This window comes from Citricoccus parietis (genome assembly GCF_042433045.1).
Lineage (GTDB): Bacteria > Actinomycetota > Actinomycetes > Actinomycetales > Micrococcaceae > Citricoccus > Citricoccus parietis.
In genome coordinates this window covers 115,344-161,460 of sequence record NZ_JBHLWH010000019.1, presented here as the reverse complement: position 1 = coordinate 161,460, position 46,117 = coordinate 115,344, and the positions used below count along the sequence as shown (strand labels likewise).

Annotated in this window: 39 protein-coding genes (1 of these 39 running past the window's edge); 24 read left to right on the top strand and 15 right to left on the bottom strand. The window is 69.4% G+C overall.

The window, feature by feature from the left end:
* Positions 1–667: ABC transporter permease (locus ACFFIO_RS07065; protein ID WP_378040890.1), on the bottom strand; the 667-nt coding region annotated here is incomplete at its 3' end.
* Between the two features lie 218 nt (positions 668–885).
* Between ACFFIO_RS07065 and ACFFIO_RS07060 the strand changes: the two genes are divergently transcribed.
* From ACFFIO_RS07060 to ACFFIO_RS07045, 4 genes are all read left to right on the top strand, one after another.
* Positions 886–1,797, top strand: coding sequence for a LysR family transcriptional regulator (locus ACFFIO_RS07060; protein WP_378040889.1), 912 nt, complete (start codon positions 886–888; stop codon positions 1,795–1,797).
* Positions 1,798–1,865: 68 nt separating this feature from the next.
* Positions 1,866–2,960 (top strand): ABC transporter substrate-binding protein, encoded by a 1,095-nt coding sequence (locus ACFFIO_RS07055; protein WP_378040888.1) that lies wholly within the window; start codon positions 1,866–1,868, stop codon positions 2,958–2,960.
* A complete protein-coding gene (locus ACFFIO_RS07050) occupies positions 2,957–4,720 on the top strand; it encodes a thiamine pyrophosphate-binding protein (RefSeq protein WP_378040887.1) in 1,764 nt (587 codons plus the stop codon). The genes ACFFIO_RS07055 and ACFFIO_RS07050 overlap by 4 nt, the downstream gene beginning before the upstream one ends.
* A 37-nt stretch (positions 4,721–4,757) precedes the next feature.
* The gene (locus ACFFIO_RS07045) at positions 4,758–5,801 is read left to right on the top strand and encodes an ABC transporter substrate-binding protein (protein WP_378040885.1); all 1,044 of its coding nucleotides are present in this window, start codon (positions 4,758–4,760) and stop codon (positions 5,799–5,801) included.
* Positions 5,802–5,895: 94 nt separating this feature from the next.
* On the opposite strand, the gene ACFFIO_RS07040 is transcribed toward ACFFIO_RS07045, so the two are convergent.
* The 4 genes from ACFFIO_RS07040 to ACFFIO_RS07025 all read right to left on the bottom strand — a co-directional run bounded on the left by ACFFIO_RS07040 (position 5,896) and on the right by ACFFIO_RS07025 (position 11,126).
* Positions 5,896–7,560 (bottom strand): dihydrolipoamide acetyltransferase family protein, encoded by a 1,665-nt coding sequence (locus tag ACFFIO_RS07040; protein WP_378040884.1) that lies wholly within the window; start codon positions 7,558–7,560, stop codon positions 5,896–5,898.
* A 27-nt stretch (positions 7,561–7,587) separates the two neighbouring features.
* Positions 7,588–8,661, bottom strand: coding sequence for an alpha-ketoacid dehydrogenase subunit beta (locus tag ACFFIO_RS07035; protein WP_378040883.1), 1,074 nt, complete (start codon positions 8,659–8,661; stop codon positions 7,588–7,590).
* Positions 8,658–9,863: a thiamine pyrophosphate-dependent enzyme gene (locus ACFFIO_RS07030; RefSeq protein ID WP_378040882.1), complete on the bottom strand. Its 1,206-nt coding sequence runs from the start codon at positions 9,861–9,863 to the stop codon at positions 8,658–8,660. The genes ACFFIO_RS07035 and ACFFIO_RS07030 overlap by 4 nt, the downstream gene beginning before the upstream one ends.
* Before the next feature lie 153 nt (positions 9,864–10,016).
* Entirely contained in the window at positions 10,017–11,126 is a 1,110-nt protein-coding gene (locus tag ACFFIO_RS07025) for a histidinol-phosphate transaminase (protein ID WP_378040881.1), read from the bottom strand.
* 82 nt (positions 11,127–11,208) lie between these two features.
* Here ACFFIO_RS07025 and ACFFIO_RS07020 point away from each other — a divergent pair, with 82 nt between their 5' ends.
* Positions 11,209–11,628, top strand: coding sequence for a phage holin family protein (locus tag ACFFIO_RS07020; protein ID WP_378040880.1), 420 nt, complete (start codon positions 11,209–11,211; stop codon positions 11,626–11,628).
* A 39-nt stretch (positions 11,629–11,667) separates the two neighbouring features.
* Here ACFFIO_RS07020 and ACFFIO_RS07015 read toward each other — a convergent pair whose 3' ends face one another.
* Positions 11,668–13,308: a hypothetical protein gene (locus ACFFIO_RS07015; RefSeq protein WP_378040879.1), complete on the bottom strand. Its 1,641-nt coding sequence runs from the start codon at positions 13,306–13,308 to the stop codon at positions 11,668–11,670.
* 1 nt (position 13,309) lies between these two features.
* On the bottom strand, positions 13,310–13,771 hold the full coding sequence (locus tag ACFFIO_RS07010; protein WP_378040878.1) for a hypothetical protein: 462 nt from the start codon (positions 13,769–13,771) through the stop codon (positions 13,310–13,312).
* 240 nt (positions 13,772–14,011) lie between these two features.
* Between ACFFIO_RS07010 and ACFFIO_RS07005 the strand changes: the two genes are divergently transcribed.
* Entirely contained in the window at positions 14,012–14,626 is a 615-nt protein-coding gene (locus ACFFIO_RS07005) for a flavin reductase family protein (protein WP_378040877.1), read from the top strand.
* Positions 14,627–14,660: 34 nt separating this feature from the next.
* Here the strand turns inward: ACFFIO_RS07005 and ACFFIO_RS07000 are convergent, their stop codons facing one another.
* A complete protein-coding gene (locus ACFFIO_RS07000; RefSeq protein WP_378040876.1) occupies positions 14,661–15,530 on the bottom strand; it encodes an NAD(P)H-binding protein in 870 nt (289 codons plus the stop codon).
* A gap of 186 nt (positions 15,531–15,716) precedes the next feature.
* Here ACFFIO_RS07000 and ACFFIO_RS06995 point away from each other — a divergent pair, with 186 nt between their 5' ends.
* From ACFFIO_RS06995 to ACFFIO_RS06975, 5 genes are all read left to right on the top strand, one after another.
* Positions 15,717–16,652, top strand: a complete 936-nt coding sequence (locus ACFFIO_RS06995; RefSeq protein WP_378040875.1) for an AraC family transcriptional regulator — start codon at positions 15,717–15,719, stop codon at positions 16,650–16,652.
* Between the two features lie 23 nt (positions 16,653–16,675).
* Positions 16,676–18,196 carry a DUF1846 domain-containing protein gene (locus tag ACFFIO_RS06990; protein WP_378040874.1) on the top strand — a complete coding sequence of 507 codons (1,521 nt, stop codon included), beginning with the start codon at positions 16,676–16,678 and terminating at the stop codon, positions 18,194–18,196.
* 244 nt (positions 18,197–18,440) lie between these two features.
* Positions 18,441–19,904, top strand: coding sequence for an adenylosuccinate lyase (gene purB / locus ACFFIO_RS06985; protein WP_378040873.1), 1,464 nt, complete (start codon positions 18,441–18,443; stop codon positions 19,902–19,904).
* Positions 19,905–19,967: 63 nt separating this feature from the next.
* Positions 19,968–20,621: a trimeric intracellular cation channel family protein gene (locus ACFFIO_RS06980; protein WP_378040872.1), complete on the top strand. Its 654-nt coding sequence runs from the start codon at positions 19,968–19,970 to the stop codon at positions 20,619–20,621.
* A gap of 196 nt (positions 20,622–20,817) precedes the next feature.
* A complete protein-coding gene (locus ACFFIO_RS06975) occupies positions 20,818–21,690 on the top strand; it encodes a methylenetetrahydrofolate reductase (protein WP_378040871.1) in 873 nt (290 codons plus the stop codon).
* Between the two features lie 109 nt (positions 21,691–21,799).
* Here the strand turns inward: ACFFIO_RS06975 and ACFFIO_RS06970 are convergent, their stop codons facing one another.
* The gene (locus tag ACFFIO_RS06970; RefSeq protein WP_378040870.1) at positions 21,800–22,504 is read right to left on the bottom strand and encodes an SDR family NAD(P)-dependent oxidoreductase; all 705 of its coding nucleotides are present in this window, start codon (positions 22,502–22,504) and stop codon (positions 21,800–21,802) included.
* A gap of 106 nt (positions 22,505–22,610) precedes the next feature.
* Here ACFFIO_RS06970 and ACFFIO_RS06965 point away from each other — a divergent pair, with 106 nt between their 5' ends.
* From ACFFIO_RS06965 to ACFFIO_RS06955, 3 genes are all read left to right on the top strand, one after another.
* Positions 22,611–23,519 carry a LysR family transcriptional regulator gene (locus tag ACFFIO_RS06965; RefSeq protein WP_378040869.1) on the top strand — a complete coding sequence of 303 codons (909 nt, stop codon included), beginning with the start codon at positions 22,611–22,613 and terminating at the stop codon, positions 23,517–23,519.
* A 163-nt stretch (positions 23,520–23,682) separates the two neighbouring features.
* On the top strand, positions 23,683–25,050 hold the full coding sequence (locus tag ACFFIO_RS06960; protein ID WP_378040868.1) for an MFS transporter: 1,368 nt from the start codon (positions 23,683–23,685) through the stop codon (positions 25,048–25,050).
* A 42-nt stretch (positions 25,051–25,092) separates the two neighbouring features.
* Positions 25,093–25,656 (top strand): septum formation family protein, encoded by a 564-nt coding sequence (locus ACFFIO_RS06955; protein ID WP_378040867.1) that lies wholly within the window; start codon positions 25,093–25,095, stop codon positions 25,654–25,656.
* A gap of 98 nt (positions 25,657–25,754) precedes the next feature.
* On the opposite strand, the gene ACFFIO_RS06950 is transcribed toward ACFFIO_RS06955, so the two are convergent.
* Positions 25,755–26,408, bottom strand: a complete 654-nt coding sequence (locus tag ACFFIO_RS06950) for a hypothetical protein (protein ID WP_378040866.1) — start codon at positions 26,406–26,408, stop codon at positions 25,755–25,757.
* 138 nt (positions 26,409–26,546) lie between these two features.
* On the opposite strand from ACFFIO_RS06950, the gene ACFFIO_RS06945 reads away from it, so the two are divergent.
* Entirely contained in the window at positions 26,547–27,227 is a 681-nt protein-coding gene (locus ACFFIO_RS06945; protein ID WP_378040865.1) for a TetR/AcrR family transcriptional regulator, read from the top strand.
* 68 nt (positions 27,228–27,295) lie between these two features.
* Here ACFFIO_RS06945 and ligM read toward each other — a convergent pair whose 3' ends face one another.
* A complete protein-coding gene (gene ligM, locus ACFFIO_RS06940; protein WP_378040864.1) occupies positions 27,296–28,723 on the bottom strand; it encodes a vanillate/3-O-methylgallate O-demethylase in 1,428 nt (475 codons plus the stop codon).
* Positions 28,724–28,877: 154 nt separating this feature from the next.
* On the opposite strand from ligM, the gene ACFFIO_RS06935 reads away from it, so the two are divergent.
* Both ACFFIO_RS06935 and ACFFIO_RS06930 read left to right on the top strand, forming a co-directional pair.
* A complete protein-coding gene (locus ACFFIO_RS06935) occupies positions 28,878–29,360 on the top strand; it encodes an acyl-CoA thioesterase (protein WP_366218049.1) in 483 nt (160 codons plus the stop codon).
* A gap of 148 nt (positions 29,361–29,508) precedes the next feature.
* Positions 29,509–29,712, top strand: coding sequence for a hypothetical protein (locus tag ACFFIO_RS06930; protein WP_378040863.1), 204 nt, complete (start codon positions 29,509–29,511; stop codon positions 29,710–29,712).
* Positions 29,713–29,867: 155 nt separating this feature from the next.
* On the opposite strand, the gene ACFFIO_RS06925 is transcribed toward ACFFIO_RS06930, so the two are convergent.
* Positions 29,868–30,968, bottom strand: coding sequence for a YeiH family protein (locus tag ACFFIO_RS06925; RefSeq protein ID WP_378040862.1), 1,101 nt, complete (start codon positions 30,966–30,968; stop codon positions 29,868–29,870).
* A gap of 71 nt (positions 30,969–31,039) precedes the next feature.
* Between ACFFIO_RS06925 and ACFFIO_RS06920 the strand changes: the two genes are divergently transcribed.
* On the top strand, positions 31,040–32,038 hold the full coding sequence (locus ACFFIO_RS06920) for a LysR family transcriptional regulator (RefSeq protein WP_378040861.1): 999 nt from the start codon (positions 31,040–31,042) through the stop codon (positions 32,036–32,038).
* 203 nt (positions 32,039–32,241) lie between these two features.
* Positions 32,242–33,240 (top strand): MDR family oxidoreductase, encoded by a 999-nt coding sequence (locus ACFFIO_RS06915; protein WP_378040860.1) that lies wholly within the window; start codon positions 32,242–32,244, stop codon positions 33,238–33,240.
* Positions 33,241–33,364: 124 nt separating this feature from the next.
* Here ACFFIO_RS06915 and ACFFIO_RS06910 read toward each other — a convergent pair whose 3' ends face one another.
* Positions 33,365–33,619: a heme-binding protein gene (locus tag ACFFIO_RS06910; RefSeq protein WP_378040859.1), complete on the bottom strand. Its 255-nt coding sequence runs from the start codon at positions 33,617–33,619 to the stop codon at positions 33,365–33,367.
* Between the two features lie 235 nt (positions 33,620–33,854).
* On the opposite strand from ACFFIO_RS06910, the gene ACFFIO_RS06905 reads away from it, so the two are divergent.
* The 5 genes from ACFFIO_RS06905 (at position 33,855) to ACFFIO_RS06885 (ending at position 39,896) form a co-directional block, all read left to right on the top strand.
* Positions 33,855–34,757 (top strand): MetQ/NlpA family ABC transporter substrate-binding protein, encoded by a 903-nt coding sequence (locus ACFFIO_RS06905; RefSeq protein WP_378040858.1) that lies wholly within the window; start codon positions 33,855–33,857, stop codon positions 34,755–34,757.
* Between the two features lie 131 nt (positions 34,758–34,888).
* Entirely contained in the window at positions 34,889–35,920 is a 1,032-nt protein-coding gene (locus tag ACFFIO_RS06900; RefSeq protein WP_378040857.1) for a methionine ABC transporter ATP-binding protein, read from the top strand.
* A 5-nt stretch (positions 35,921–35,925) separates the two neighbouring features.
* The gene (locus ACFFIO_RS06895; protein ID WP_378040892.1) at positions 35,926–36,585 is read left to right on the top strand and encodes a methionine ABC transporter permease; all 660 of its coding nucleotides are present in this window, start codon (positions 35,926–35,928) and stop codon (positions 36,583–36,585) included.
* 147 nt (positions 36,586–36,732) lie between these two features.
* Positions 36,733–37,443, top strand: coding sequence for a TetR/AcrR family transcriptional regulator (locus ACFFIO_RS06890; RefSeq protein ID WP_378040856.1), 711 nt, complete (start codon positions 36,733–36,735; stop codon positions 37,441–37,443).
* A complete protein-coding gene (locus ACFFIO_RS06885; protein WP_378040855.1) occupies positions 37,443–39,896 on the top strand; it encodes a YhgE/Pip family protein in 2,454 nt (817 codons plus the stop codon). The genes ACFFIO_RS06890 and ACFFIO_RS06885 overlap by 1 nt, the downstream gene beginning before the upstream one ends.
* Here ACFFIO_RS06885 and ACFFIO_RS06880 read toward each other — a convergent pair.
* Both ACFFIO_RS06880 and ACFFIO_RS06875 read right to left on the bottom strand, forming a co-directional pair.
* Positions 39,884–40,342 carry a GNAT family N-acetyltransferase gene (locus tag ACFFIO_RS06880; protein ID WP_378040853.1) on the bottom strand — a complete coding sequence of 153 codons (459 nt, stop codon included), beginning with the start codon at positions 40,340–40,342 and terminating at the stop codon, positions 39,884–39,886. The two genes, ACFFIO_RS06885 and ACFFIO_RS06880, sit on opposite strands and share 13 nt — an antisense overlap.
* Before the next feature lie 176 nt (positions 40,343–40,518).
* Positions 40,519–46,117: the 3' portion of a DUF2341 domain-containing protein gene (locus tag ACFFIO_RS06875; RefSeq protein WP_378040852.1), read on the bottom strand. It continues 1,886 nt past the right edge of the window; the window shows 5,599 of its 7,485 coding nt (coding positions 1,887–7,485); its start codon lies beyond the right edge, outside the window; its stop codon occupies positions 40,519–40,521.

The window sequence follows — 46,117 nt, the reverse complement described above, 5'->3', positions numbered from 1 at the left end:
CGATCAGCAGCAGGGCCGACTCGATCTCCACGCCGAACAGCAGCACCGCCAGCGGGATCAACGCCACCGACGGCACGGGGCGCATGAACTCGATGGTCGAGTTCGTGAACCGGCGCAGGAACGTGGACGAGCCGATCAGAAAGCCCAGCACGGTCGCCGCGATGCACGCGATCAGCATGCCCAGCAGCCACTGCCACATCGTGTCCCCGACGGCCTGCCAGAACGCGGTCAGACCGACGTTGCGGAACAGGTCCGCGATGGCCTCCGAGGCCGGGGGCAGGAAGGTCGGGTTCACGATCCCGGTGCGCGGCAGCACCTCCCAGATCACCAAAAAGCCCAGCAGCCCCACCAGCCCCAGGGACCTGGTCCCCCAGTTCCGCCGCGGCTTGCGCGTGGCCCGGGACGGACCGGACGACGTCGGCCGTCCGGTCACCCCGGACTGCGCCACCGAGGTGCGCGGCGCGGCCGGATCCGGCCGCGTGGGGATGTCGAGGCCGGCCACGGTGGCCGCATCGGTGTGCCGCCGGATATCTCCGCGGCGGCGGTCGGAACCACTGGAGGACTCAAGACGGTGCAACCGCTCGACCTCCGATTCACGGTGGGTGTCTCCGGACCCGCCCGGGCCATGATGGCCCGGCGCGCCGGTGGACGGTGTTGGTTCAGTCATCGATCGAGGTGCTCCGCTCGCGACAGGGGGTGGTCGTTGGGGACGGCTATGCTGACATTTTCGTCAACAATATTGTGACCCGTCCCACAGGCTGTGACCAGACTAGACACGAGTGTGACTTAGTTCAACACTTCAACAATATTGACTTTCAAGTGAATTTCCGTCCGACAGAAAGAAGCTGGCACACCCGGCGGACTGCTGGCACCCAGGAGGTACGCATGCTCGATCTGAACCTCATCAGGGTCTTCGTCGCGGTCATGGAGGAGGGCACCCTGACGGCCGCCGCAGCGCGCCTGAACCTCACCCAGCCGTCTGTCACGCATTCCGTCAACCGCCTGCGCCGCGCCACGGGCGATGAGCTGTTCGCCCGCTCCGGCCGTGGGGTGGTGCCGACCCGGGCGGCCCGCCAGCTCTACGCGGAGGTGGCCACCATGCCCGCCGCGGCTGACGCCGCAGTGGCAAGCCTCGCGGATTTCGAACCCACTCACGCCGCCGCCACCTTCCGGATCGCCGTCACCGACCTCGGCCAGCTGGTCTTCCTGCCCCGCCTGGTCCCCGCCCTCGCCGCCACCGCACCCGGCTGCAGCCTGGACGTGGTCCAGCTGGACACCAGCACTGCCGCAGACCTGTTGGCGGCCGGGGACCTCGACCTGGCGATCGCCTCCGCCCGCCCCCGCGGGGAGGTTCACGCCCTGCCCCTGCGCCGCGACCGCTACGTCTGCATCGCCCGCCGCGGCCGCCTGGGGCCGGGCCGGCCGACGGCCGAGGACATCTCCCGCGCCGCCCGGGTGGTCATCCGCGGATCCACCGGCCACACGCTCATCGAGGACCGCATGCCGCCACCCGCTGGCGGGTCCGTGGCCGTCTCCAGTTTCTCCGCCATCCCGGCCCTGGTGGCCGGCACGGATCTGATCGCCTTCGTGCCGGAGATCCTCCTCGCGGAATGGTTCCACGCCTGGGACATCGAGCAATGGCCGCTGCCCTACGAGGACACCGACGTCACCGTGCACGCCTACGCGGCGCCCCGGCCTCCGACCTCGGCCACGGCCTGGTTCGTCCCCTGGGCCGTCGACCAGCTGCGGGACCTCGGCACCACGAGCGGAGCCGGACCCGAGGTCCAGAACCTATAGAAGCCGTCTATGCCTGACACGCAGAACGATCATTGGACCGCGTGTGATTTGCGTCATACGGTGCCTCTATGACCCCTCCAGCGCTGACACCGTCACAGACCCCGCCGCTCACCCGGCGCCCCAGTCGACCCCTCTCGCACCGCGGCCGCCTCCGGTCGCTCACGGCCGGCGTCGGGATCCTCACCCTCACCCTGGGGCTGGCCGCCTGCGGTTCCGGCTCCCCGTCCGGCGGGTCCGGCGGGGAGGAGGCGACGTCGGCCGGCACGGAGGCCGGCAGCGGCTCGGAGGACCTGACGCCCATCCGGGTCGGGGCCATCCCCATCGGTGACGTCGCCCCGATCCATGTGGGCGTGAAGGAGGGCTTCTTCGAAGAGGAGGGCCTGGACGTCGAGGTGGTGAACACCTCCGGTGGTGCCATCGCCGTGCCCGGTGTGGTGGCCGGTGACTATGACTTCGCCTTCGGCAACACCGTCTCCCTCATGGTGGCCCGGGATCAGGGTCTGCCACTGCAGTACGTCGCCAACGGCACCACCACCACGGGCGAGGAGGGCAAGGACTTCGCGGCCGTCATCGCACCGGAGGACTCCGAGCTGGAGACGACTGCAGACCTGCAGGGCCAGACCGCCTCCTCGAACAACCTGATGAACATCGGCGACACCTCCATCCGCCTCGCCGTGGACAACGCGGGCGGTGATGGCGCGGATATGGACTTCATCGAGCTGGCCTTCGGCGATGCCGCGGCCGCCGTGCAGAACGGCCAGGTGGAGGCGGCCCTCGTCCTGGAGCCCTACCTGACCCAGTCCCTCGACGCCGGCCTGAAGGCGGTGTCCTGGCCCTACGCCGAGGCCCATCCGGACCTGGACATCGGTGGCTACTTCACCACGGAGGAGGTCATCGAGCAGCGGCCGGAGGACGTCGAGGCGTTCACCCGCGCCATGCGCAAGTCCATGGAGTACAGCCAGGAGAACCCGGACGTGGTCCGCGAGGTGATCGGCGAGTACACCGAGACGGACCCGGAGATCCTCGAGCGCATCACCCTGCCGCGTTTCAAGGCCGACTTCTCCCGCGAGGCCATGACCGCCCTGGGCGAGGCCGCCGTGAAGTACGGCGTCATCGATGAGGCTCCGGACCTGGACGCCCTGCTGCCGGAAGGAACCGAATGAGCACCACGGTGCTGCAGCCCGAGACCGCCGCGAAAGGACCCCAGACAGCCATGAAGGTCAGTGAGGCCGTCGGCCGCGTCATCGCCCGCATGGGCGCCGCCCACGTCTTCGGCGTGGTCGGATCCGGCAACTTCCGGGCCACCAACGCGCTCCTCGCCCCCAGCGAGCAGTGTCCGGACGGCGTGCCGTTCACGGCGGCGCGCCATGAGATGGGCGCCGCCTGCATGGCCGACGCCTACTCCCGCTCCACCGGCCGGCTCTCCGTGGTCACCGTCCACCAGGGCTGCGGACTGTCCAACGCCCTCACCGGCATCGGTGAGGCCGCCAAGTCCCGCACCCCCGTGCTCGTGATCTCCGGGGACACCCCGGGTGGTCAGTACGGTTCGAACTTCTACATCGACCAGGACAAGGTGGTCGAGGGCATGGGCGCGGTGGCCGAGCGGCTGCACTCCCCCGCCTCGGCCGTGGCGGACACCATCCGTGCCGTGACCCGGGCCGTCAACGACCGGCGCACCGTGGTGCTGTCCATGCCCCTGGACGTCCAGGAGGGCATCATCCCTGAGGGCCAGCGAGCCCGGGTGGAATCGGTGACCCCGCCCGTACCGCCCACGCGGGCCGGTGCCTCGCCGGAGGCGGTCGAGCGGATCGCCGAGCTGCTGGCCGGCGCCGAGCGCCCGGTGATCGTGGGCGGACGGGGTGCCGCGGCCGGCGTCGGACCCATCCGGGACCTGGCCGAGCGTGCCGGTGCGCTGCTGACCACCTCGGCGGTGGGGCGCGGGCTGTTCCACGAGGATCCGTGGCACCTGGACGTGATGGGCGGCTTCTCCACGGACGGGGCCGCCGAGCTGGTGCGCCAGGCCGACGTGATGCTGGTGTTCGGCGCGGCCCTGAACCGGTGGACCACCCGGGACGGCACCCACCTGCGTGGCAAGACCGTCATCCAGGTGGATGACACCCCGGCCGCGTTCGGCCTCCACTACCCGGTGGACCTGGAGGTGTTGGGCGACGCCGGCCTCACCGCCTCCGCTGCCGCCGTCGCCCTGGGTGAACGGCTGGCTTCCACCGGTGGCGCGCAGACGGGCTACCGGACCGAGGAGACCCGCACCCGGGTCGAGTCCTCGTTGAATTGGCGAGACCAGCCCTTCGAGGACGTCTCCGAGCCCTTGGTCGCGGGTGAGCCGGACAGCGGGCGGATCGATCCGCGCCTGCTGACCAACCGGCTGGATGAGATGGTCCCGATGGAACGCGTGGTGGTCCCGGACGGCGGCAACTTCAACGCCTATCCGGCCATGCACTTCCGGGTGCCGGACAACACGGGGTACTGCGTGCCCCTGGCCTTCCAGTCGATCGGCCTGGCCCTGTCCAGCGCCATGGGATCCCAGCTGGCCTCCCCGGACCGGATCGCCATTGCCGGGGTGGGTGACGGTGGGCTGCTGATGTCCCTCGTGGAGCTGGAGACCGCCGTGCGGCTGAAGATGCCGCTGATGGTGGTGGTCTACAACGACGCCGCCTACGGGGCCGAGGTGCACCACTTCGTCCATGAGACCGACCGCCTGGACACGGTGCAGTTCCCTCCGACCGACATCGCGGCCATCGCCGCCGGCTTCGGCTGCGCTTCGGTGACCGTGCGGCAGGAATCCGACCTGGGTGTCGTGCAGAAGTGGCTCGACGGGCCGCGGGACCGGCCGATCCTCATCGACGCGAAGATCGCCGACTTCCCCTCCTGGGTGCTGGCGCACAGCTTCGCGGCCGGCGAGTAGAGAATCCCGAGGAACGAGGAACGAGAAACGAGAACCCATGAGTACCCGAATTCCCCCGTCCTCCCTCCTGACTCGCCGTCGGCTCCTGGCCGTGGGCACCGCCGCCGTCGTGGTCGGCACTGCCGCCGCGTGCGGGCAGGGTGATCCCTCCGGCGGCGGTGACACCGGTGGGGACGCCGAATCAGCCGGCGGGTCGGCCGGCGGTTCTGGAGACCTGCGCGCGGTGACGGTCGGGGCGATCCCGATCGTCGACGTCGCGCCCCTGCACCTGGCGAAGGAGCAGGGCTTCTTCGAGGAAGCCGGCCTGGACGTCACGATCGAGTCGACCTCTGGTGGCGCCATCTCCTTCCCGGGGGTCTCCTCGGGTCAGTTCGACTTCGCCTTCGGCAACGTGGTGTCCATGATGGTGGCCCGTTCGCAGGGCATCGGCTTGAAGTTCTTCTGCTCCGGCAGCACCACCACGGGCGAACCCGGTGAGGACAACGTGGCACTCATCGCGGCCCCGGACTCCGGATTCGAGAGCATCCGCGATCTGGCGGGCAAGACGCTGTCCTCGAACCAGTTGGCGAACATCGGGGACACGGCGTGCCGCCAGGTGATGGACAAGGCCGGCGGAGACGGCGGGTCCCTGGAGTTCATGGAGATGGCCTTCCCGGACGTCCAGGCGGCATTGGAGAACGGGCAGCTCGACGCCGGAGTCGTGGTGGAACCCTTTGTCACCCCGGCCCTGGAAGCCGGCATGGTGGCCGTCTCCTGGCCGTATGCGGAGGCCAACCCCGAGCTCGACACCGGAGGGTACTTCGCCAGCGAGGACACCCTGGAGAACGATCCGGACCTGGTGCGGTCCTTCCGGGAGGCCCTGGTCCGCGGCTTGGAGTACGCCCAGCAGAACCCGGACGAGGTCCGCCGGATCACCGGCACCTACACCCAGACCCCACCGGAGGTGCTGGAGAAGATGAAACTGCCCCGGTTCCGGCCCGAGTTCAACCTGAAGGCCCAGGAGGAGCTGGCCGAGACCGCCCGCACCTACGGGACGGTCACCGGGGAGCTGTCCGTGCCGGACATGTTCGCCGAACTCTGAGGCACGCCCTGCCTCCCGCTTTCAGTCGAGTTGGGGTGGGTATCGGGCTTAAACACCCACCCAAACTCGACTGAAAGTGCTGGTGGTCCGGGGGCTACTCCAGCAGGAGGGCCGGCTCCTCCATGATGGCGGCGACGTCCGCCATGAAGCGGGCCGAGAGGTCCCCGTCCACCACCCGGTGGTCGAAGGAACCACCCAGGGTGGTGATCCACCGCGGGATGACCTCTCCGGAGACCACCCAGGGCTTCTGCCGAACGGTCCCGAAGGCCACAATGGCCACCTCGCCGCGGTTGATGATCGGCGTGCCCGTGTCGATGCCCAAGGCGCCGATGTTCGTGATCGAGATCGTCCCGTCCGCCATCTCCGCCGGCTGCGTCTTGCCGTCCCGGGCCCGCCTGGCCAGGGTCCCGAGGGCCTCGGCCAGTTCGCGGAGGGACAGCTCGTTGGCGTTCTTGACGTTCGGCACCAGCAACCCGCGCGGGGTCGCGGCGGCGATGCCGAGGTTCATGTAGTGCTTGACGAGGATCTCCTCGTCCGTCCAGGAGGCATTGACGTGCGGGTTGCGCGCCGCGGCCCAGATCACGGCCTTCGCGAGGATCAGCAGCGGGGTGACCTTGACGCCCTCGAACTCACGGGAGGCCTTGAGGCGCTTGACGAACTCCATGGTCCGCGAGGCGTCCACGTCCACGAAGATCGAGACGTGCGGGGCGTCCCGGTAGGACTCGGAGACGGCCGCGGCCGTCGCCTTGCGCACGCCCTTGACCCGGATCCGCTCGGTGCGCCGCGCGTTGTCACCGGTGTCCGGCATCCAGAACGAGCCGGAGGTGTCGATGTTCGTCTCCCGCTCGGCAAGGTAGTCCTCCACGTCCGTCCGCGTGACCTCGCCGAACTGTCCCGTGGCCCGCACCTTGGTCAGGTCCACGCCCAGTTCCTTCGCGATGCGCCGCACCGGCGGCTTGGCCAGCACGCGCTCGAACAGTCCTGCCACGTCCGTCTGGCGTTCGCGTCCGGCTGCCACCAGGTTCCCGACGGCGGCCGGCAGCTTCAGCCCGCGCGTCGCCGGGGTGCTCGGGACTTCTGGGGGTACCGGAGCTGCCGGAGTTGAGCGCTGGGCGTCGGCCTCCTCACTGGCCACTGGAGGCGCTGCAGGCACGGCTGGATTCGCTGGGATGGTCGGGGCGGTGAGTCCTGTTGCGTCTCGGACGGGCTCCTCGCGCAGCCTCGGGCTCCAGGACGGCGCCACCGCGGCCTGGCCGGACGGCTTCCGCGGGCGGCGCGTGGCCGCATCCGCCTTCGGCCCGGAGCCGGTCAGCGCGGCACCGGCTCCGCCGGCCGTATCACCCGCGGCAGCAGCACCGCGAGCGGACGGCCCGGCGGGATCGCCACCGTCGGTCGGTACGGGGGCCTCTTCGCCGACGCCGTCCTCGGCAGTGTCACCGGATGCTGCTCCTGCTTCGGCCGGCATCGTGTACCCGGTCTCCGCGACCGCGGGGGCCGAGCCCTCCGGAGAACCGTCCGGGGAGGCCGCCGTGGTGATGCCGATGATCGGGGTGCCGACCTCGATGGTCTCGCCGGCCGGGGCCATGAGCTCGGCGACGGTGCCGGCGTAGGGACTGGGCAGCTCGACCAGGGACTTGGCGGTCTCGATCTCGCAGAGGACGTCATTGACGGCGACGGTGTCTCCCACGGCCACGCGCCATTCCGTGATCTCGGCTTCGGTCAGGCCTTCGCCGACGTCCGGCAGGGTGAAGATCTCCATGGGTGCCTCCCGGCAATCAGTAGGCGTTCAGTACGCGAAGGTGCGGTCGACGGCGTCGAGGATGCGGTCCAGGTCCGGCAGGTACTGCTCCTCCACCCGGGACGGCGGGTAGGGCAGGTGGAAACCGCCGACGCGAATGATCGGGGCCTCGAGGTGCAGGAAGGACCGCTCGGTCAGGCGGGCGGCGATCTCCCCGCCGAGTCCACCGAAGGTGGGCGCCTCGTGGGCGATCACCATGCGGCCCGTCTTCTCGAGGGAGGCCTGCAGGGTGTCGAAGTCGATCGGGGACAGCGAGCGGAGGTCCACGACCTCGATCGAGCGCCCGTCCTCGGCGGCGGCGTTCGCGGCGGCCAGTGCCACCGGGACCAGGGGTCCATAGGCGGCGATCGTCGCATCGGTGCCGGTGCGGACCACCTGGGCCTGGAAGGCACCGAGCCCACCGTGGCCGTCCGCTGCCAGATCCACCTGGCCCTTGAGCCAGTAGCGGCGCTTGGGCTCGAAGATGATGACGGGGTCCTGCGACTGGATACCCTGGCGCGTCATCCAGTAGGCATCCTGCGCGTTGGACGGGGTGATGATCCGCAGGCCGGGGGTGTGGGCGAACAGCGCCTCGGGCGATTCCGAGTGGTGCTCGATCGAGCCGATGCCGCCGCCGTAGGGGATGCGGATGGTCACCGGCACGGTGGCGGTGCCGCGGGTGCGGGCACGTAGTTTGGCCAGCTGGGTGGTGATCTGGTTGAAGCCCGGGAACACGAAGCCGTCGAACTGGATCTCGGTGACGGGCCGGTAGCCGCGCAGGGCCAGGCCGATGGACGTGCCGATGATGCCGGATTCGGCCAGCGGTGAATCGACCACCCGGTCCGCACCGTAGGTGGCCTTCAGCCCCTCGGTCACGCGGTAGACGCCGCCCAGGGAGCCGATGTCCTCGCCCATGAGCAGGGTCTTCGGGTCGGCGGCGAGTTCATCCGCCAGGGCCCGGTTGATGGCCTTGGCGATGGTCAGGGTCTCGACGGCTGCCGCACCGCCGGCAGGCTGGCCGGGCCGTTCGGCTGACGGCGCTGCGGGCCGTCCGCCCGGCAGGGTGGTGCTCTCCGCGCTCATGCCCGACTTCCTTCATCTGCCGCATCTGGTGCGTCTATTGCATCTGCTGCATCCGCGAAGCCGGCCTGCCACTCACGGTGCCAGGCCTTCTCCTCGGCCACGAGGGGATGCGGTTCCGCATACACCGTGTCGAACACGGCGTCCAGCGGCGCGATGGCGTCCCCGGTCATGGCCAGGACGGCCTCGCGGCTCTGGGCGGCCAGCCGCTCCCCCTCGGCGGCCACGTCGGCGAAGAACCCGTCCGGGTCGGTGCCCGCCGCGCCGGTGGCGCGCAGGTACTTCTCCAGGCGGGCCATCGGGTCGACGCCGGCCCAGGCCGCCTCCTCCTCCCGCGTCCGGTACTTCGTGGGGTCATCGGCGGTGGTGTGCGCTCCGACCCGGAAGGTGTGGGCCTCCACCAGGACGGGACCGGCTCCGGTGCGGGCCTGTTCCGCGGCCCACGCGGTCACGGCATACATGGCCAACGGGTCGTTGCCGTCCACGGTGACGCCCTCGAAGCCGTAGCCCGCGGCGCGCTGGGCGAGCGGGACGCGGGTCTGGGTGGAGGCGGGCACCGAGATGGCCCACTGGTTGTTCTGGCAGAAGAACACCACGGGCAGGTTGAAGCTGGCGGCGAAGACCATGGACTCGTGGACGTCGCCCTCGGAGGAGGCCCCGTCCCCGAAGCACGCCAGCGCGATCTGGCCCTCGCGCTGCAGGCGGTCGGCGTCCCAGCCGGCCTGGTCCCGCTGGATGCCCCACGCGTAGCCGGTGGCGTGCAGGGTCTGGGCGGCGAGCACGAGTGTGTAGGGCTGGAGGCGGTGGTCCTCGGCGGTCCAGCCGGCATGCGCGGCCCCGCGGAACAGCTCGAACAGTTGGCCCGGGGTGACGCCGCGGCCCAGGGCGAAGAGGTGCTCGCGGTAGGTCGGGAAGATCCAGTCGGAATCGTGCAGCGCGGTCAGGGCGCCGGCCTGGGCACCCTCCTGGCCGATGGCGGGGACCCACAGGGAGAGTTGGCCCTGCCGCTGGAGGGAGGTGCCCTCGGAGTCCACCCGGCGCTCGGTGGCCATGAGCCGGTACATCCGCTGCAGGGCCGACTCGTCGAGGCCGGCGAGGTAGGGCGTGAACCTGGGGTCCTGGTGCAGGGTGCCGTCGGCGTCCAGCAGGCGGACGGCACCGTCAGGCAACTCGGTCGCCGTGGTCGGCGGCTGCGGTTCGTTCACGTGGAACTCCTTCTCCCCCGGCACGTCCGGCGCCGGTCCGGGGTCAAGCCTAGTCGCGCCGGGCCCTACTCGCGCGTTGAACGACGCCGGGCCAGCACCTTCCGCTTGCTCCGCGGCTCCCGCGGCACGCACCCCGAGGGTGGGGCTGGGAGGCTAGCCGGCCGGCGTCGGACCTTCGGGGAAGTCCGCGCAGAGCTGGAGGAAGCGCGTGTTGGCCTCCTCCTCGCCGATGGTGACCCGGACACCCTCGGTGCCGAAGCCGCGCACGGCCAGCGCCTGACGGCCGGCCGCCTCGAGGAACTCGGGCGTGCGGTCACCCAGGGGCAGCCAGACGAGGTTGCCCTGGGAGTCGGGGACGTCCCAGCCGAGCTCGGCCAGGCCGGTCAGCACGCGCTCACGCTCCGAGACGACCTTCGCCACGCGCTCGTCGACCTCCTCGATGTGGTCGAGGGAGGCGATGGCGGCCTGCTCGGCCACCGAGGACACGGCGAAGGGTGTGGCCAGCACACGCAGGTACTGGGTGACGTGCGGGTGGGAGACGGAGTACCCGACCCGCAGGTTCGCCAGCCCGTGGGCCTTGGAGAAGGTCCGCAGCACCGCCACGTTCGGGTGCCGGCGGTAGACCTCCAGGGCGTCGACGGCGTCCGGCTGGGTGATGAACTCGGTATAGGCCTCGTCGAGGACCACCAACACGTCCTGCGGGACCTTCGCCAGGAACGCCTCGACCTCGGCACCGGTGAGCGCGGGTCCCGTGGGGTTGTTCGGGGTGCAGACGATGATGACGCGGGTGCGCTCGGTGATGGCCGCGGCCATGGCGTCCAGGTCGTGGCGGAAATCGGCGGTCAGCGGGACCTGGATGTCCCTGGCCCCGGCCGACCGCACGACGATCGGGTAGGCCTCGAAGGAACGCCACGCGTAGATGATCTCGTCCTGGGTGCCGTCCGGGTGGGTGCCGGCATAGGTGGTGATGATCTGCGTCAGCGCGCCGAGGGAGCCGGCCCCGGTGACGATGTCCTGCGGGGAGATCTGGAGGTGCTCCCCCAGGCGCTCGCGCAGGGCGGTGGACAGCGGGTCCGGGTAGCGGCAGATGTCCGTGAACCGTTCCATGACCGCACGGACGGCGGGCACCGGGCCGTACGGGTTCTCGTTGGAGGACAGCTTGTAGGGCGTGAGCCCCTCCACCGGGGCAGCGGCCTTGCCCGCCGCATAGGCCGGGAGCTGGCTGAGGACCGGGCGCGGGCGGATGGGCTGCGGTTCGTTCATGGCTCACCAGCCTAGTCCCGGGCCGAGTATGACGGCCGTGTCCACGGGCCGTGTCCACAGGCGGGCGTGGGACGATGGCCCCATGGTGAAGTTCCTGCTCCGCGTCATCGTCAACGGCCTGGCCCTCTGGGTGGCCACCCTGATCCTGCCCGGCATGGAGGTCATCCCCTCCGACACCGTCGGCGACACGGGCGACACCACCCTGAACACGGTGATCGCCTACCTCGTCATCGGGCTGGTGTTCGGTGCCGTGAACGCGGTGGTCAAGCCGATCATCTCCCTGCTCGCCCTCCCGCTGACCTGCCTGACGCTGGGCCTGTTCACAGTGATCATCAACGCCGGCATGCTCATGCTGACGGTGTGGCTGACCTCCTACCTGCCGATGCAGGTCACGGTGGACGCCTTCTGGTGGACGGCGGTCTTCGCGGCCATCATCGTCTCGGTGGTCTCCATGATCGCCAACGGGGTCTTCGGGCTCAACCGCACCTCCTCGCGGGACTGACATGAGGCGCGCGGGGCCGGTGCCCGGCCGCCCCAGCGTTCACGGGAGGATGAGCTGAAGAGGCGCCGGGGGCAGCGACCTCCGGCCCGGCCGGTTCGAGCCCCCGTCACCGCCTGAACCGGACACGGAGGAACTACTCGCCCCTGCACCCAACGGACTGCGGGGGTTGCCGGGGCGGATCCGCTCCAGCTGCACGCTCCGCGTCACCCCGCCGCCTGCCGTCAGTGCGGCGATGTGCTCGAGTGCCGGTGCCTGCCGCGCCACGTCCGGGTTTCGGTCCAGCAAGGCCGCGTGGAATGCGTAGTTCTCGAAGGCATGGCCGGACATCAGGTCCTTCCCCTCGGGATACAGGGACTCGTCGTAGCCGCTCACGGTGATGGTGGCGCGGTTCGCGGCCTGCGGATTGGCCCGTCCGTCCGCGGCCGCGGGAAGATCCCGGTCATGCTCCAGGTGTGCCGCCTCCACGCTGTCCGGGACGCTGATCTCGCCGGTCGGTGAGCCAATCGTGAACAGGCCCTGCACGTCATAGTTCCCGGCGATCCGGGCGTCCGAGGCGATCCGGGCGGCATGGAGGCCGCCCTGGCTGTATCCGGTCAACACGAGCGCATCGTCCTCTCCCGCCCCCGCTGCCCGGAGGGCCTCGTCCACGGCGGCGGAGACGTGCTGGGAGTCCAGGGCCAACGCCTCGGCGTTCCCGCCCATGTCCCACGGATTGGTGGACCAGGCGTTCGCGTCGTGGAAGTCCCCGGTCTGGGTTCCCGGGAGCGAGACGAGCCATACCGTCTCGGGGGCGCCCGGGCCCTCCGGGGTGAACTTCGTGATCTGGATGGATCCAGGGGCGGCCTGGCGGGCCAGATTCAGATGGGACATCACGTTGGAGATGCTCCCTTCGCCCTCCGGCGTCCAGGTCTCCTCCCACTGCTCGGCCGGTGGCAGCTTGTCCTTGACGCGCACCGGCCCGATCTGCACCAGACCGGTGGCCTTTCCCAGCGCCGTGGCCAGGGGGTACAGCTGTTCTGCCCCGGACAGTGCGCCTGTGGCTCCCTCATCCCGGGCCGCATGACCGGCGACATCCGAGGCCACCCGGAATCCCACACCGAACCCCAGGGACAGGGTTCCGAGCAGTCCCGCGATGACCTCGGGAGCCGCCTGAATGGCCAGTTCCGTGATCGGCTGCGGGATCGGCTGGTTGGAGAGGGCCAGCACCGCCGCGGAGACGAAGGCGGCACCGCCGGCCAGCTCGACGACGGCGCGCTGGGCGGCGGCCTCCGCATTCCGATAGGCCTCGGCCGAGGACCGCACACCGAGGTACAGCACATCGGCCTCGGCACTGATGGACAGCAACCCGGCAGACAGTGTTGCTGTGCGTGCCGCCAGCACCCGACCCGTTCCGGTCTGGGCCGCCGCCAAGGCCAGGAGAGACCCCGTCCCCGCGGCCCGTACCGACAGGGCCGCCGCCTCGTCCGTGGCAGCGGCCAACAGGAAACTGCCCCGTTCCAGGTCGTCCAGGTTGGCGTGGATGCTGGTCGGCCCACCGCGGATGGAGAACGATGCCAGCGCCTCGCCACGTCCGTCCTCCGTCCGGCCCGGAAAGCCGTCCAGCAGTCCGGGGCGACCGACGCCCGCGGGCACGATTGCGGTCAGGGAGCCGGGCGCAGCCGCGGCCACCGGTCCGGCCACCTCAGCACATCCCCAGGGTCGCGGCGCTGCCCACCGTGGCCTTGACGGCGTTGATGCTCGACCGCAACTGGCCGATCCTCACGTGCAGCTCGTCGATCGCAACGCGGGCCAGCCCCGCGGATTCCTCCGCCAGCTCGGCCAGGTCCGCCGCCCGTCCGCGCAGACGGTCGCTCCGGTCCAGGAACGCCGTCCCGGCCGGCGAGCGCCAGTCCAGGGCCGAGAGGCTGTGGACCGACTCGGCCACCCCGCGGGTGCCCGTCCCGACCAGCCGCAACTCCTCGACCACCTGGTACAGCTGGGCCACCGCCGCCTCCAGGAGACGGAGCTGCTGCTCGTCACCGAAGAGGAGGTCCAGGGCCGTCCCGACCGCCGGACACAACACGTCCGGATCGATGACCGGAAGTGGCAGGGTCCCTCCCACCAGCCCATGGACCACCGGCGTTCCACCGTGGGGTTCTGTCATGCCCGTCCTTCCGCCCTGCACTGCCCCGGTTTCTGCCGGTCACAGCCCCTTCTCTCCTGCTGCCCTCGACGCTAGGCAGTCCCGTCGGGCTCCACGTGGTTGTCAGGGGCTAGTGGGGATAAGCCCAGAGCAATCAGTCCGCTGTGGAGGACCCCATCGCGGCGCCGGACACGACCGCGGGAGGTGCCCGGCCGTCGTCGGACACGGCATCCATCCCGCCGCTCCTGCCAGACTGTCCCCATGAGCACCCAGCGCACCGAGTTCGATCCGGCACACCTCGGCAACCGAGAGACGGCCCTGCTGGTGAAGTCGATCCTCATCCCGCGGCCCATCGCCTGGGTGGGAACGGTGGACGTGCACGGAACCGCGAACCTGGCCCCGCACTCCTTCTTCACGATGGTCTCCGAGGAGCCGCCGATCGTGATGTTCTCCTCGACCTCACGCAAGGACACGCTCACCAACGTCGAGGCCACCGGCGAGTTCACGGTCTCGCTCGTCTCCCGGCCACAGTTCGAGGCGGCCAACCAGACCTCGGCGCCCTACGCCGCTGAGGTGAGCGAGTTCCAGGCCGCGGGCATCGAGGCCGAGCCCTCGACCGCCGTCGTGCCGCCCCGGGTGGCCGGTTCGCCCGCCGTGATGGAATGCGTGCTGGAGAGCATCCTGCCGGTCGGCGGGAACTTCATGGTGCTCGGGCGGGTGGTGCACGTGGCGGTGGACACGGACACGCTCGCCACGGATGCCCGCGGCCGCACCCTGCCTCTCGCCCAGAAACTGGACCCGTTGACCCGCCTGGGCCGGAACGAATGGGGCACCCTGGGCGAGGTGCTGGCCATCGACCGACCCACGGCGGGTTAACGGCGGGCTGACAACGGCTGGTCGTCAGCGCGGATCAGGCGTTCACGCCCGCCAGCATGCCCTGGAGGGTGGCCGCCAGGTCGGTGGAGACCTGGACGCTGCGGTCGCCCCGGGGCCCGAGCCGGCCCTCCTCGTCCGCCTGGTACAGCTCGGACAGGCTCGCGGCGATGTTCGGGGCGAACCCGGCATCCTGCAGCGCGCCGGCCCAGCCCGGCTCCGGGATGGTCACGACCTGCAGATCGTGGCCCAGGGCGCGGCCCAGGGCCACGGCCACCTCGCGCTCGGTGTAGGACGGTCCCACGATGTCCACGACCTCGCTGCCGCGGGGACCGGCCAGCAGCTCCTGGACGGCCACGACGGCGATGTCCCGCGTGGCGTTCATGGGCAGCGGGGCGTCGGCGGTGGAGGAGAACACGGGGTAGACGCCCTCGTGGCGGGCGGGTTCGAGGACGTCCCCGACCTTCTCCTGGAAGTGGCCGGGACGCAGCGCGGTGAGGGTGGTGCCGGTCTGGCCCAGCGCCTGCTCCATACGGTGCAGGCCGACGATCGGCCCGGTGCCCTCGGGCAGGTCGGCCCCGCCGGAGGAGAGCATGACGGTGTGGGCCACGCCGGAGGCCTGGACGGCGGCCGCCACGGAGGCGACGACCTCCTGCTCGTAGGCCGGCAGGTCGTCCGTGGCCAGATCGAACGGCATCATGGCGAAGAAGGCGGTGGCGTCCTCCAGCGCCGCCGCCAGGCCGTCGCTGTCACGCAGATCAACGACGGCGGCCTGGGCGCCTCGGTCCTGCCAATCCTGTGCCGCGGTGACCCGGCGGACAATCACGCGAACGGGGTGGCCGGCTTCGAGCAGTCCTGCGGCGACGGCCGATCCGACGCGTCCGGTGGCTCCTGAGATGACGAACATGGTTTCTCCTGCGGGGTGATCATGGTGTGGCAATCGGCCCGGGGTGGGCGATGCTTCCCAGTCCATCCGGTGCCGACGACATCCGACATGGCGCGGGCAGTCACCTTCATGTCCTGGCGGATCAGATCCGACGGCAGACGGTTCCGAGCGGGCCCTGACCGGGGCGCACGTTCCTACACTGGAGGCGTGGACCTCCTGTCAGATTTCCTGGCCCAGCCCCGAGCGCGCGATGCGTTTCTGTTGCGCGTGGTCAAGGGCCGGCCCTGGAAGCTCAGCGTGGAGGACGAGGCCCCCCTGTCCATCGTCCCGGCACTGAAGGGCGGGGCCTGGATCTCTACGGCAGACGGCCGCCCCACCCGGATCGAGGCCGGTGACGTCCTGGTGGTCCGCTCCCCGACCTCCTACGTGCTCAGCTCCGAGCCGGGACTGGCCCGCGGCGCCACCATCGGCAGTGGGCAGGTCTGTTCCGGACCGGACGGACGGGACCTCTCCGCCGAGCTGAGCGCCGGGGTACGCACCTGGGGCAACGACCCACACGGTCAGGACGAGATGTTGGTCGGCAGCTACCGCAGCGGCTCCGAGCTCGGCCGGCTCATGATCCAGTCCCTGCCCCCGTGGTTCCTGGTCCACCGCCCGGCCCCGGACCTGGTGCGCCTGCTGACCGAGGAGGCCTCCCGCGAGCACCTGGGCCAGAACAGCGTGCTGGACCGGCTGCTGGACGTGCTGCTGGTCTCCACCCTGCGCGCCTGGCTGGACGCGGACGACCAGAAGCGTGCCAGCCTCCTCTCGGCCCACCGGGATGACGTGGTTCGGACGGCCACCGAGGCGATCCAGTCCCGACCTGCAGATGAGTGGAACGTGGAATCGCTCTCGGCCGTGGCCGGCGTGTCCCGTGCCTCCCTGACGAGGCGCTTCAAGGCCGTTCTGGGCGTCTCCCCGATGACCTACCTGACCCAGTGGCGGCTGGCCACGGGGGCGGACCTGCTGGACCGCAGCGATGCGACCCTGGCCTCGGTGGCCCGCCAGGTGGGGTATTCGAGCCCCTTCAGCTTCTCCGCCGCCTTCAAGAAGCACTACGGCCTCAGCCCCCGCGATTTCCGGGAACGCCAGCCCGCCGGGTGACGCTCCGGTGCTAGCGTGACCGAGTGACCGACTCGTATTCCCCCTCCTCTCCGACCCGCCCCGTGGGCTTCGACCGGGACCGCTATCTGGACCTCCAGTCCCGCCACATCGAGGAGCGGCGCCAGTCGATCGGCGGCAAGCTGTACCTGGAGATGGGCGGAAAGCTCTTCGACGACCACCACGCTTCCCGCGTCATGCCGGGCTTCACACCGGACAACAAGATCGCCATGCTGGAGCGGATCAAGGACGAGCTCGAGATCCTCGTCTGCCTCAACGCCAAGGACCTGGAACGCCAGAAGGTCCGGGCCGACCTGGGGATCCCGTACGAGGAGGATGTCCTCCGGCTGATCGATGTGTTCCGCGAACGCGGCTTCCTGGTGCAGCACGTGGTGCTGACCCAGTTGGAGGACTCGAATCAGGTGGCGCAGGCCTTCAGCGAGCGCCTCGAGCGGCTGGGGCTGACGGTCGCCCGGCATCGCGTGATCCCGGGCTACCCGCAGGACACCAGGCGGATCGTCTCCGAGGAGGGATTCGGGCTGAACGACTACTCCGAGACCACCCGGGACGTCGTGGTGGTCACCGCCCCCGGGCCGGGATCCGGCAAACTCGCCACGTGCCTCTCGCAGGTGTATCACGATCACACCCGGGGCATCGCCTCCGGCTATGCCAAGTTCGAGACGTTCCCCATCTGGAACCTGCCCCTGGACCACCCGGTGAACCTCGCCTACGAGGCCGCCACCGCGGACCTGGATGACATCAACCTGATCGATCCATTCCACCTGTCCGCCTATGGCGAGCAGGTCACCAGCTACAACCGGGACGTGGAGGTCTTCCCGCTGCTGAAGGCCCTGCTGGAGAAGCTGACCGGCTCCTCCCCGTACGCCTCCCCCACGGACATGGGCGTGAACCTGGCCGGCAGCTGCATCGTGGACGATGAGGTGTGCCGCGAAGCCTCCCGCCAGGAGATCGTGCGCCGCTACTACAAGGCCCTCGTGGACGAACGCAGCAATGACCGCGAGGCGGACATCTCCGAGCGCGTGGCCATGGTGATGTCCCGGGCCGGCTGCGGCACCGAGGACCGTGCCGTCGTCGCCCCCGCCCTGGCAATCGAGGAGGCCACCGACGCTCCCGGCTCCGCCATCGAACTGGCCGACGGGACCATCGTGACCGGCAAGACCTCCGGCCTGCTGGGCTGTTCGGCCGCCATGCTGCTGAACGCGCTGAAGCATCTCGCCGGGATCGAGGACAGCGTCCACCTGCTCTCCCCGGCCGCGATCGAGCCGATCCAGACCCTCAAGACCGAGCACCTGGGCTCCCGCAACCCGCGACTGCACACGGACGAGGTGCTGATCGCCCTCTCCGTCTCCGCCGCCTCGGATCCGAACGCGCGGGCCGCGCTGGCACAGCTGCGGAACCTGACCGGTTGCGACGTCCACACCACCACCATCCTCGGCACCGTGGACGAGGACATCTTCCGCAACCTCGGCATGCTGGTCACCTCGGAGCCCCGGTTCCAGCGCAAGGCGCTGTACCGCAAGAGGTAGCCCCGGAGCAGGCCCGACGCCGGCCCCGCTCCCCGGGGTGCCCCGGTCCCGCTTCACACGGTGCCCGACGCCGGCCCACCGCCCGGTGACGCATGCTCTCCGACCTCTGATGCGGATAGAACCCGCATCAATTGCCGGATTCCACCCCGGTGCAGTCGGCCGGCACCGGTACGGAATCCCGCACCTGATGTCTCCTCCGTGCACAGAACCCGGCGTACATGCCAGGGATGGAAGAATGACAGCCATGCCTGAGTCCTCCGCCCCGCACCAGCCCGCCTCGCCCGCCTCGTCTGCCACCGGTCATGGCCCGACGCCGGCCCGCCAGTCCCTCGCCGACGCCGGCATTCCGCTGGGCCCGCTGGACGGCCGGTACCGCTCGGCCGTCGCCCCGCTGACCGAGCATCTGTCCGAGGCCGCCCTGAACCGCAATCGCCTGCACGTGGAGGTGGAGTGGTTCATCCACCTCGCGCGCCACCAGGTTCTGCCCGGGCTCACGCCGCTGCAGGAGGCACAGGAGGAGGGTCTCCGCCGGATCGTCACCGACTTCGACCAGGACGGTGTGACCGAGCTGGCGGCCATCGAGAAGGAGACGGTCCACGACGTCAAGGCCGTGGAGTACTACATCGGCCGCCGGCTGCCGGACCTGCAGCTGGAACACCTCACCCCGCTGGTACACTTCGCCTGCACCAGTGAGGACATCAACAACCTGAGCTACGCCGTGGGGGTGCGGGACGCTATCGGCGAGGTGTGGCTCCCGGCCGCGCGGGCCGCCGTCGGGACCCTCCGCGAGATGGCCGAGACCGCAGCCGGCACGCCCATGCTCTCCCGCACCCACGGGCAGCCGGCCACGCCCACCACCCTGGGCAAGGAGATGGCGGTGTTCGTGCACCGTCTCGACCGCCAGCTGACGCGCATCGAACAGCAGGAGTACCTGGGCAAGATCAACGGCGCCACCGGCACGTACGCCGCGCATCTGTCCGCCGTTCCGGACGCCAACTGGCCGGAGGTGGCCCGCACCTTCGTCGAGCACCTCGGCCTGACCTGGAATCCGCTGACCACGCAGATCGAGTCGCATGACTGGCAGGCCGAGCTGTACGCGGACATCGCGCGCTTCAACCGGATCCTGCACGGGTTCTGCGTGGACGTGTGGAGCTACATCTCCATCGGCTACTTCGCGCAGATCCCGGTGGCCGGAGCCACGGGCTCCTCGACCATGCCGCACAAGGTCAACCCGATCCGCTTCGAGAACGCCGAGTCCAACCTCGAGCTGTCCAACGCCCTGCTCGACTCCCTCGGTGCCACGCTCGTGGAGTCCCGCTGGCAGCGCGACCTGACCGACTCGACCTCCCAGCGCAACATCGGCAATGCCCTGGGCCACTCGGTGCTCGCCTTGTCCAACGTCACCAAGGGCATGGCGCAGCTGAAGGTCGCCGACGCCGTGCTGGCCGAGGACCTGGACCACAACTGGGAGGTGCTCGGTGAGGCCGTGCAGACGGTCATGCGCGCCCAGGCGATCGCCGGCGTGGAGGGGATGGACAACCCCTACGAGCGGCTCAAGGAGCTCACCCGCGGCCACCGCGTCGACGGGGAGCGGATGCGCGAGTTCGTGCAGGGCCTGGGCCTGGAGCCCGACGCCGAGGCTCGCCTCATCGCCCTCACCCCCGCCTCCTACATCGGCCTGGCCGAGGAGTTGGCCCGCGGGATCTGACCGGGTACCGGCGCGTACCTGACCGGGTGCCGAGCCGGCCCCGCCGACGGAGGAGGGACGGACATGATCGAGGCCCCCGAGGCACCGGCGTACTTGGAGACGCTGCTGTTGGTCCTGGACCTCTTCGGTGTCTTCTTCTTCGCCGTCTCGGGGTCACTGCTGGCCGCCCGGCGGCGGTTCGACCTCATCGGCTCCGTGTTCCTGGCCTTCCTGGCGGGGCTCGGCGGCGGTGTGGTGCGGGACCTCATCATCAACGAGGACGTCCCCAACGCCTTCGCCAACCCCCTGTACCTCATCCCGCCGGCGCTGGCCGCGACCCTGGTGTACTTCCGGCTGGTCACCCAGGGCCGGCTGCGCCGCACGCTGCTCGTCTTCGATGCCGCCGGGCTCGCCCTGTTCTGCGTCACCGGCACGCGCACTGCGCTGGCAGCCGGGATCGAGCCGGTCATGGCCATCCTCCTGGGCGTGGCCACCGGCGTGGTCGGCGGCCTGCTGCGGGACGTGGTGGCCAACGAGGTCCCGGAGATCTTCAACCGCCACGGCCTCTACGCCGTACCCGCGCTGTTCGGTGCGGGGCTCAGCTCGCTGCTGTGGACGCTGGACGTCTTCAACTGGCTGACCGCGGGCCTCGTGATGATGGCCGTCTTCGCCTTCCGCCTCATCTCGTTCCGGAGGCGCTGGACGGCCCCCAACGCCGCGCACGGCTCCAGTTCCTGACCTGCAACCACCGAGTTCCGTCCACTGCCCCTATACCTATGGACATAGTTATATTAGGCTCGGCTCAACGCGGCGTGACCGGGACCACACTGACCGGTCACGCCGCGGCCAAAGCCAGCCCGGCCGACGTCGGGCCCGTCCTCCCGGAGCAACCGGACCGCACGGGCCACGGCCCCCGAACATCCGAAGGATCCGCATGAGCTCCCCGAACGCCACCCCCACCGCCTCCGGCCGGCCCTCCGTCATCACCGACCCGTCCCTGGAGATGACCGGCAAGGACAAGGACATCGATGCGTTGCGCGAGGCCGCCCCGTTGATCCCGGCCGGCACCCGCATCAACGTCACGTTCCTGGGCAATGAGGACCTCGGGATGCGCGTCAAGGCCTCCTCCGCCGCCAAGGAACTGGGTTACGTGCCCGTCCCGCACATCTCCGCCCGCCGACTGACGTCCGAGGCCGAGCTGGTGGAGTTCCTCACGGCACTACGGGACCAGGCCGGCGCCACCCACGCCTTCACCGTCGGTGGCGACCCCTCGGAGCCGATGGGCCCCTACGGCGCCTCCGTGGACCTGATCACCTCCGGCCTGCTCAAGGAGTACGGCTTCACGGACATCTCGATCGCCGGCTACCCCGAGGGCCACCCGGACATCTCCGACGCCCAGCTCTGGGACGCCCTCGAGCGCAAGTACGCCTCGCTGCAGGAGCAGGGCCTCAACGGCACCATCCTCACCCAGTTCGGCTTCGACGTGGACCCGGTTTTCGCCTGGATCAAGGAGGTCCGCCGCCGCGGCATCGACCTGCCGATCCGCATCGGCGTCCCCGGCCCGGCCGGCATCAAGCGCCTGCTGACCTACGCCTCCCGCTTCGGCGTCGCCACCTCCGCGGGCATCGCCAAGAAGTACGGATTCTCCATCACCAACCTCCTCGGAACCGCCGGCCCGGACAAGATGATCCAGGACCTCGACGCCGGCCTGACTGAGGCAGAGGGCGACGTCAAGCTGCACTTCTACACCTTCGGCGGAACGAAGACGACCGCCGAGTGGATCACGGACTACCAGGCGAAGCACTGACCTCACCGGCACGCCACGAGGCGCGGGCCGCCGGGAGCCATCCTGGCCCCATTCCGCCCTCCATCACGCTGTGAGGGCGATCCCCAGTAGCGGGAATCGCCCTCACCTGTCAGTAGGTGGCGCGCCCGCCCGAGGCGTCGTAGACCGCACCGGTGGAGAAGCTGACCCTGTCCGAGCACAGCCAGGCGATGAGCTCGGCGATCTCCGCGGCGGTGCCGAACCGCTGCATCGGGGTCATCGCCTGCGAGCGCGCCAGCACAGCCGGGTCCGTGGTCGCGTTCATCGGGGTCTCGATGGCGGCCGGGGCCACCGCGTTCACCAGGACGCCCGTGGGAGCGAGCTCCTTGCCGATCGACTTGGTCAAGGCGATGACCGCGGCCTTGGAGGAGGAGTAGGCGGCCATGCCGGCATTGCCGTCCTTCGCGGCAATGCTGGCCAGGTTCACGATCCGCCCCCAGCCGCGCTCGACCATGCCCGGGGCGAAGGCACGGCACATCAGGAAGACGCCGTCCGCGTTGACGGCGAAGGTCTTGCGCCAGCTGGCCAGGTCCGTGTCCAGCACGGGCGCGTTCGGCCCGATGATGCCGGCGCTGTTCACGAGGATGTCCACGGGGCCGCATGCGGCGGCCAGCGCCGCCACGGACTGCTCGTCGGAGACGTCCACGGAGAAGTCCGCGCCGGCCGCCAGGTCAGCGGTGAGGACCTCGACGCCGTCCTCACGCAGTCGCTGCGCGGTGGCCGCGCCGATCCCGCTCGCTCCGCCGGTGACCAGGGCACGGAGTGGGGGTGTTGCCGAGGACGCCCGTGGCTGCATGGTCACTCCTGTGGTGTGGTCGTGGTGTGGTTGTGGTGTGGTTGTGGTGTGGTCGTGGCGTGGTCCAGTTGTGGTCCGGGTGTGGCCGGCGACTAGGATCGACGCTGTGGACACCCGGTGGCTGGAAGCCTTCATCACGGTAGCCGAAGAACTCCACTTCGGCCGCGCCGCGTCTCGGCTGCACATGGCCCACTCCCCGCTGAGCCAGGTGATCCGCAAACTGGAGCGGGAGGTCGGCTCCGAACTCTTCGAACGCAGCACCCGTTCGGTCACCATGACGAGTGCGGGAGCGGCCTTCCTGCCCTACGCCCGGGAGACCCTGGAACGCCTCGAGTCCGGCCGGGACGCCACGTCGGTCGCCGCCGGCCAGACGGTCGGCCGCGTCCGGATCGGGTACTCGGGCGTGCTCAACCACGTCCTGCTGCCGACGTTGACCCGCCGGGTCCACGAGGAGCTGCCCGGCGTGCGGCTCGAGTTGATCGGCCGAATCCTCACCCATGACGCCGAACAACAGCTCGGGCTCGGTGCCCTGGACCTCGCCTGCGTGGGGCTGCCGATGCCCGCGAACTCGCTGAACACCCGCCTGCTGTACCGGGAGTACCTGGGCGCCGTCCTGCCCGTGACCCATCGCCTGGCGCACCAGGACGGGCCGGGGACCATCGACCTGGCGGAGTTGTCCGAAGAGCCGTTCGTGACCACCTCGATGTCCGGTGGCTCCGCCCTGCGCCAGACGCTGTTCCGCCAGTGTGCCGATGCCGGTTTCATGCCGCGCGTGGTGCAGGAGACCTCGGATCCCTACGTGGTGCTGCAGCTGGTAGCCGCCAGCGTGGGCATCACCCTGATGCCCGAGACGATCGCACCCATGCTCCCGCCCGGCTCCGTGTTCCTGCCCCTCTCCGCGCCCAGTGTGCCCCTGGAGCACGGCATCGCATGGCGGACCCGGCCGCCATCGCCGGCCCTGCAGGCCGTGCTGGACCTGGCCGAACAGGTCATCGCGGAGAAGGTGACCCGCTAGCCGCCCGGCCGCGGCACGCGCCCCATCGGTCATACTATGCAGATTCCCTACACAATCCGTCCCGATCTTCGTCATTCACTTATATAGTTTCCGTTCCTACACTCGTGTGAAGCACATCACCTCTCGCGCTCTGCGAGGGTTCCCACGAGACAAAGGGCGGTCCATGTCGACTGCAATCACCGAACCGGCTCCGGTTCCCGTCAACGCACCCGGGGACACCCGGAATGCCCGGCGCGCCGCGCTCTCCGGTTTCCTGGGCAGCACCCTGGAGTACTACGACTTCTTCATCTACGGTTCGGCCGCGGCGCTGGTCTTCAGCTCCGTGTTCTTCGCCGATGACAGCGCCACCTCCGTCCTGCTGTCCATCAGCACCCTGGGCGTGGCCTACGTGGCCCGCCCCCTTGGCGCCGTCGTCTGGGGACACCTCGGGGACACCTTCGGACGCCGCAACACCCTGATGGCCTGCCTGCTGATGATGGGTGTCTCCACCCTCCTGATCGGATGCCTGCCGACCTACGACCAGATCGGCATCTGGGCCCCGATCCTGCTGGTGCTCTTGCGCCTCCTGCAGGGCCTGTCCGCCGGCGGCGAATCGCCGGGCGCGGCCTCGCTGTCCATGGAGCACGCCCCGGCGGGCCGCCGTGGCTTCTTCGCCTCCTTCACCATGTCCGGCATCATGTTCGGCATCGTGCTGGCCACTCTGGTCTTCATCCCGGTGGCCGCCATGGACGACGAGGCGCTGCTGTCCTGGGGCTGGCGCGTCCCGTTCTGGATCTCCATCCTCCTGACTATCTTCGCCTTCGTCGTCCGCCGCACCCTGGACGAGCCGGAGGTCTTCGAGGAGACCAAGGAGGCCAACGAGGTCGTCAAGGTCCCGTTCGTCGAGTTGTTCCGCAGCCACTGGGCCTCTGTGGTCCGCGTGATGTTCGCCGCCACGTTCGCCATGATGAACACCGTCGTCAACGTCTTCGGCCTGGCCTACGCGGTCGAGTACAACGGCATCGAGCGCACCACCATGCTGTTGGCCATCGCCGCCGGCAACTTCGCCGCCGTCCTCACCCAGCCGTTCTACGGCTGGCTCTCGGACAGGATCGGCCGCAAGCCCGTCTTCGTCGCCGGCGCCCTGGGAGCCGGCGTGATGATGTTCGTGTTCTTCAACGCGATCGGCACCGGGAACGTGGCCATGGTGTTCATCTCCGCGATCATCCTGTTCGGCGTCTTCTACGCCGCGCCCAACGGCTCCTACATGGCCAGCTTCCCGGAGCAGTTCCCCGCACGGGTCCGCTACTCGGGCATGGCGATCGGCCTCATGCTCGGCCTGCTCGTCTCCGGCTTCGCCCCGGCCCTGGCCCAGTTGATGACCAGTGGGGACACCGCCAACTGGGGTCCCGTGGCCTGGATGTGCTGCGGGTTCGCCGTGCTCTCCGCCATCGCCTTCGCCACCGGCCCGGAGACCTACAAGGTGCCGATGCAGTTCCTGGGCCTGAAGCGCAGCGAACTGAAGAAGCTCAAGGCGGAGGGCGCCTTCTGAGCCGGAACTGATCCGCACCCTGCGGTCTCGTAGGCTGGGTCCATGAGCCAGCACCCTGCGCAGCGACCGTCCGGCAGAGTCCGGACGGTCGCTGGCGTCTCCGGGACACGGAAGGCGTCGAAGGTTCTGTGCACGACGTCGGCGCTCGCCCTCGCCGCCCTCCTCGCCGGCTGCGGTGGTCCGGGAGGGACCGAGGAGGTGGTGGGGGCCTCGACCCCCTCGCCGGCCGTCACGGCGGAGGCGACGAGCATCTTCCAGCTCTCCCCCGGTCAGTGCTTCGACCGGCCCGCCGCCGAGGGACTGTATGAGGTGGCGGTGGTGCCGTGCGAGGTGTCCCACGACCTGGAGATGTACGCCCTGTTCCAGCTGGATGACCCGTCCTGGCCGGGCGAGGACCTGGTCCACCAGCAGGCGGACCAAGGGTGCCACGATGAGTTCGTCTCCCTCACCGGCACGGAACCGGCGCAGTCGGATGTGGGCTTCACCATGTACACCCCGTCCGAGGGTTCCTGGTCCGAGGGTGACCGCCAGGTGCAGTGCGCCCTGCAGCTCAACAGCGGCGGCCGGATGATCGGCTCGCAGATGGCCGGCCCCTCGGCCGGTTAGTGGCACGGCGACCGCTGCCGACCACCGCCGCGTGACGGCAACACCCCGCGGCTGGTCGGCCAGTCACGGACAAGGGAACGTCCACTCGCTCGCGCGCCTCAGCCCGCCGCGCCATCCAGGTACCACCGGTATCTCAACCGCAGGGCCCGCTCGGTACTGCCCGCCACGGCTCCGGCCCCGAGGGTGATCGTGAGCCACAGCGGCAGCTGCACCGGCGAGACGAAGGTCCCGATGCTCTCGGCCACCGGCGGAATGGCGGTCAACTGCTCAGCCAGCTCCAGCAGGACCAGGACGACCCCGATGCCGATCAGGATCAGGGAGATCACGCCGATCCAGCGGCTCCACACCGGGTGAGAACCATCGAAGCGCGCACGGCGCCCCTCGGCGGAACGGGGGTCCGGGACCAGCTGGCGGGCGGCACCATCCTCGGTGACATAGTGGCAACGCCTGAGCCCGAAGGCGCTCGTGGCCACCTCGATGACCCCACCGAGCACGGGGAACACAGCGGGCGTCTTGGACTCGGCGTGGAGCCGGCCGTCGAGGTAGAGGCGGGCCATGACCTCGCCGGTCTTCGCGTCACCGAGATAGCCGACGCTCACGGCATAGTCCACCGGCCGGCCGTCCTCGCCGGTGATCCGCAGGTGCATGAGGCCGCGGTTCAGCAGTTGCCACCAGCGAAAGCGCTTCAGGGGACGCCCGTCGCCCGGTTTCACACGCTTGGTCAGGCGATCCCGCCGCCAGTCCTGGAACATGCCTTGCCCTCCTCCGGCGCCGGGCCGGCGTCGTGCTGATGACGATTCCGGACGCTCTGAGCCGCCCCTGTAGCACGCCGTGTTAGTCCTGCGTTGAAACAGTAACACAGCGTATTGGATGAGTGCGAGAATAGGCCGATGGCATCCAAGGACGCAGCAGACATCGGCACTCGCGGGAGGATCATCATCGCGGCCGCGGAAATGGTCTCTGAGGACCCGAGAGCCCGGCTGAGCGTGCGCGCCGTGGCCGCGCGGGCCGGCATCAGCACCGGCTCACTCCGCTACCACTTCCCGACCCAGCGCGAACTCCAGGACACGGTCCTGCAGACCATCTACGAAGTGGTGGCGCCGGACGACCAGATCAAGGATCGCTCGCTGCCGGCCCGGGACCGCCTGGTCGGCTGCCTGCGGAACATCCTGGCACCGGCCGGCGTCGGGCAGGAGGCACGAGACGGCTGGGCCACCGTCTTCCGCACGTTCATCGCTCCGGAGCCGACCGACGAGTCCGATGCGGCGTATCAGGCCATCTGGCGAGAGGCACAGCACCGCGTGGAGTACTGGCTCTCCGTCCTGGCCGAGGAGGGTGCCATGCCCGCCGGCGACCCGTCGGCCCGCGCCCGGTTCCTGATGACGGTGGTCAACGGCCTCTCGATCGAGCGCGCCCTGCCGGCGGACGCCTCCCTCCTGGCCCATGAGACCGCGACCCTGTACCTGGCCGTGGATGCGGTGCTCGCTTCACCGCTGCCTGACCCGGCAAACGCCACGGACGACGGCGGCGCCCCACCTCCGCGAGGTGGGGCGCCGACGTCGTGCTCCTGACTTTGGGGGCTTTCCCATCGATGGGGAAGGCACCCGAAGCGGGGGCGAGGACCGCTCAGGCTAGATGATCAGCCCTTGTAGCCGGTACGCCAGCCACCCTGGTAGGACTCACGGGCCACGGCGGAGAACGGAACCGGGGAGACCGTGGCGGAGACCTCGGTCTGGACGTGCGGCTCGACGGTGGTCTTCTGGGTGCCGCCGTCCGGCTCGCCCCAGATGACCTTCAGCTCGGCGCCCTCGGGGACGTCCGGGTTGATGGTGGCCAGGGAGAGGGCGCGCTTCTCATTGGCGGAGTAGCCGGTGAACATGGACACGCCGACCACGTTGCCGTCGGCATCCACCACGGCGTCGTAGTTCGAGGAGCCGTAGTTGGCCAGCGGCAGGTCGAAGTACTTGAAGGGGGTGCCCTCCGTGTCATACAGCGAGGACTGGATGCGCTTGATGTCCTCCGGATCCCAGGCCAGGGTGACCTTCTTGCGCTGGGCGGCCGGGTCGATCTTCTCGAGGGCCTCGCGGCCGATGAAGTCGTGGTCGAACTTCACAAAGTTGCCGTAGCCCAGCTCCCACGGGTTGAGGTAGTAGTCCTCGATGTTGTCCGAGACGAAGGAACCGGCCACGGCGTTGTTGGCCTCGTAGGAATCGGCGCCCAGCCACTCGCGGTACTCGGCCATCATGCCGTCGCCGGTGTAGATGGCGGGCAGCGGGGACGGGATCCAGCCGGACTCCAGGGTGTTGGACGGGTAGGCGCGGGAGCCCACCGGCAGCATGCCGAACTCGGCGCCGGCGGCCAGGATGGCCTCGCGGATGCGGTCGTAGTCGGCGTAGGGGCCCCAGATCTCCAGGCCCGGGGCGCCGGACATGCCGTGGCGCAGGGTGCGGACCTGGGTGCCGTCGATGTTCATCCAGGACATGTTGAAGAAGCCCAGCTGCTCCAGCTTCTCGCCGTGCAGCTTCTCGATGATCTCCCAGGCGCGGGGGCCCTGGATCTGGAAACGGTAGTACTCGCGGTGCACCGGCTTGCCCATGGGACGGGACGGGGAGCGGCGGTCCTCGACGATCTCGAGGTTCGGGTAGTCGCCGCGCTGGGCCTGGAAGAGCATCCAGTTGGTGACGGGGGCGCGGCCCACGTACACGTACTCCTCCTCTTCCTGGCGGAACAGGATGCCGTCGCCGATGACGTGGCCGGCCGGGGTGGTGGGCACGTACTGCTTGGCCTTGTTCACGGGGAACTTGGCCACGGAGTTGATGGCGGTGTCCGAGATCAGCTTAATGGCGTCCGGGCCGCGCAGGATCAGGTTGTCCATGTGGTGCGACTGGTCGAACAGCACCGCGGAGTCACGCCAGGCGCGCTGCTCCGAACGCCAGTTGGAGAACTCCGGGGCCACCACGGGGTAGATGTAGGCGCCGATCTGCGAGTTGCGCAGGTGGTCAACCACGTTGCCGGACGCGTCCAGCACGTCCTGCAGGGACTTGGTGTTTGCAACGGTTTCGGTCATCGAAACGGTCCTTTCTGGGTTTACTGCCGGGGCGACCGCGTAGACGGGGTGATCCGCACCACACGAGGTTCACTCCACAACATATACCTATGACGATAGGTATGTCGAGACCTTTCTTCCGGCGCGATCAATGCGCCGGGGCTACGCTCGGACCATGAGCGAAGAACCGACCGACCGCACCGCCGCCCTGCCCACGATCGGCCTGGACGGACCCATCGATCCGGCCACGGACGGCGTCAGCTTCCACACGCGCAAGTGGGTCAAGCCCGAGGACCTCAACGCCAACGGCACCCTCTTCGGCGGCTCGCTCCTGCGCTGGATCGACGAGCAGGCCGCGATCTACGCCATCATCCAGCTCGGCAACCACCGCAGCGTGACGAAGCTGATCTCCGAGATCAACTTCGTCTCCTCCGCCGAGCAGGGGGACATGATCGAGATGGGCCTGAAGGCCACGCACTTCGGCCGCACCTCCCTGACCATGCGCGCCGAGGTCCGCAACATGATCACCCGCCAGGTCATCCTCACCATCGAGAAGATCGTCTTCGTCTCCCTCGGCCCGGACGGCAAGCCCGTCCCACACGGTTACACGGACATCACCTACCACCGGGACCGGCTCCCCCTGCAGAACCGCGGCTGATCCCGCATCACACACCAGCGCCCGACGCCGGCCCTCGCCGCTCCGACGCCGCTCACCAGCGGGAGGTGGTCGACAGCGCTGGCCGGGGTGAACCCGTGGACAGCCGAGCCCGGCAGGCAGATGATGGAAGCAGTAGAAAGGAGACGTCATGCGTGAAGCGGAGCAGGATCCGACCACCACGTCCAAGACCGTCACGGTCACGGAGACAGTGACGACCACCGATGCAGACCTGGCCAACCAACTCGTCGCCGACGCCACGAAGGCCCAGGTGAAGTACGAGCAGGACGACGAACGGGCGGACGGCTGGGGCAAGGACTCCTTCCCGGCCTCCGACCCGCCGCAGAACTACTGATCGGACTCGCGTCAAGCTACACCAGTCCTGTCCGGCCACAGGGATAATCCTTGTGACTGGGCAGGTCTGCTGTGGCGCGTGGGCCGGGGTTGCTGTGGCCCGCGGTCAGGGCTGCTGGCGGCGGCGCGTGAGTCGCCCGTGCCCGACGCCGGCGCCTACAGTCCCAGCGCGGCGATCCCGCCCAGCGAGATCGCGAGGATGACCACCGTGGAGAGCAGCCCGAGCAACACCGGCCGGTAGCCGACCCGGACAAGGCTCTTGAGGTGCACCCCGAGGCCCAGGGCGAACATCGCCGCGGACAGCAACACTGTCTGCAGGATCTGGACCACGTCCAGGACCGCCTCGGGCAGTACCCCGGTGGTCCGCAGGACCATGGCCGCCACGAAGCCGAGGACGAAGAGCGGGACGATCGGCGGGCGCTTCGCCGTGGTCGCGGCACCACCCTGCCGCCGCAGGTAGATCGACACACCGGCCGCCATCGGCGCGAGCATCAGCACCCGGGCCAGCTTCACGGTCACGGCGATCGCGAGCGCACCACCACCCACCGCCCCGCCGGCGGCCACCACCTGCGCGACCTCATGGGTGGAGGCCCCGATCCAGATCCCCAGCGTCCCCTCCGGCAGGCCCAGCAGCCCGCCGAGGAACGGCATCAGCGGGATCATGATCGTGCCGAACAGCACCACCAAGGCGATGGCGGTGGCGACCTCCTCCTCCTTGGCCTTGGCCACCCCGTCCATGCCGGCCACCGCCGCCGCGCCGCAGATGGAGAAGCCGGAGGCGATCAGCAACCGCTGGGCCGGAGAGATCCCCAGCCGGGCGCCGATCCACAGTGTCCCGAAGAACGTCACGGCCACGGACGCCACCACCACGGCCAGCACCCCGAAACCCAGGTCCAGCACCGAGGTCAGGGACACCTGCAGCCCGAGCAGCACGATTCCCGTGCGCAGCAGCCTCTTGGCCGAGACCGCCACCCCGGGCGCCAGCACCGCCGGCACCGGCGCCAGGTTCCGCCACAGCGCCCCGGCCAAGATCGCCACGAGCAGCGGGCTGATGCCCGGCAGCAGTTGCGCCAACCCCCAGGCGAGCCCCGCCCCGGCGAGGCAGACAGCGAGACCGGGCGGGGCCGGCGTCGGGAACCGGCGGAGGCCCCGCCGCGTCTCCGGCAGGTCCGCAGGGGTTGAACCGCGCTCGCCACCGGCGCCGGGGATCGGCGTGGATGCTGCGGCGCGGGTTCGGATGCTGTCAGAAAAGGGCACCCCTCGACGATTCCAGCACCAGCGGACCGGCAGTAGCCCCCGCCTGACCAACACGGCCATATGATGCTGATATGTCCAACGCAGCAGAGGAAAACCCTCAGCAGAGCCGCTTGCCTGCTCCTCAGCAAGTCCCGCAGCACACCCAGCAGCACGCACCCCGCGCTCCGCACATCGACTCATGGCTGAACCTGACCATGCTGCGACTGCTGGTGGGCGTCGCCGACCACGGGAGCCTGAGTTCATCGGCCCGGGCGGCGGGGATCGCGCAGTCCAACGCCTCCCGCTCCCTGAGGACGCTTGAGCGGCGGCTGGGCTACACGCTGCTGTGCCGGTCCACCCGCGGCTCGACGCTGACGCAGGAGGGCGTGCTGACGGTGGAGTGGGCACGCGAGGTGCTGGACGGCGTGGACCGGCTGTCCGCGGGGGCTGACGCCCTGGCGCACCGGGGGCAGGAGGAGTTGGCGATCGGGGCGAGCATGACCATCGCCGAACACCTGCTGCCCGGCTGGATCGGGGCCTTCCGCGCACGGCGGCCGGGCGTGGCCACCCAGCTGCGGGTGATGAACTCGGCCCACGTCATCGAGGCGGTGACGGCCGGGACGGTGGCGCTGGGCTTCGTGGAGACACCCGACCTGCCGGCGGACCTGCGCGCTGTCACGGTGTTCACGGACCAGCTGGTCGTCGTCGCCGGACCGGGGCACCCGTGGGCCCGCCGCGCTGAGCCGCTGGACCCGGCCGAACTCGCCACCACCGCCCTGGTCGAGCGCGAGGAGGGGTCAGGAACCCGCGCCTTCCTCGACCGCCTCGTGGACGACCACCGCCCCGCCCCGCTCGTGGAGCTCAACAGCAACTCGGCGATCTGCCAGGCGGTGGTGGAGGGCATCGGTCCCGCCGTCCTGTCCCGCCTCGCCGTGGAGGGCTACCTGCGCTCCGGCCAGCTGACCGAGATCCCGACGCGTGGGCCACGGCTCGACCGCATCCTCCAGGCCGTGTGGCAGGGCCGGCTGTCCGACGGCGGCACGGCAGCCGAGTTCCTCGAGGTCGCCCTGGGCGGTGGCCGGGGAAGATGAATCCCCGCTATCCACCGCTGCGGCTTGAGCCCTGGCGTTGACCTACCCCTCGCAAGATTCCCGGTGATCCTGACTATTCCCGGTCATGATCACCGGGAATAGTCAGGATCGGCGGGATAGCTGCCCTGGGTCCATGGCGTCCGGCGGTGCTCCTCCGTACCGTGAGTGGGGAAGTGCAACCGGTATCGAACGGAGGAGGACGCATGCGCGCAGTGATCGTGGCAGCCAAGGGCGCCGAGGCAGAGGTCAAAGAGGTGATGGAGGACCAGCTGCTGGTCGGCGTCGGTGAATCCGGCACCGTGGAGCTGGACGTGCTCTACTCCAGCTACAACTACAAGGACGGCATGGCCATCAGCGGTGGCGGCCGGGGAATCCTGCAGAGCTTCCCGATCATCCCGGGGATCGACATCGTCGGCACGGTGAGCCACTCCGAGGATCCGAACTGGTCTGCCGGGGACACCGTGGTGCTCAACGGGGATGGCATCGGCGAGTCCCTCCACGGCGGTTTCGCCACCCGAGCGCGGGTCCGGCCCGACGCCCTCGTGAAGCTGCCCGAGTCGTTGAGCCCGGAGCGCGCCGCGGCCATCGGCACCGCGGGCTTCACCGCCATGATCTCCGTGCTGCACCTGGAGGACGCGGGGGTGACCACGGAGTCCGGTGACGTGCTGGTGACCGGTGCCGCGGGCGGGGTCGGCTCGGTGGCGGTGTCCCTGCTGGCAGGCAGGGGCTACCGCGTGGTGGCCTCCACCGGACGCGTCGAGGAGGAAGGCGACTACCTCCGCAGCCTCGGCGCCGCCGACCTGATCGACCGACACGAACTCTCCGACGAGCTGGGCAAACCCCTGCAGTCCGAGCGGTGGGCCGGTGCCATCGACGTGGCCGGCAGCACCACCCTGGCCAACATCATCGCGCAGACGCGGTACGGCGGCACCGTCTCGGCGTGCGGCCTCGCCCAGGGGATGGACCTCCCGACCTCCGTCGCGCCCTTCATCCTGCGCGGCGTCACACTCACCGGCGCGAACTCTGTCAATGCCCCGCAGGAACTGCGGCAACGGGCATGGAACGCGCTCGCCTCAGAGTTGGACCTGGAGAAGCTGGACGAGATGACCACGACGATCGGCCTGGAGGACACCATCCCCTACGCGGAGCGGATCCTGGCCGGACGCACGCGCGGGCGCACCGTCGTCGACGTCAACGCCTGAGGGTCACGCTCGCAGGTCCTGACGGCAGAGGCCTCACTGGCCCCCAAAGATTCCCCTCGATCGTGAGGATTCCCGGTGATAATCGACAGGAATCCTCACGATCACGGGGAATTGCGACAGGGATTCAGGCGAAGGCGGCTGCCCCCGCCTCGGCCACGGTCTGGTCCTGTTCGCCAGTGCCGCCGGAGACGCCCACGGCCCCGAGCACCTCACCGCCGCCGTCATCGGTGCCCTGCTCGGGGCCATGACCCAGGAGGTGGGCGGCATCCCGGTACCCAGCCAGACCGGATTCCTGGTGGCCCTGCTGTGTGGTGCCGGTGCAGCGCTGGTGGCGGCCGCAATCGCCGCGGTGATCCCGGTGCGGGGTCCGAGCCGCCACCCGGCTCATTGACCGCCGCAGCGACTGGCGACAGTGATTGACCACAGTGATGGCGTTTGGCAATGCAGGATGATCTGGCCCCTGACGTCACACAGCCGCAACCTTCGCCCGGAAGGCGCAGTCGGGGGCTCCACAGGCCGGTGAACTATCCTGTGTGTCGGCGTATGACGGCAGGAGCGCACACAAAACTACGCTTTAACCGGTCACCACCCCCTTGACAACAGGAGCACCACCCATGACTCGCAACCGCAACCGCGCACTCTCCCTCTCTGCCCTGGCCCTGGCCGGCGCCCTGGCCCTGGCCGCCTGCGGCGGTGGGGAGTCAGACGCCGAACTGGGCTCCGAGGAGAATCCGGTCCAGCTCGGCGTGGTGGGCGCCTCCGAACCGTACTGGACCACCTATGAGGAAGCCGTGGAGGCCGAGGGCATCGCGTTGGAGATCGTGGACTTCACCGAGTACCCGCAGCTCAACCCGGCCACCGCCGAGGGCGAGCTGGACATCAACCAGTTCCAGCACATCCAGTACCTGGCGGACTACAACGTCTCCGCCGAGGATGACATCCAGCCGATCGGCGCCACCGCGATCTACCCCATGGGCCTGTACTCCGAGAAGTACGACTCGGTGGACCAGATCCAGGAGGGCGAGACGGTGATCGTCCCCAATGACACGGTGAACCAGGCCCGCGGCCTGCTCGTGCTGCAGTCGGCCGGGCTGATCACGCTCCAGGATGGCGGCAACGCCTCCTCCACTCCGGAGGACATCATCGAGGAGGAGTCCAAGGTCCAGGTCTCCGCGCTGGATGCCGCCGTGACCGTGACCTCCCTGCCGGATGTCGCCGCCGCCATCGTCAACAACGACTTCATGAATGACGCCGGCCTGACCCCCGAGGACGCCATCGCCGAGGACGACCCCGAGGACCCGGCAGCCCTGCCCTACGTCAACATCTTCGCCACCAAGGCCGAGGACAAGGACAACGAGGTGCTGAACAGGCTGGTGGAGATCTACCAGACCAACCAGGACGTGCTGGACGGCGCCCAGGAGTCGGCCGGCGGCTCCGCGGTGTTCCTGCAGACCCCGGCGGCGGAGCTGCAGGAGTCGCTCACGACCACGGAGGAAGCCCTCCGCAACGCAGGCTGATCCCCGGACCCCGGGCCCGACGCCGGCCGGCACCTTCCGCTGGGAGGCGCCGGCCGGCGTCGGGCGTGGTGGGCACGTCAGTGCCCGGTCAGAAGGTGCCCGAACCGAAGGAATTGCAGGACAATCACCCCATGCCCCACATCGCTCTGAAGGACGTCACCAAGGAGTATCCCGCGCCGCAGCGCGGTGATGCCCCGACCGTGGCGGTGGACCGTGTCAGCCTCGAGATCGAGAAGGGTGATGTCTTCGGCATCATCGGCTACTCAGGCGCGGGGAAGTCGACCCTCGTGCGGCTGATCAACGCCCTCGAGCCGGCCACCGCCGGCTCGATCGAGATCGACGGGACGGACATCACCCGGCTCTCCGCGGCCCGGCAGCGCCAGATGCGCACCGGCATCGGGATGATCTTCCAGCGCTTCAACCTGCTCAGCTCCCGCTCGGTGCGCCGCAACGTGGAATACCCGCTCGAGGTCGCCGGGATGGGCAAGGCCGAGCGGAGGAGGAAGGCGCTCGAGCTGCTCGACTTCGTGGGGCTGGCGGACAAGGCCAGTGCCTTCCCGGAGCAGCTCTCCGGCGGTCAGCAGCAGCGCGTCGGCATCGCCCGCGCCTTGGCCGCGGACCCGCCCATCCTGCTCGCGGACGAGGCGACCTCCGCCCTGGACCCCGAGACCACGGACGAGGTCCTGGACCTGCTGGCCAAGGTCAACCGGGAGCTCGGCGTGACGATCGTGGTCATCACCCACGAGATGGACGTGATCGCCCGGATCGCCACCAAGGTCGCCGTGATGGACCGCGGCCAGGTGGTGGAGGCCGGCGAGACCTACTCCGTCTTCACCAACCCACAGACCGCCACATCCAAGCGCTTCGTGCGCACCGTGGTGCGCAACCTGCCCACCGGAGACGAGCTCACCGAGCTGCGCGCCCAGCACGAGGGGCGGTTCTTCACCATCTCGTTCACGGATGAGGGGGCCACCGAGGCCCGCGTCTTCGGGGCGCTGGCGCGCGCCGGCGTCGACTTCAACCTGGTGTACGGCGGCGTGGACTCCATCCAGGGCCGCGTCTACGGGCTGCTGACGATCGCCGTGCGCGGGGACGCCGCGGCGGTGGACGAGGCGATCTCCTCCATCGGATCCGGAGTCACCGTCGAGGAGGTGCACGCATGACCATCATCGATCAGATCACCGAGCTGATGCCGACGCTGCTGGAGCAGACCGGCATCATGCTGTGGATCGTCGCCCTCGCCCTCGTCTTCGGCGGGATCTGCGGCCTCATCCTGGGCCTGCTGCTCTACGTGACCCGCAAGGGCGGAATCATGCAGCAGCCGGTCGTCTTCTGGGTCATCAACATCGTGGTCAACACGTTCCGGCCCGTGCCGTTCATCATCTTCATCGCTGCCATCCAGCCGTTGGCGCGGCAGGTGGTGGGCACCGGCATCGGCTCCGACGCCGTGGTGTTCGGCATCTCGATCGCGGCCAGCTTCTTCATCGCCCGGCTCGTGGAGCAGAACCTGATGGCCGTGGATCCCGGCGTGATCGAGGCGGCCCGCGCCATGGGCGCCAGCCCCTGGCGCATCGTCCGCACCGTGATCCTGCCGGAGGCCCTGGGCCCGCTCGTGCTGGGCTACACCTTCGCCATCGTCGCCCTGATCGACATGTCCGCCGTGGCCGGCATCATCGGCGGTGAGGGCCTGGGCAACTACGCCGTCTCCTACGGCTACCGTCAGTTCGACCCCGTGGTCACCTGGACCGCCCTGTTCATCATCGTGATCGTGGTCCAGGTCATCCAGGCCCTGGGCAACATCCTGGCCCGCAAGATCCTGCGGCGGTAGACCGAGCGTCCACACTCAGCCCTCCTGCCGAGCCACAGTGTTGATCACTGTGGCTCGGCTCGTTAACGGTGGCTGGTGACGTCGTGGCGACTTGAATTTTACAGGTGTAAAGTTCTCTCTCGTCAGTCACAGAAGCAGGAGTCACGGATGAGCGAGCAGTCGTCAACGGAGCATCGCGAACAGCAGCAGGACCAGCCCCCGGTCCCGGTCCCGGTCCCGCCAGGACGGTCACTGGCACCCTTGGTGGACGCCGTCACGGCGATGCTGGACGAGAGCTCCCAGCGCGGCGCCGACCCTGCCGACCCCGCCGCCCTCAACGTCGCGGACATCGCCCGCCGCGCCGGCGTCAGCCGCCCCACGTTCTACAAGTACTTCAAGGACGTCCCCGCCCTGGTCCGCGCGGCCGCGCTGCAGCGGATGGAGGCCACGTTCGAACGCGTGCCTGCGGTGGAGCTCGGAGACACCTGGACCATCTTCGTCCGGGACACCTTCCAGACCCTGCTCACCGACCTGGCCGAGCGCCGCCGCTTCTACCTCTCAGCCCTCGCCCTGAACCCGACCGACGTGGCCAGCGACTTCATCCGCTACATCTCCCACCGACTCCTGACCCACTCCCCCCTCGGCCCGATCATCCACCGCGGCAGCGGCCCGGACACCGCCGCCGAGCGCGCGGAGTTCCTCGCCGCCGGCACGGTCTGGCTGGTGCAGCAGTGGCTGGCCTCCTCCACCGACCCTCTCGGCGAGGTCCCAGAGATGGTCGAACGCCTCTCCGCCCTGCTCCTGTCCAGCTCGGGCGCCACGGAGCAGGAGATCGCCGCGGTCCGCGAAGCCCAGCCCGCCCCAAAGAGGAACGCCTGATGGCCCAGCACCGCAAGACCACGCCCACCTACCACCTGAGGCACGACGCCGGCCGGCCGGCTTTCACCCGCCCCGCCACCTCCGCTGCCCCTCCGGTCGAGAGCATCCCACCCGCCGCACCGGAGACACCCCGGAAAACTGCGGTCCAGAAGTACGGTCCCATGGCCTGGTTCGGCGTGATCCTGCTGGCCCTGGCCATCATCCCGTCCCTGTACTCGGGGCTGCTCACCAGTTCCAACATGGATCCGACGGGCCACCTCGATGCGGTGCCGGCCGCCGTCGTGAACCTGGACGAGCCGGCCGAATCCTCAGGCGAGACCATCCACCTGGGCGAGGACCTCACGGAGGAACTGGTCCACCCGGATGAGGACTCGGACAACCTGGACTGGCAGCCCATGGATGAGTCCGAGGCACAGACCGCCCTGGAGTCCGGGGACGTGCTGGCCGTGCTGACCATCCCGGAGCAGTTCTCGGCGCACGCGGCCGGACTGTCCACGGGCGAGGCGGCGGACGCGGAGCAGTCCACGCTGCGCATGCAGACCAATGACGGCGCGAACATCATCATGGGCACCATCGCGAAGACCATCGGCGAGACCGCGTCCAGCACGGTGGCCGAGGGTATCGGCGAGGAGTACGTGAAGAACGTGCTGCTGGGGTTCACCGAGGTCCATGACGGCATGCAGGAGGCCGCCGACGGCGCCGGGCAGATCGCCGAGGGTGCGCAGGATGCCGAGAGCGGCGCCGGTGACCTGGTGGTCGGCATCGACCAGCTGGCGAACGGCTCCGTCACCCTGGACAGCGGGGCCCAGCAGCTCGCGAAGGGTGCTGCTGCGGCCGATGTCGGCAGCCAGGAACTCGCCCAGGGCGCCTCCTCGGCGAACGACGGCGCGCAGCAGCTCAGCTCGGGGCTCGGCCAGATGCGGTCCCAGACCGAGTCCCTGCCCAGCCAGACCCAGACCCTGGCGGACGGGGCCGGGAAGGTGGCCGCCGGCGTCGGGCAATTGGACCAGGGGGCCACCGTCCTGGAGGATGCGGCCAGCGGCCTCTCCGGCGGAGCCGGGCAGTTCGCCTCGGGCGTGGATGACGCCGTGGCCGGCGCGCAGCAACTACGGGACAGCGCCGGCACGGTTGTGACCGGCGTGCAGCAGGTGCAGGGCGATGCGTCCTCTCTGCAGGAGCGGGTCGAGAACCTGCAGGCCGCCTACGATTCGATGACCGACGAGGAGCGCCAGGCCGCCCTCGCCGAGCTGTCCTACGGCGCGGGGCAGGTCACGGCCGGCGCCGAACATGCCGCTGCCGGGGCGTCCACGGTGAACGAGGGGCTCGGCGGGATCGTCGGAGACTCCTCCTCCGGCTCGGGACTGACCGGCCTGCAGGACCGCGTGGACGAGATCGCCTCCGCAGCATCCACGGCCACCGCCAAACTCTCCGCAGTGGCGGACAACATCCACACCCTCTCCGACGGCGCCGACCAGGTAGCCGCGGGGGCCCAGACGCTGGCGGACAGCTCCGGCACGCTGACGGACGGGATCTCCACGGCGGCCACCGGAGCGCAGACGCTGGCCGACGGCACCTCGCAGCTGAGCGACGGCGCCGGCCAGCTGGCCTCCCAGATGCCGGCGCTGTCCTCCGGCGCGCAGGAACTGGCGGCGGGCAGCTCGGAGCTGTCCTCCGGCCTGGCCACCGCGGACAGCGGTTCGCGTGAACTCGCCTCCGGCCTGGGTGAACTCTCGAGCGGATCCGGACAGTTGTTCACCTCCCTGCGGGACGGCACGGCGGACGTGCCGAGCTATACAGACGAGGACGCCTCCAGCATCGGCTCCGTGGCCGCCCTGCCGGTGAGCGCGGACATGGAGCGCACCAACGAGGTCCCCTCCTACGGCTACGGTCTGGCCCCGTACTTCATGGCCCTGGCCCTGTGGGTGGGCGCCCTGGGCTACTTCCTGATGCGCCCGGCCGTCCGCGAGCAGATGATCGCCGACGGCAAGCCGCTGTGGCGCGTGATGCTGCGCTCGGCGGCCCTGCCGATGCTCATGGGCGTGGTGCAGTCCCTGCTGATGGTGTCGGTGATCGTGTTCGGCCTGGACCTGACCCCCGCCAATGCCTGGGGGCTGGCGGGCTTCGCCCTGCTGACCTCGGTGACGTTCATGGCCATCAACCAGGCGCTGATCGCCCTGCTCGGCCCGCCCGGACGCTTCTTCGCCCTGGTGATGATCGTGCTGCAGCTCTCCGCCGCCGGCGGCACCTATCCCGTCCAGACCGCGCCCGCGTTGTTCCAGGCGATCCACCCCTGGTTGCCGATGACCTACGCGGTGGAGTCCTTCCGGTCGTTGATTGCCGGCGGATCCATCGGCGTGGGCCAGGGCATCACAGTGATGCTCGTGTGGATGGGCGTTGCGGTGGCGATGCTGGCCGTGGCTGTGTGGCTCAAACGCCCGGCTCACCGCCCGTAGCGGTCCGGGCGCTTCCACGGCCAGTCGGCGGCGATCCACTCCACGACGGCCTCCGCCAGCTGACCGTCCAGATGGGCGTGGCTCGCCCGGACCCAGGACTGCACCGAGACGTCGAATCCCTCCCTGTCCGGCGGGTAGAGGTAGACGCACCCGATGACATCCCCGTCCGCCGGGTCCAGGACCGTGTAGGTGAACCCCTTCTTCGCCGGGAAGTCAGCGGCGTGCCGTTCCAGGTCCTTGAGGTTTCGCTCGAGCGAGTACCCCTCCGGCGGCGGCCAGTTGCCGTCCGGATAGCCGGGCGTGGACCGGATGTGCTCCACGCTGGACATCCACGCATCCAGATCCGCCTCATTGTGCTGCGGGCCGAGGGGCTCCAGGCGGAAATCCTCGGTGACCAGTTCGGTGGGTGGGTCGAAGTCGGCAGGGACAAGACGGTCGGAGGCCATGGCCGGAGGCTAACGCGCCACGCGATGCCTGACCAGATGTCACGGACCCTGCCATGCGCCCCAGACCACCACCTCGCCGGCACTCCCGTCCACAATCACGCGGGGTCCGCCCGCCAGCAGGTCGGCAGTGCCGTGACTGGCATCGTTGCGATCACCGGGTGTGGTGGTGCCGGCGGCTACTGGGTCTGGTGCGCCCTGCGGCGCCGCAGGATCACGAGCGCCGTTCCCAAGAGGATCAGCAGCACGCCGAGGCCGATGGCCCAGGCGAGATTCGATCCGGTGTTCGCGAGCGTCCCACCGTTCAGGTTCTCGGTGGGGTCAACGTCACCAGCGTTGCCGCCGTTGCCCGCTGAACCGCCGGGGCCTGCGCCGCCACCAGGGCCGCCGTCTGCGCCATCCCCAGATCCGTCAGAGTTACCCGGCCCATCCGAACCGCCGGGTCCAACTGAACCTCCGGGCCCGTCCGAGCCGACGGCGACCGCGATCCTGGCCGAGGCCACGTCCGCATCCTCCTGGACCACCACGACGTCGTACGCACCCGGTTGGATCGACGGTGGAAGCACGGCGTCGAGCCCGAAGGCGCCGTCCGCTGCGGCGGTACCCGTGCCCAGCTCGATCGGCTGGCCGTCGGGCCGGACTGCTACAGCCAGGCGGAAGCCCGTCGCGCCGACTTCTCGGACCCCGGCCTCATCAACCCGGCGCTCCCCGGAGTCTCCGACAGCGCGGAGCTCCACGGTGTAGCCGGTGTTCGCTGCGAGGCCCGAACCGGCCACGTTCACGTTGCCACCGGGGACGAAGTCGCCGGAGACGGTGATCGAGGCATCCGGCAAGGGGGTTCCGCCTCCATCGTCCGGCTCCGCCACCGTGACCGTCACGGAGGATGAGCCCGCCGACCAGCCGGCGGAGTTCTGCGCGCGGACCGTCACGGGGTAGTCCCCCGGTTCGAAGCCGGCCAGCTCCACGGACAACCGGTCCTCGGGAACCGTGACCGTCTGGTCACCCACGGTGACCTCGAACGCGGTGAGGGGCGCGCCGCCGTCGTTCTCGGGCTGGGTCCAGGCCACGGTCACAGCGTCATCCTCCGCAGAGGCGGAGACGTCACGCGGTTCTCCCGGCGCCGTCACGTTCTGCTCAGTCACGGTGAAGGTGCTCACCGGCGTGCGGGTGACGTGGCCGGCGGCATCCTCAAGGTCCGCGTACCACTCGTACTCAACGCCGGGGACGGCGCCGGTGAGCGGCATCCGGATCTTCTCTGCACCCACGCTGTTCTGGGGATCGCCCAGCTGGACGGGCTCACCCACGGCGAGCGAGAGCGAACCGGTCTCGAGGGTGCGCTCGGTGCTGCCACCGAGGTCAAGCTCGATCGCGAAGTTCTCCGAGTCGGTGCCGTGGAATCCGGGCACGTTGTCCGGGTTGATGGGCTGGCGCCAGTTCCCGTCCGAGGTGGCCTTGTCCAGCAGCGGGGAGTACGTGTTCGCGTACAGGATGCCGTTCTCGGCGTCCACGCTCAGGTGACGCAGGTACTCCTGGCCACCGTAGACACGGCCCTGGTAGTCGGTCAGGATGCCGTGCACCACCGAACCGTCCTCCCGGATGTGGCTCGCCACTCCGGTACCGGTGATGTGCCCGCCGAGCACGAGCTTCACGTTCGGGAACGGATCGATGAGCTGGTCCATGAGGTGGTCATTGGCCCAGCTGTTCTCCCCCATGTTGACGGACTGGTGCGAGGCCAGGATCACGTTGTGGTCCGGGTGGTCCTCCAACACTTGCCGCGCCCAGCCGAGCCCCGGGTCCTCGGCATGGTCGGCCGAGAAGAAGCCGACCGTCAGCACCAGGAGTTTCGCGCCGTCGACCTCGCCCGTGTAGTAGTAGTTGTCGATGTCATGGCTGCCCCCGAAGGTCCAGGGGGTGCCTTCGAGGCTGGCCTCGAATCGCTCCGTCGGGTAGTACTTCTGCAACATCACCCGGTTGTTCCGCGGATCGCTGTAGTCGTGGTTGCCCCAGGAGACGAGATACGGCAGGCCGGCCTCATCCAACTGGCCCATGCCCTGCTCCGCGTTCTTGAACTGGTATTCCTGCGAGAGGTACTCGCGGTTGACGAGGTCGCCGGCGTGGACCACCAGCTGCGTGTTGCGGTCCTCGGCGCGGTCCACCACGTACTCCACCTGGTCGGCGAAGAGCTGCGGCGTGGCCTGGGTGTAGAGCTGGGTGTCCGGGATGTGGTCGAATCCCCAGTCGAAGTCCGCCTTCGAGGGTTCGGCGGTGTAGTCGCGGGAATCCTGGAAGGGGTCCTCGGCCAGGCCGCGCCACACCAGCAGGGACACGGTGTTGTCGCTCGAGATGGCGTTGTCCTCATCGGAGGCAGTGATGTCCAGCTCGAAGGACTCGCCCTCAGCATTGGATCCGGTGTCCTTCAGGGTCCACGCGTCTGCGGCATGGTCCCAGACGTAGGCCGAGACGCGGCGGTCGTCGCCGGTACCCGCCCACGCGAAGTGCAGTTCTGATTCCCCGGCCTGCTCCTCGGTGAGTTCGATCTCGTAGATCTGGTACGGGTTCTCGTCCTCACCCACGGTGGTGGGCAACAGCTCGCCGCTGACCTCACCGCTCGTCGGCGTGAGCTCCACCGGTGTCCGGTCCCCGGTCGAACCGGTGCGCACCGTGGTGTTGTCACTGCCGAGGGGCACGGTGGCGTTGGAGTAGAAGGTGGTCTCGAGTGCCTCGCGGTCATCCGATTCCGGGGCAACGGTGAGTCCCACTTCGGCGTCCGCGCCGGAGACCTCGGCGGAGTTGTCACTCACCTCGGGGCGGGCCGGGGCCACGGTGTCCACCACCTCGAGCCGGACCGAGTCCTCGGACTGTGAGGCATCGGCTTCGGCACGGATCGTCAGCTCCTGGGAGCCGAGGGCGTTGACCGGCACCGAGACGGTGAATGTGCCGGCGTCCACCGCCTCACGGAATACTTCCTCGCCCGCCACGGTGGCGACAAGCTCGGCGCGGTGGGAGACCGTGCCGGTCACGTCCGTGAGCCCGGCTTCGAGCTCGGTGCCCTCGGTGGGCGTGCCGATCGCGAGCGTCACCGCTTCGGCATCCCGGGAGACGGGGTCCCCGAAGCTCACGGCATCACCGAAGTAGTTGCTGTAGCGGAACGATTCGAAGTCGGGCGTGAACGGGATGCCCGCGATCTGCACGTCCGAGATGGTGCCGGAGAAGGGGCTGGCGAGGGTGCCGTCGTTGGTGAAGTAGTCACCGATGGTGGTGAGGACGTCCGGGTCACCGAAGGTCGAGCGGTACTCGAGCATCTGCGCGTGGACCTCCTGGCCGTCCATGAACACGCTGTAGGTCATGCCGTCGTACGTCTGGGTGATCAGGTGCGGCTCGCCGTCTGCCTCGAAGCCATCCGCATCGAAGCCGAAGTTGTGCTTCAGGTCGGCGTTGTCGAACTCGTAGCTGTTGCCCTGCAGCCGGGTGCCGATCTCGTTCGAGCCGGGCTTGACGCCCTGCCAGAACGTGGACTGGCCGTCCTCGGTCGTGGATTCCTTGGCGACGATCGGCGCGTCATCGGTCAGAGCGTTCAGCTGGCTTGAGGTCACCGAGACCACCGAGCTGATCGAGATACGATCCTGCTGGCCGCCCACGTCACCGGGGTACTGCAGGCGGGTGGCGCCGAACTGGGCCCGGCCATCGCCGCCCTCGACGGACAGCTCCAGCGGATCGCCCACGATCGCACCCTGGTTGTCGCCGGTCGAATCCACGAGGGGTTCGCCGGCCTCGACTGCACCGGCGCCGGCCCCGAAGTGCTCCACGAGGGCGTAGTCCTCGTCCCACACGGCAGCCGGGTCATGCTGGCCCTGATCGGTGCCGTAATAGGCCCAGATCGTGGTCGCTGCATGTGCCGCCAACTCCGGCACCCGGACCCAGACGACCGAGGTGCCGTTCGGGTCCCAGCTCTCCACCTCGTAGGGCAGCTGGACGCCGTCCTGTGTGGTGAAGGCGATCCGGTCCGGGTTCTCCTCGCCGGCGTTCTCGATCTCGAGCCGGACCGGGGAGTCTTCGAAGTCCGAGCGGGTGCTGTTGGTGATGCTGACCGTCTGGCGGTCGGTCGCATCCGTGGCGGCCCAGGCCACCTGCTCGCCGTCGGTGGACACTGCGCCGGTCAGGATGCGGAGGCGGGCCTCGCGTTCCTCGAGCGCCTCAAGGTTCGCCAATCCGCCTTGCTGGGCGGAGCTGAGGGCGTCGACGCCGGCGCGCACCTCGGCCACGGCCGTCGCGTCCTCGGCGGTGAGGGCATCGGCTGCGGGCAGGGCCTCGATCTGCGCGTCGACCGGTTCGATCTCGCGGTCGATGCCGAAGCTCTCGAACAGGCGGGGGCGCCCCTGGTCACGGATGTCGTAGACGTTGACGGTGAGTTGGCCGTCGGTCACGTCAATCGAGACGAAGTTCTCGGTGTCCTCCCGGCCGGTGCGGTCGAAGAGCTGCAGGTAGGCCTCGAGGTCGATGCCGGCTTCGGCGGTTTCGGCCTGGTCGTAGTGCTTGGCACCGGCCGTGTTGGGCAAATAGTAGATGGTGCCGTCCGGGCTGACCGAGTACTCGATGCGCTTGCCGTTGACGATCTCGGTGATGACCTCCGTCTCGACGACCGCGGCTTCCTCGACGCCCTCCGGGTCGTGTTCCAGGACCTTGGTGCGGCTCATCACGTGGTCATGGCCCTGCAGCACCAAGTCGATGTCCAGTTCGTCGATGACCGGCACGAGCTGGTCCCGCATCGCGATGATGTCGGCGTCGTCGAGGTGATTGGCCGTGGTGTAGAGGCCCTTGTGCATGGTGACGATGATCCATTCGGCACCGTTCTCCCGGGCCTGGTTCACGTCCTGGCGGAGCCACTCGATCTGCTCGTCGGAGACGGCTTGGGACCCGTCCTCGTTGGTGTTGAGCACCGAGATATGGGCCTTGTTGTAGTCGAACGAGTAGTACGCACCGGTGGCGGTGTCCTGGCCGTTCGGGGCCTCGAGCATGAAGTGGTCCACGAAGGAGTTCGTCGCCTCGTCATGGTTGCCGGAGGCCGGTGCGATGGTGGTGTCCAGCAGGCTGTCCTGCGAGGCACCGAACAGATCGATCCAGTCCTGCTCCCGGCCACCCTGTTCCACCACGTCACCGTTGTGGACGAGGAACTCAGCCCCGGGGACGGTCTCCTGCGCCTTGCGGATCGTGTCCGCGGACAGATCGGCCTCATCGGCGTTCTGGGACTGCGTGTCCGTCAGGTCGAGGAAGGTGAAGTCGGAGTCACCGTCGCTCGTGGTGAAGGTGCCGGTGGCGCTCCAGATGCCCAGGCCCGGATCGCCCACGCGATAGTAGTACCGCTCATCGGCCGCCAGGTCCGTGGCCACGGCCTGGTAGAGGTTCTCGCCGTGCTGGCTGTTCCGCTGGGTGGCCTCCACGACGGCGGGATCCTCGAACTCGCGCGAGGTGGAGACCTGCACGGAGCCCTCCTCCCCCAGGTCCGCGTACCAGGTGAAGGCGCGCTGGGTCTGGGAGTCACCGTAGAAGGTGTTGGTGATGCGGTTGGGGCGGTCCCCATCCATGATGAAGAGCGGCACGGGGTGGCCGAGTTCGGCATCGAAGAACCAGTCCTCGTTGAAGTCCCAGCCCAGGTCCTCATAGGTGGCCTGCTCGCCGAGGGCGGCGGCAGTGGTGTCCGCGCCGTTCTGGCCGGTGGCTGTGCCGGAGACCGCAGCACCGGAGACGGGGATCTCCTCGTTGGCGAGGTTGTTCTCCAGC

Bases quoted from the DNA above. Each gene is read 5' to 3' on its own strand.
- ACFFIO_RS06950 (WP_378040866.1), bottom strand. From the start codon at position 26,408: ATGTTCCAGGACTGGCGGCGGGATCGCCTGACCAAGCGTGTGAAACCG.
- ACFFIO_RS06955 (WP_378040867.1), top strand. From the start codon at position 25,093: ATGAGCCAGCACCCTGCGCAGCGACCGTCCGGCAGAGTCCGGACGGTC.
- ACFFIO_RS06900 (WP_378040857.1), top strand. From the start codon at position 34,889: ATGCCCCACATCGCTCTGAAGGACGTCACCAAGGAGTATCCCGCGCCG.
- ACFFIO_RS07000 (WP_378040876.1), bottom strand. From the start codon at position 15,530: ATGTTCGTCATCTCAGGAGCCACCGGACGCGTCGGATCGGCCGTCGCC.
- ACFFIO_RS06930 (WP_378040863.1), top strand. From the start codon at position 29,509: ATGCGTGAAGCGGAGCAGGATCCGACCACCACGTCCAAGACCGTCACG.
- ACFFIO_RS06915 (WP_378040860.1), top strand. From the start codon at position 32,242: ATGCGCGCAGTGATCGTGGCAGCCAAGGGCGCCGAGGCAGAGGTCAAA.
- ACFFIO_RS07040 (WP_378040884.1), bottom strand. From the start codon at position 7,560: ATGGAGATCTTCACCCTGCCGGACGTCGGCGAAGGCCTGACCGAAGCC.
- ACFFIO_RS06960 (WP_378040868.1), top strand. From the start codon at position 23,683: ATGTCGACTGCAATCACCGAACCGGCTCCGGTTCCCGTCAACGCACCC.
- ACFFIO_RS06945 (WP_378040865.1), top strand. From the start codon at position 26,547: ATGGCATCCAAGGACGCAGCAGACATCGGCACTCGCGGGAGGATCATC.
- ACFFIO_RS06980 (WP_378040872.1), top strand. From the start codon at position 19,968: ATGATCGAGGCCCCCGAGGCACCGGCGTACTTGGAGACGCTGCTGTTG.
- ACFFIO_RS07045 (WP_378040885.1), top strand. From the start codon at position 4,758: ATGAGTACCCGAATTCCCCCGTCCTCCCTCCTGACTCGCCGTCGGCTC.
- ACFFIO_RS07035 (WP_378040883.1), bottom strand. From the start codon at position 8,661: ATGAGCGCGGAGAGCACCACCCTGCCGGGCGGACGGCCCGCAGCGCCG.
- ACFFIO_RS07005 (WP_378040877.1), top strand. From the start codon at position 14,012: ATGAGCACCCAGCGCACCGAGTTCGATCCGGCACACCTCGGCAACCGA.
- ACFFIO_RS07060 (WP_378040889.1), top strand. From the start codon at position 886: ATGCTCGATCTGAACCTCATCAGGGTCTTCGTCGCGGTCATGGAGGAG.
- ACFFIO_RS07020 (WP_378040880.1), top strand. From the start codon at position 11,209: ATGGTGAAGTTCCTGCTCCGCGTCATCGTCAACGGCCTGGCCCTCTGG.
- ACFFIO_RS06970 (WP_378040870.1), bottom strand. From the start codon at position 22,504: ATGCAGCCACGGGCGTCCTCGGCAACACCCCCACTCCGTGCCCTGGTC.
- ACFFIO_RS06935 (WP_366218049.1), top strand. From the start codon at position 28,878: ATGAGCGAAGAACCGACCGACCGCACCGCCGCCCTGCCCACGATCGGC.
- ACFFIO_RS06890 (WP_378040856.1), top strand. From the start codon at position 36,733: ATGAGCGAGCAGTCGTCAACGGAGCATCGCGAACAGCAGCAGGACCAG.
- ACFFIO_RS06975 (WP_378040871.1), top strand. From the start codon at position 20,818: ATGAGCTCCCCGAACGCCACCCCCACCGCCTCCGGCCGGCCCTCCGTC.
- ACFFIO_RS06880 (WP_378040853.1), bottom strand. From the start codon at position 40,342: ATGGCCTCCGACCGTCTTGTCCCTGCCGACTTCGACCCACCCACCGAA.
- ACFFIO_RS07050 (WP_378040887.1), top strand. From the start codon at position 2,957: ATGAGCACCACGGTGCTGCAGCCCGAGACCGCCGCGAAAGGACCCCAG.
- ACFFIO_RS07010 (WP_378040878.1), bottom strand. From the start codon at position 13,771: ATGACAGAACCCCACGGTGGAACGCCGGTGGTCCATGGGCTGGTGGGA.
- ACFFIO_RS06885 (WP_378040855.1), top strand. From the start codon at position 37,443: ATGGCCCAGCACCGCAAGACCACGCCCACCTACCACCTGAGGCACGAC.
- purB (WP_378040873.1), top strand. From the start codon at position 18,441: ATGCCTGAGTCCTCCGCCCCGCACCAGCCCGCCTCGCCCGCCTCGTCT.
- ACFFIO_RS06905 (WP_378040858.1), top strand. From the start codon at position 33,855: ATGACTCGCAACCGCAACCGCGCACTCTCCCTCTCTGCCCTGGCCCTG.
- ACFFIO_RS07055 (WP_378040888.1), top strand. From the start codon at position 1,866: ATGACCCCTCCAGCGCTGACACCGTCACAGACCCCGCCGCTCACCCGG.
- ACFFIO_RS07025 (WP_378040881.1), bottom strand. From the start codon at position 11,126: ATGAACGAACCGCAGCCCATCCGCCCGCGCCCGGTCCTCAGCCAGCTC.
- ACFFIO_RS06920 (WP_378040861.1), top strand. From the start codon at position 31,040: ATGTCCAACGCAGCAGAGGAAAACCCTCAGCAGAGCCGCTTGCCTGCT.
- ligM (WP_378040864.1), bottom strand. From the start codon at position 28,723: ATGACCGAAACCGTTGCAAACACCAAGTCCCTGCAGGACGTGCTGGAC.